Raw genomic sequence first — 57,671 nt, 5'->3', positions numbered from 1 at the left:
CGGTGGACTCATCGGACATTTGCTCGACATTGCCATGGTCCGCCGTGATCAGGGCTTCGCCGCCTACTTTTTCCAAGGCGTCGACGATGCGACCCACGCAGGTGTCCAAGCATTCAACGGCCTTGACCGCCGCCTCGAACACGCCGCTATGGCCCACCATGTCGCCGTTGGCGTAGTTGACCACGATTACGTCGTAGCGCTGGTTCTCGATGGCATCGACGATGCGGTCGGTCACTTCCGGCGCGCTCATTTCCGGCTGCAGGTCATAGGTGGCGACTTTCGGCGAGGGGATCAGGATGCGTTCTTCGCCCGGGAAGGGTTCTTCACGGCCACCGGAGAAGAAGAACGTCACGTGGGCGTACTTTTCGGTTTCGGCGATGCGCAGCTGGGTCTTGCCGTTTTTCGCCAAGTAGTCGCCCAGCACGTTGTCCAGGCTGCCGGCGGCAAAGGCGGATGGCGCGGGAATGCTGGCGGCGTATTGAGTCAGCATCACGAAGCCGGCCAGTTTCGGCTGGCGGGCGCGGTCGAATTCCTTGAAATCATCTTCGACAAATACGCGGGTCAGTTCGCGGGCACGGTCGGCACGGAAGTTCATGAACACCACGGCGTCGCCGTCTTCGACTTTTACCGGCTCGCCGAGGGTGGTGGCCTTGACGAATTCGTCGCTTTCGCCGCGTTCATAAGCCGCTTGCAGACCCTCTTGCGCGGTGGCGGCATGGAATTCGGCATTGCCGTCGACGATCAGGTTGTAGGCCTGGGCGACGCGGTCCCAGCGATTGTCACGGTCCATGGCGAAATAACGGCCGATCAGGCTGGCGATCCGGCCCTTGCCCAACGCCTTGAAGGTGTCGTCCAGTACTTTGATCGACGACTCGGCGCTCTTGGGCGGCGTGTCGCGGCCATCGAGGAAGGCGTGCAGGTAGATGTTCTGGGCGCCGCGCTTGGCAGCGAGTTCGGCCATGGCGACCAGGTGGTCCTGGTGGCTGTGCACGCCGCCGTCCGACAGCAGGCCCATGAAGTGCACGGCCTTGCCAGCGGCCACTGCTTTGTCCACGGCGGCGCAGATGGTGGGGTTTTCGAAGAAATCGCCGTCGCGGATCGACTTGGTCACGCGGGTAAAGTCCTGGTAAACCACGCGGCCCGCGCCGAGGTTCATGTGGCCGACCTCGGAGTTGCCCATCTGCCCGTCCGGCAGGCCGACGTCCATGCCGCTGCCGGAGATCAAGCCGTTCGGCACGGTGGCCCACAGGCGATCGAGCACAGGCTTCCTGGCCGCGTATACGGCGTTGGATTCGTGGCTGTCACTGTGACCGAAGCCGTCCAGAATCATCAGGACCAAAGGTTTAGGCGTGGTAGTCATGGAATCCACTCGTGGCTGGTTAAAAGAAGACGATGGAAAAGGGACGGGCAGTTTAAAGGTAAGTTCCGGTGCCGTCACCGCCGGGCGGGGTTTGGCCGGCCTTGCGTGCTGTGTATACTGGCCGACATTTTAACGCCCTGGAACCTCCTTCGATGGTTGCTCACCTGATTGAATTTGCCACTAACCACTACATTCTCGTCGGTATCTTCGTCGTACTGCTGGCTTTGCTGGTTGCCCACACGATGCAGGGCGGCGGTCGCAGCCTGAGCACTGGCGAGCTGACCGCGCTGGTCAACAAGGACGCCGGCGTCGTGGTCGATATTCGTCCGAGCAAGGACTACGCCGCTGGTCACATTGTCGGCGCGCTGAACATCCCTCAGGACAAACTGGTCGCACGCGTAGGCGAACTGGAAAAGCACAAGGCCAAGACGGTAATCCTGGTCGACGCCCAAGGCCAGCAGGCCGGGACCCTCGCCCGCGAACTGATGAAATCCGGCTTCACCGCCGCCAAACTGTCCGGTGGCGTTGCAAGCTGGAAAGCCGACAATCTGCCCCTGGTGAAGTGACATGCCCCACGTTGTTGTCTATTCCAGCGATTACTGCCCCTACTGCTCCCGAGCCAAGCACTTGCTCCAAAGCAAAGGCGTGGCTTTCGAAGAGATCAAGGTCGACGGCAAGCCGCAACTGCGCGCCGAAATGACCCAGAAGGCCCGGCGTACTTCCGTGCCGCAGATCTGGATCGGCGGCACTCACGTGGGCGGTTGCGATGACCTGTATGCCTTGGAGCGCGCCGGCAAGCTTGACGCGCTGCTCAAGGCTTGAATTCCTTATCAATAGAACTGAAGTAAGAAGGATCTGCGATGACTGACCAACAGAACACTGCTGCCACTGAAGAAGAAGCCGCACCGCAATTCTCCTTGCAGCGCATCTATGTCCGTGACCTGTCCTTCGAGGCCCCGAAAAGCCCGGCGATCTTTCGTCAGCAGTGGGAGCCGAGCGTGGCCCTGGACCTGAACACCCGTCAGAAAGCCCTGGAAGAAGATTTCCACGAAGTGGTGCTGACCCTGTCCGTGACCGTGAAAAACGGTGACGAAGTGGCGTTCATTGCCGAAGTCCAGCAAGCCGGTATCTTCCTGATCAAGAACCTCGACGCCGCTTCGATGAGCCACACCCTGGGCGCCTTCTGCCCGAACATCCTGTTCCCTTACGCTCGCGAAACCCTGGACAGCCTGGTGACCCGCGGTTCGTTCCCGGCCCTGATGCTGGCTCCGGTGAACTTCGATGCTCTGTACGCACAAGAGCTGCAGCGCATGCAAGAGGAAGGCGGCGCGACCGTTCAGTAATCCGTTCCATAGCCAGGCACAAAACCTGTGGGAGCGAGCCTGCTCGCGAAAGCGGTATGTCAGTCAGCAGTGAGTTGACTGATACACCGCTATCGCGAGCAGGCTCGCTCCCACAGGGGTTTCTGGCCCGGGATTGTCAATCTTGTTACCGGAAGCCGTTCTGCCGCCACGCCTCGTAAACCGCCACTGCTACGGTGTTGGACAGGTTCAGGCTGCGGCAGCCTTCGCGCATCGGCAGGCGCAGGCGCTGTTCCGCCGGCAGGGCGTCGAGCACATCGGCCGGCAGGCCGCGACTTTCGGGGCCGAACAGAAACGCATCACCGGCGACGAAACTGGCGTCATGAAACGGCCGTGAACCCTTGGTGGTGAACGCGAACAGACGTGGGTGCCCCAGGCTTTCCAGGCAACTGGCGAGGTCGGCGTGCCGCTGCAAAGTGGCATACTCGTGATAATCGAGGCCCGCGCGGCGCAGGCGCTTGTCGTCCATCTCGAAGCCCAGTGGTTCGATCAAATGCAGGTGGCAGCCGCTGTTGGCGCACAGCCTGATGACGTTGCCGGTATTGGGCGGTATTTCCGGTTGAAAAAGGATGACGTGAAACATGCACGGCTCCGCAGATAAAGATGAGCGGCATTCTACGCCGCAAACCGACCGACGTTCGAAGCTATTGCCTCGGGTGCTGGGCTCGCTGGCGATCTTCGGCATGATGGTCGGGCTAATGATCGGCCGTCTGACCACGCCTGACCCCAGTGCGCTGCAACAGATCGAGGCGGGCGATGGCGTGTTGGTAGCCTGGTTCAACAATGAACCCAAGCTCCACGGGGAAATCGTCGACGGCTCCGTGGCACTGTTGTTCCAGGCCGAAGGTCGACCGCAGAAGGGCCAGCTCAAGCTCAACGGCAAGGACGTGAATTGGCGGGTGCGGTTGAGTGACAAGGGGTTGTTGCTGACGCTGGTGGCGGCGCGTCCGTTGCGAGGGGAATGGGCCGGCAGCGAAGTCGATGACCGCTGGCGGCTGGAGATCCGTCTCCAAGAGCAATAAAAGAGGGAATCCCCGGCCTGCCTGTACCAAGGTTCCCAAAACGGGAGGGCTCGCGCTTGGCGCAGAGCCCTGGGTGTAAAGAAGGGAAACCTTGACCTGCCTGTATCAAGGCCCCCAAAACAGCGGGCTCGAGAGCCCGGTATAAAAGAGGGGAATCCCCGGCCTGCCTGTACCAAGGTCCCCAAAACTGGGTAGTGACCTAGCTATTGCAGGGGGCGTGCCAGTTTTAAACGGCTTGTCACGAAAACACTGCTGTGAATGAGCAAAGCCCCGTATTCCGGGGCTTTGGCTTTTGTGTGGGCTGGTTTTCCTAGCATGGTCCACCGGCTTTTGGCTTGTTACAGTGGGGCAATTGCAGCCCGCAGTGCATTGAAGCGGTGCACAAAACCTTTAAAAGCATCGCGAGCAGGCTGCTCCCACAGTAGCTCTGTGTCGTTCCCAAAACCTGTGGGAGCGAGCCTGCTCGCGATTGGGCCTTCAAATTCAGTGAAGGATCAAAGGCTGATCAACCCTCATCTCCCTCATCATCATCCCCACCATCGACCTTCATCCCCAATTCCTTGATCTTGCGGGTCAAGGTATTGCGGCCCCAGCCCAGCAGCACGGCGGCGTCGCGGCGGCGGCCGGCGGTGTGCTTGAGGGCGGTCTCGATCATGATGCGTTCGAAGCTCGGCACGGCGCTGTCCAGCAGGCTCGATTGGCCGCGGGCCAACGCCTGGTCGGCCCACTGGCGCAGGGCCTGTTCCCAATTGGTCACCGGCGCCGAATCTTGTGGCAGGCTCAACAGCTCGGGTGGCAGGTCGCTGATATGCACTTCGCGCCCCGAAGCCATTACCGTGATCCAGCGGCAAGTGTTCTCCAATTGGCGCACGTTGCCGGGCCATGGCAGGTTCTTGAGGTATTCCTCGGTTTCGCTCTTGAGCAGCTTGGGCTCCACGGCCAGTTCCTGAGCGGCGCGGCCAAGGAAATGCCGGGCCAGGGTCGGGATGTCTTCGCGGCGGTCGGCCAGGCGCGGTATGTGGATGCGGATCACGTTCAGGCGATGGAATAAGTCTTCCCGGAATTTACCGGCGTGGACCAGGGTTTCCAGGTTCTGGTGGGTCGCGGCGATGATCCGCACATCCACTTTGACCGGCGTATGGCCGCCCACGCGATAGAACTCACCGTCCGCCAATACCCGAAGCAGGCGGGTCTGGGTGTCGGCCGGCATGTCGCCGATTTCGTCAAGGAACAAGGTGCCGCCATCGGCCTGTTCGAAGCGTCCGCGTCGAAGGTTGGCCGCGCCGGTAAACGCACCTTTTTCATGGCCGAACAGCTCGGATTCCATCAGATCCTTGGGAATCGCCGCCATGTTCAAAGCAATGAATGGCGACGCCGCCCGGGGACTGTGACGGTGGAGGGCATGGGCAACCAATTCCTTGCCAGTGCCCGACTCGCCGTTGATCAGCACGGTGATGTTGGAATGGCTCAGGCGGCCGATGGCGCGAAACACTTCCTGCATCGCCGGCGCTTCGCCGATGATTTCCGGGGTGCGGGCCAGGGCTGGCACTTCTTCCAGGCCTTGTTGTTCCTGGGCATGCTGGTTGGCGCGCTTGACCAGGGACACGGCTTCGTCGACGTCGAACGGCTTGGGCAGGTATTCGAACGCACCGCCCTGGTAGGACGCGACGGCGCTGTCCAGGTCGGAATGAGCGGTCATTATGATCACCGGCAAGCGCGGATGCTGCTCGCGAATCCTCGCCAGCAGGTCCAGGCCACTGGCGCCGGGCATGCGGATATCGGAGATGATGACGTCCGGCTGCTGACGGGCCAGGCGGCTCATCACCCCATCGGCGCTGTCGAAGCTCTGGGTGGTCATGCCTTCCTGTTGCAAGGCTTTTTCCAGGACCCAGCGGATAGAACGGTCGTCATCGACGATCCACACGGTTTCACTACGGCTCATGTCGATGTGGCTCCTTGTTCCAGTGGCAGGAAGATCGAGAAAGTGGTGTGGCCAGGGTGGCTTTCACATTCGATCAAGCCCTGATGCTGACTGATGATGTTCTGGGTGATGGACAGCCCCAGCCCGGTACCGTCCGGGCGGCCGCTGACCATGGGAAAGAAGATGGTTTCCTGCAGCTCGGCAGGGATCCCCGGGCCGTTGTCGATGATTTCGATCTTGGTCACCAGGCGATGACGCACATGGCCGATGGTGAACTGGCGCATGGCGCGGGTGCGAAGGCTGATGCGGCCCAGGCGCAGCTCGTTCTGGCTGCTGATGGCCTGCATGGCGTTGCGCACGATGTTCAGCACGGCCTGGATCATCTGCTCGCGGTCGATCAGGACGTCGGGGATGCTCGGGTCGTAGTCGCGCACCAACGTGATGCAGCCCTGGCTTTCCGCTTCGACCAGGCTGCTGACGCGCTCCAGCACTTCGTGGACGTTGCACATCGCCAGGGACGGAAGCTTGTTCGAGCCGAGCATGCGGTCCACCAGGTTCCGCAGGCGGTCGGCTTCCTCGATGATGACGTTGGTGTAGTCCTTGAGGCTTTCTTCCGGCAGCTCACGGGCGAGCAACTGCGCCGCGCCACGTATGCCGCCAAGCGGATTCTTGATCTCGTGGGCGAGGCCGCGCACCAGCATCTTGCTGGTTTCCTGCTTGGACAATTGCGCCTCTTCCTTGGTGATGCGCAGCAGGCGATCACGGGGATGGACTTCCAGCAACAGGAGGGTGGCGTGGTTGTTCAGGATAGGCGTTACCGCGTAGTCGACGGTCAGGGTCTGGCCGGTCAGGGCGGTGAGCATGGCTTCGCGCTTGGTGAATGGGTGGGCTTGCTCGACGGCCTGGCGCAGGGAGTTGAGCGCTTCGGCGGATTCGGTAAACAGTTCGCTGATGAACTGCCCATGGCTGCGCTGGCCACTGACAGCCAAGAGCATCTCCGCCGCCGGGTTCATGTACTCAAGGCGCAGTTCGGCGTCGAGCAGGATGGTCGCGGTGGTGAGATTGTCGAGCAGCAAGCGGTGTAGTGCGTCGCTAATGGTCATCAGGACCTCTTTTAAAGCGTAGCAATTGGAGGCAAGCCCTCAAATTGCGCGCGCGATTAATGCGCTGATACCAGGAAAATGCAAAAACCAAACCAAGGCTCCGAAAAGAAGCGTTTAAAGCCTCAATCAGCCTTTGTACGCTCGTTTACGCGGCGTTCTGCCAGCGCTTTCGGGTATTTTCGAACCAAAATGGGTTGGTATCTGGGTAGGGCGTGCGGAGCCTGCACCAATATGGTGCTCCATCTCCAGGGGCATTAGAAGAACGGCAGGATGCTGCTTTCTTCTTCCTTGGGCTTGTCGGCGAGCGGGCATTCGGGACGTTGGCCGTAATCGGCCTTTGTACAAGGTTTGACGCGGCGCTTCTGTGCCAGGGACATGCGCTGCATGTGGAAGGGTTGGTTGGCGGTGCGTTCGACGATACGGTCTTGCTCATCGAGGATTTCAACCGCCAGTTGATGGCTGCCACGGTCGATATTCTTCAACGCGAATACCGGGCTGGGCCCTGCGGCGCCGGTGGGTTTGCCATCCAGCAGCAGGCGGTAGCGATGGCCTTTCTGCAGGCCGGGTTCGCTGGTGGCGGTGACGATCAGCTCCCCGGCGGTGCTGCGTATCGTGGCGTCCGGTTCGGGAATCAGCAGCCGGAGCATCTCGTAACGAAACAATGGTTCGGGTCGCGGTTCCTCCGGTGGCGCCGTTGAGGTTGTACCCGGGGGCGGCGCCTGCACCCGGTTGCCCGGTGATAGCTGCAGTTTCTTGGCATTGCCGGGGCGGGGCTGGTCGGTGAAGACACGATTGCCCTGGGCGTCGATGTAGGTATAGACCTGCGCCAGGCCCGGCGATGCGCTCAACAGCAGGGCTGCGGCGAGTAACCAGCGGCTCAAGGAACGTGTACCCGCTGCACGGTGAAGGTGACGGTTTCGCTCTGCTGCACCAGGCGCTCGCCGTCGATGACCTGGACTGCGAGGCTGTGCTCGCCGCGATCGATGTTCATCAATTGCAGCCGTGGCACATTGCTAGGCTGGCCATAGGGCTGGCCGTCCAGCAGCAACCTGAACAGATGGGGGCTTTGCAGGCGCGGTTGTGTCCGAACGCCGACGGTGAAGGTGCCATTGTTGGCGCGCAGGGCCTCATCGGTTGGAATGTCGGTCAGTTCCAGCAGGTCGTAGGCGTTGCGCGGCGCGTCGTTGTTTTGCGCAGGTGCGGGCGTTTCCGGGGTGGTCGGAGCCTGGGTTTCAACGCTGTTGAGCGGCGGCAACTCCACCGCCTGGGCCGGCACGCCGTCGGGCGGCTGGTTGCTGTAGGCGGTGTTGCCGTTGGCGTCGGTGTATTTGTAGATCTGCGCGGCGGCGGGCAGCGTCAGCAGCAACAAAAAGAAGATTGATAAACCACGACCCATGGAAAAATTGACCGAAAACAAGAGGTGATAGTTGCAGCATAGGTCACGGAGAGCGGTTGGCCAAAGTGTTGCGCCCAGCCCAGAGTCCGCCTCATCGCGAGCAAGCTCGCTCCCACAGGGAAAGGGGGTGTGGCCTCAGGGTTTTATGGATATACACAGTCCGCCGGTTGCCCGGATCAGGGCCAGCCGGTGCACCGGGTGCTGTTTGTTGTGGTGGGTGGCCTGGGCCAGCCATTGCGGGCACTGTGGATCGGTGCGGTAGGGCGCGAAGTCGGCCAGTTGTTGCAGCAGGCGTTTTTGCAGGCGGTCGAGTTTAGGGCGGATCTCGCCTACCAGGTCCGGGCGCGGCAGGTCTGGCGCCTTGCCGTCCAGGGCCCAGTCGGACAAGTTGATGTATTGGACCAGTTTGTTGGCTTCTATCTGGGCGGCGAAAAACGCCTCCACCGTCTCGCCGTTCAGCTTGTAGGTGGGCGCCTGGGCCACGGCGGCGGCAATGACTTCGCGCTCGCGCGGACGGTCCTCTACGGGTTTGCCACTGTCCCATTTGCTCAATGCCACTTGATCTGCGATCAGCAGGCGTTCGCCGATGGCATTGAGCAACGGCGTCAGGGCGTCGGGGGCGTTGCTGGCCTCGGCTGTGGAACACAGCAGTGCGGCAGACAGGGCGAGGCAAATCTTCAAGCGGGAAGTCATTGGCGATCTCGTCTTGTAAGGGAAGCGGCGCACCATCATGCACGCATCCTGCGCCCATAAAAAAGGCCTCCCGAAGGAGGCCTCTCTTTAGTTCACGCCGTGCGTGGCGGCGCTTACTGGATCAGCAGCTGTAGTACAGCTCGTATTCCAGTGGGTGTACGAAGGTGCGAACCTTGATTTCTTCTTCGCTTTTCAGTGCGATGTAAGCGTCGATGAAGTCATCGCTGAATACGCCGCCCTTGGTCAGGAACGCACGGCCCTTGTCCAGCTCTTCCAGGGCTTCTTTCAGGCTGCCACAAACCTGTGGGATTTCCTTGGCCTCTTCAGGCGGCAGGTCATACAGGTTTTTGTCAGCGGCATCGCCAGGGTGGATCTTGTTCTGGATACCGTCCAGGCCGGCCATCATCAGTGCAGCGAAGGCCAGGTATGGGTTGGCAGCCGGATCCGGGAAGCGCGCTTCGATACGGCGGGCTTTTGGGCTGTTAACGTAAGGGATACGGATCGAGGCGGAACGGTTGCGAGCCGAGTAGGCCAGCATGACCGGGGCTTCGAAGCCTGGTACCAGACGCTTGTAGGAGTTGGTCGACGGGTTGGTGAAGCCGTTCAGGGCCTTACCGTGCTTGATGATGCCACCGATGAAGTACAGGGCAGTGTCCGACAGACCGGCATAACCTTCGCCAGCGAAGGTGTTCTTGCCGTCCTTGGAGATCGACATGTGCACGTGCATGCCCGAACCGTTGTCGCCGTACAGAGGCTTCGGCATGAAGGTCGCGGTGCGGCCGTAGGCGTCGGCAACGTTGTGTACGCAGTACTTCAGGGTCTGGACTTCGTCAGCCTTCTTCACCAGTGTGTTGAATTTCACACCGATTTCGTTCTGGCCGGCAGTTGCCACTTCGTGGTGGTGAACTTCGACGGTCTGGCCCATTTCTTCCAGTGCGTTGCACATGGAGGTACGGATTTCGTGGTCGAAGTCGAACGGTGGAACCGGGAAGTAGCCGCCTTTGATACCTGGACGGTGGCCTTTGTTGCCGCCTTCCACGTCCTGGTCGGACATCCACGAACCTTGTTCGGAGAAGATCTTGAACATGGAGCCGGAGATATCGGACTTGAACTTGACCGAGTCAAAGATGAAGAACTCAGGCTCTGGACCGAAGAAAGCGGTGTCGCCGATACCGGTGGACTTCAGGTATTCCTCGGCGCGGTGGGCAATGGCGCGTGGGTCGCGGTCATAACCTTGCATGGTCGAAGGTTCGATGATGTCGCAGACCAGGATCAGGGTCGGCTCTTCGGTGAACGGGTCCAGGACGGCGGTTTCGTCGTCCGGCATCAGGATCATGTCGGAGGCTTCGATGCCTTTCCAGCCGGAGATGGAAGAACCGTCGAACATCTTGCCGATTTCGAAGAATTCGTCGTCCAGCGCATCACGGGCCGGCATGGTCACGTGATGTTGAGTGCCTTTGGTGTCAGTGAAGCGCAGATCAATCCACTTGACGTCATGATCTTTGATGAGTTGAACCGACTTCGACATATGTCCTCCGGGTGGCTTCGGGCGGGTAGTGGAGTGCCCTTAGATATGGGTGATGCCGGCGCGAATACTCTGCCAAGGCAACCTGCCTCACAAGGGAGCAAATTGCATGCCAGTGCCCCACCATGGGTTTTTTGCACCAAATCCACGCTTTTACAGGCGCAAATCAAAGATTGTCAGACAATAACGCACTGCAATGTGGCGCCGTTAATCGATAATGACCCGTTTTGGTGCATGCAAAACCATCTGCACATAAACTGGTTAAACCTTGAGCAATTTCCGCTATAATCCGCGCCCCCCTTTTTCGGCTGGCCGTTCGCGCGCTGTTTTCATGAAACTAATCGTAAAAGTCTTCCCCGAGATCACCATCAAGAGCCGCCCGGTACGGATGCGTTTCATCCGCCAGTTGGCCAAGAACATCCGTGCCGTGCTCCGTGACCTGGACCCGGCCGTGGTGGTGAACGGTGTGTGGGACAACCTCGAACTGGAAACCCGCGTCAGCGAACCCAAGCTGCTGAAGGAAATGACCGAGCGCCTGAGCTGCATGCCGGGCATCGCGCATTTCCTGCAAGTTGACGAGTACCCGCTGGGGGACTTCGACGATATCCTCGCCAAGTGCATGCTCCATTATGGTGATGCACTGGCCGGCAAGATTTTTTCGGTCCGCTGCAAGCGCGCCGGCAAGCACCCGTTCAGTTCCATGGACGTGGAACGTTATGTCGGCAGCCAATTGCGCCGGCAGTGCGGCGCCGCCGGGATCTCGCTGAAAGATCCGCAGGTTGAAGTGCGCATCGAAATTCGCGACCAGCGGTTGTTCGTGATCCACAGCCAGCACGACAGCATCGGCGGTTACCCGTTGGGGTCACTGGAGCAGACGCTGGTGCTGATGTCCGGTGGCTTCGATTCCACCGTCGCCGCTTACCAGATCATGCGTCGCGGCCTGATGAGCCATTTCTGCTTCTTCAACCTCGGCGGGCGCGCCCATGAGCTGGGCGTGATGGAAGTGGCGCACTTCATCTGGAAGAAGTACGGCAGCTCCCAGCGCGTGTTATTTGTGAGCGTGCCGTTCGAAGAAGTCCTGGGCGAGATTCTCGGCAAAGTCGATAACAGTCATATGGGCGTCATTTTGAAGCGTATGATGTTGCGTGCCGCGACGAGCATCGCCGACCGCCTGCACATCGACGCGCTGGTGACCGGCGAGGCGATTTCCCAGGTATCGAGCCAGACGCTGCCGAACCTGTCGGTGATCGACTGCGTGACCGAGAAACTCGTGCTGCGCCCGCTGATCGCCAGCCACAAGCAGGACATCATCGACACGGCGAACGAGATCGGCACCGCCGATTTCGCCCGGCACATGCCCGAGTACTGCGGGGTCATTTCGGTCAATCCGAAGACGGCGGCCAAGCGCGGGCGCGTGGAGCACGAAGAGAAAGAATTCGACATGGCGGTACTCGAGCGCGCGATCGAGAACGCCAGGCTGGTACCGATCGATCGGGTCATCGACGAATTGGGCCAGGACATCCAGATTGAAGAAGTCGGCGAAGCGCTGGCCGGTCAGATCATCATCGACATCCGTCACCCGGACGATGCTGAGGACGACCCGCTGAGTATCGCCGGCGTCGAGGTACAAACGATGCCGTTCTATGCAGTGAACGCGCGTTTCAAGGAACTGGACCCTACTCGCCAGTACCTGCTGTATTGCGACAAAGGCGTGATGAGTCGCCTGCATGCTCACCATTTGCTCAGTGAGGGGCATGCCAATGTGCGCGTTTATCGACCGAGCTAAGTGCCCGGGGCTGTTTGCCTGTGGCCTGCGTCACCGGCCCCCCGACGCCGCCGACACGCTGTAACTGTCGGACTCTACTGTAAATCGCTGCCACGACCTGTCAGCACACCGAATCCTCTGATCGAGATACACAAGTGATCGAAAATCTACGCAACATCGCCATCATTGCTCACGTTGACCATGGTAAGACCACCCTGGTAGACAAACTCTTGCGTCAATCCGGCACCCTGGAGCGCAACGAGCTCAACGACGAGCGCGTGATGGACTCCAACGACCAGGAAAAAGAGCGCGGTATTACCATCCTGGCGAAAAACACCGCCATCAACTGGAACGGCTACCACATCAACATCGTGGACACCCCGGGCCACGCCGACTTCGGTGGTGAAGTAGAGCGCGTGATGTCGATGGTCGACTCCGTGCTGCTGCTGGTTGACGCCCAGGACGGCCCTATGCCGCAAACCCGTTTCGTGACCAAGAAGGCCTTCGAAGCCGGCCTGCGTCCGATCGTGTGCATCAACAAGGTTGACCGTCCAGGCGCGCGTCCGGACTGGGTTCTGGATCAGATCTTCGACCTGTTCGACAACCTGGGCGCCACCGAAGAACAGTTGGACTTCAAAGTCGTCTACGCCTCGGCCCTGAACGGCATTGCCGGTCTGGACCACACCGACATGGCTGAAGACATGACCCCGCTGTACCAGTCGATCGTCGACAACGTACCTGCACCGGCCGTTGACCGTGACGGTCCGTTCCAAATGCAGATCTCGGCACTGGACTACAACAGCTTCCTGGGTGTGATCGGTGTTGGCCGTATCGCCCGTGGTCGCGTCAAGCCGAACACCCCGGTCGTGGCTATCGGCGCCGACGGCAAGCGCCGCAACGGTCGTATCCTGAAGCTGATGGGTCACCATGGCCTGCATCGCGTTGACGTCGAAGAAGCTGCCGCCGGCGACATCGTCTGCATCAGCGGTATGGACTCGCTGTTCATCTCCGACACCCTGTGCCACCCGGACACCGTTGAAGCGATGAAGCCGTTGACCGTCGACGAGCCGACCGTTTCCATGACCTTCCAGGTCAACGACTCGCCATTCTGCGGTAAAGAAGGCAAGTTCGTGACGTCCCGTAACATCAAGGAACGTCTGGACAAAGAGCTGCTGTACAACGTTGCACTGCGCGTTGAAGAAGGCGACTCGGCTGATAAGTTCAAGGTTTCCGGCCGTGGCGAACTGCACCTTTCGGTACTGATCGAAACCATGCGTCGCGAAGGCTTCGAAATGGCTGTAGGCCGTCCGGAAGTGATCATCCGTCTGGTTGACGGCGTGAAGCACGAACCGTTCGAAAACGTCACCATCGACCTGCCGGAAGAATCCCAGGGCAAGGTGATGGAAGAGATGGGCCTGCGTAAGGGCGACCTGACCAACATGGTGCCGGATGGCAAAGGCCGTGTACGTCTGGAATACAACATCCCTGCTCGCGGTCTGATCGGTTTCCGTAACCAGTTCCTGACCCTGACCAACGGTGCTGGCATCCTGACCTCGATCTTCGACCGTTACGACGTGATGAAGTCGGGCGACATGTCCGGCCGTCAGAATGGCGTTCTGGTATCGGTTGAAACCGGCAAGGCACTGACCTACTCCCTGGAAACTCTCCAGGCGCGTGGCAAGCTGTTTGTCGAGCACGGCCAGGAAATCTACGGCGGCCAGATCGTTGGTCTGAACAGCCGTGACAACGACCTGGGCGTGAACCCTACCAAGGGCAAGAAGCTCGACAACATGCGTGCTTCGGGTAAAGACGAAACCATCGCCCTGGTTCCACCTGTTCGCTTCACTCTGGAACAGGCCCTGGAATTCATCCAGGATGACGAGCTGTGCGAAGTGACGCCTAAGTCGATCCGCCTGCGCAAGAAGATCCTGGACGAAAGCGAGCGTACCCGCGCCGCCAAGAAAGCCAAGGCCTGATTTAGCCCAGGCTGAATGAAAAACGCCCCCGGTTGTGAGACCGGGGGCGTTTTTTTGTGCCTGGGATTTATGTGGCGCCTTCCAGGGCCCCTTCGCGAGCAAGCTCGCTCCCACAGGGGAGCTCTATTCGGCGCAAATTTTGCGTCAGGCACAGATTCCTTGTGGGAGCGAGCTTGCTCGCGATAGCGGTAGGCCAGTCACCGCTAAACCATCAGTCGATCAAAACCGATCCAACGTCCGAGGATTGCGCTCGCGCTCCACTTCCTTGGGCTTGTACGCGCAATAACCCGGCCGTGGCCCGACCCGTGGATGGTTGCGGCAGGTGTCCGGGCGCTTCTCGTAGATGGTGCACAGCCGGCTCTTTCGGTCCAGGTACAGGCAATCGTTGTTGCTCATGCGTTGCAACGTGAAGATTTCCGATTTCTGGTTGTAGCGCTCGACGATCCCTTCCTTTTGCAGGCGCTTGGCGATGTTCTTCGGCGGGTCGCCCAGTTCGAACTCATCGACGATGCCAATCCGGATCAGATCCTTGATCTTCACCTCCACCGGCAGCGTGCAGCAGCTCGACACGCAGGAACCGCACATCGGGGCGGAGTACTTGGCCCAGGTATCGAGTCGGTCGATCTCCGCGGCGGCGATCAGGTTGGGCTTCATCATCGGCGTGTACCAGCATGCATCAGGGCGCGCGATCATACCGGGACTGGTGAAATTTTGAACGACCATCTGCCGGTTTTTTTTGCGTCCCGACAAAACCCGCCCTTACCGGCACGGCCCCTGCATTCATTCGTCCATCGGCAATTCCTTGGCGACGATTCTCCGGCGCCGACGGAAAAACCACCGAACCAAGAGCCTTTACCGTCTGTCAGACCGACTAGGCTCAGACAATTCCATGCTCGTTCGAGGTCTCATCAATGACTCAAGAACCACTTGTTCGCGAAGCTGAGGTTGCGGCATTTCGCGACGCTGTGTTGACCAAACTCACTTATGCCGTCGGCAAGGATCCCGATCATGCGTTTGATCACGATTGGTTCGAAGCCATCGCCCTTGCCGCCCGCGACCACATGGTCGAACACTGGATGGACCACACGCGGCAGATTTACCGCAAGGGCCAGAAGCGTGTCTATTACCTCTCCCTGGAATTCCTCATCGGCCGCCTGCTCTACGACAGCCTGAGCAACCTCGGCCTGCTGGACACCGCCCGCGAAGCGCTGACCGAGCTGGGTGTCGACCTGGAACGCATTCGCCTGCTGGAGCCCGACGCGGCCCTGGGCAACGGCGGCCTTGGCCGTCTGGCGGCGTGCTTCATGGAAAGCATGTCGACACTGGGTATCGCCGGTCATGGCTACGGTATTCGTTACGAACACGGCTTGTTCCGCCAGGCGATTGTCGATGGCTGGCAACAGGAGCAGACCGAGCACTGGCTGGATTTCGGCAACCCCTGGGAGTTCGAGCGGCCTGAAGTCGTCTACCCAATCGGCTTTGGCGGCAGCGTCGAAACCGTCACCGACGAAGCCGGCAAGACTCGCCAGGTGTGGTCCCCGGCCGAAACCGTGCGGGCCATCGCCTATGACACGCCGGTGGTCGGCTGGCGTGGCGCCAGCGTCAATACCTTGCGCTTGTGGCGCGCCCGGGCCATGGAAGAGCTGCACCTGGAGCGCTTCAATGCCGGCGACCACCTCGGCGCCGTAGCCGAAGTGGCCCGGGCCGAAAGTATTTCCCGCGTGCTGTATCCGGCCGACAGCACCGAGGCCGGCCAGGAGCTGCGCCTGCGCCAGGAGTACTTCTTTGTCGCCGCTTCGCTGCAGGACTTGCTGCGTCGTCATCGCAACATGCACACCTCGGTGCTGACCCTGGGCGATCACGCGGCGATCCAGCTCAACGACACGCACCCGTCCATTGCCGTGGCCGAGCTGATGCGCCAATTGGTGGACGTCTACGATGTGGCGTGGGACGCGGCCTGGCAGATCACCCAGGACACACTGTCCTACACCAACCACACGTTGCTGCCTGAGGCCCTGGAAACCTGGCCGGTAGGGTTGATGGAGCGCATGCTGCCTCGGCACATGCAGATCATCTACCTGATCAACGCCCAGCACATCGATTCGCTGCGGGCCAAGGGCGTGCATGATTTCGACGTGCTGCGCTCGGTGTCGCTGATCGAGGAAGACAACGGTCGCCGGGTGCGCATGGGCAACCTGGCGTTCCTCGGCTCCCACAGCGTCAACGGCGTGTCCGGGTTGCACACCCAGTTGATGCGCAGCACGGTGTTCTCCGAGCTGCACAAGCTCTATCCAGAGCGAATCAACAACAAGACGAACGGCATCACTTTCCGCCGCTGGCTGTTCCAGGCCAACGCCGAATTGACCTCGATGATGGTCGACGCTCTGGGGCCAGGCGTGCTCGACAACCCCGAGGAACGGCTGATCGAGCTGGAACCGTTCGCCGACAAGCCGGCGTTCCGCAAGCAGTTCGCCGAGCAGCGGCTGCACAGCAAGAAAGCCTTGGCCTACTTGATTCACGAGCGCCTGGGCATCGCCGTCAACCCGGCGGCGATGTTCGACGTGCAGGTCAAGCGCATCCACGAATACAAACGCCAGTTGCTCAACCTGCTGCACACCGTGGCGCTGTACCAGGCGATTCGTGCCGAGCCGGAAGTGGACTGGGTACCGCGGGTGAAGATCTTCGCCGGCAAGGCCGCCGCCAGTTACCACCAGGCCAAGCTGATCATCAAGCTGACCAACGACATCGCCCGGGTGGTGAACAACGACCCGACCGTGCGCGGTCTGCTCAAAGTGGTTTTCCTGCCCAATTACAACGTCAGCCTGGCCGAAAGCATCATTCCGGCGGCGGACTTGTCGGAGCAGATTTCCACCGCCGGTTTCGAGGCGTCGGGCACCAGTAATATGAAGTTCGGCCTCAACGGCGCGCTGACCATCGGCACCATGGATGGCGCTAACGTAGAAATGCACGAGCGCGTCGGCGATGAGCACATGTTCATCTTCGGCCTGACCGCCGAGCAGGTGGAAGCGCGCAAGCGCAACGGTGAGTTCAGCGCCGCGCCGGACATCGCCGCCTCCCATCGCCTCAACGATGTGTTGCAGGCGATTCGGGGCGGGGTGTTCTCCCCGGACGATCCGATGCGCTACACCGGATTGGTGGATTCGCTGGTGGACTACGACCGCTTCCTGGTCTGCGCCGATTTCGACGCCTACTGGAACGCCCAGGCGAAGGTCGAAGAGAAGTGGCACGACTCCAAGCAATGGTGGCGCTCGGCGGTGCTCAACACCGCGCGCATGGGCTGGTTCTCCTCGGACCGGACCATTCGCGAATACGCCACCGATATCTGGAAAGCGCTGGAATAACGCTTGCGAGAAATGTGAGCGAAGCCCAACGACGGTTGGGCTTCGTCGATATACTAAGCGCCTGATTCGCCGGGTTGTGAAGCCGGATTCAGTACTGGAAGCGCCAACGATCCACTGTGGGAGCGAGCTTGCTCGCGATAGCGGCATGTCAGGCAAGATCACTGTCGCCCGAAACGACGCCATCGCGAGCAAGCTCGCTCCCACAGGGTTTTGGGGTTTCCACTAGACTGATCCAGGCACCGCATCCTCCCGGTCATGCCCGCTAGGGGCCGCTTAGGGATATCGACCATATGCAATGGATTTTGACACTGTTGGGCCTGGCACTCGGCTGGGTGGTGGACGAGTCGTTCGCCGATGCGCTGATAGGCGCGTTGGTCGGGCTCGGCATCGCCCAGTCGTTTCGACTGGGACGCTTGGGTATCCAGGCGGCCAAGCAACAGATCCTGTTGCAAGAGGCCCAGCAGAGTCTGCTCACCTTGGAAGCGCGGCTGGCGGTGCTCGAACGCGGCAAGGCCGCCCAGCCGAGTGACCCGGCGCCGGCGGCCGAGGCCGTCGCGCCCCAGGCTCCAAAACCCGAGACCCGCACCGAGCCGGAGCTGGTCTGGGAACTGCCGCCAGACCTCGAACCCATCTCCGTCATGAGCACCCAGGCCAACCAGCCGTTGCCTGATGAAATCTGGAGCCCTGCGCCGGCCGCTTCCAGCCGTCCCTCCAATCGTGACTTTGCGCCGTTGCCCCTTGAATCGACGTCGCCTGCGCCTGCGTTTCCCCGTGGCCCGAATCTGTTCGATCGCGCCATCACCGCCGCGCGCAACTGGCTGTTCGGCGGTAATACCGTGTTGCGGGTCGGGGTGGTGTTGTTATTCCTCGGCCTGGCATTCCTGTTGCGCTACGCCACCGAAGGCATGGTGGTGCCGGTCGAATTGCGCTATGCCGGCGTCGCGGCCAGCGCGCTGGGCCTGTTGGGCCTGGGCTGGTGGTTGCGCCAACGTAACAACAGTTATGCATTGATGCTCCAAGGCACGGGCATTGCGGTGCTGTACCTGACCGTGTTTGCCGCCATGCGCCTGCATCCATTGCTCGATTCCAAGGCAGCGCTGGCCTTGTTGGTGGCGGTCACGGTGTTCTCGGCGATCCTGGCGGTCACCCAGAATGCCATGGGCCTGGCGGCGGCCGCGGCGCTGGGCGGGTTTGCCGCGCCGATCCTCACCTCCACCGGCAGTGGCAACCACGTGGGGCTGTTCAGCTATTTCATCCTGCTCAACGCCGGCATCCTCGCGATTGCCTGGTTCAAAGCCTGGCGCCTGCTCAACCTGATTGGCTTTGTTGGTACTTTCGGCATTGGTTTCGCCTGGGGTTTGCGTTCCTATACGCCGGAATTGTTGTGGAGCACCGAACCGTTCCTCATTGTGTTTTTCCTGATGTATTTGGTGATCGGCTTGCTGTTCACCCGGCGCAAGCTGATGGAAATGAGCGATGGACCCGACGATGACAGCCGCGATGCGATGTTGCGCTGGTCGGCCCGCAAGGGTGACTACGTCGATGGCAGCATGCTGTTCGGCCCTCCATTGGTAGGCTTCGGTTTGCAGTTCGCGTTGGTCCAGCACCTGGAATTCGCCGCAGCGTTCAGTGCTTTGGCCCTGGGCATGATCTACATGGGTCTGGCCCGCGTATTGATGGGCGGTCGCGCCGTGCTGCTGGCTGAAACCTGCCTCGCCTTGGGCGTGATTTTCAGCAGTCTGGCGATTCCGCTCGGCCTCGATGCCCGTTGGACTGCCGCGGCATGGGCGGTGGAGGGCGCCGGCATCTTTTGGCTGGGCCTGCGCCAACAACGGCCCTTCGCGCGAGTCTTTGCCCTGTTGCTGCAATTGGGTTCGGCGCTGGCCTTCGTCAGCGAATTGCATTCAGGTGAAGGCAGCCTGCTGGAAGGTTCGTGGCTGGGTGCGTTGATGCTCGGTGGTGCCTTGCTGTTCAGCTTCTATCAGTTGCGCAAGGCAGAGCCTGACCATATCGCGAGCTGGGAGCGCCAGGGCCAACCCGTGCTGGCGGTGCTGGGCCTAGGCTTCCTTTATTTGCTGGCTCCGCTGTTCTTCTCCACCCACGGCACCGCCATCGCCTGGGCATTGGCCGGCCTGGCGACGCTGTTCGTTGGCCTGCGCCTGCAATCACGTAGCTTCTTGTTTACGGCGTTCGCCGTGCAACTGCTGGGCGGTGCGTTGTTCCTGGTGCGCCTGCAAGGTGCGGACGGGGATTCGACGGCCGTGTTCAGCGCTGGCTGGAGCGGTTTGCTCAGTGCTTCGCTGATTGGCCTGGCATTGATCGGCGGCATGCTGCTGGCGGCGCGCGACGACATGGTGCGCAACGATGTGCGGTTGCTGCGTGGCTTGTCGGTGGTGTTGCTGGCGGGACTGGTGCTGATCAATCTCGCGGTGCTCTTCGTCCTGCCTTGGCAAACGGCGAGCGGCGTGTGGGCGGCCAGCGGCCTGTTGATCATCTGGTTGAGCCTGTACCTGAAGCAGCGGGTGAGTTTTGTCTTTGGCTTGCTGCTGCAATTGCTGGGCGGTGCGGCGTTCCTCACTGCGGGGCCGGCGCTGTTGGGGGCGCTCGATGCCGAGGATCTTCGCCCGCTGGCCCACAGCGGTTTCTGGACACCATTGGTTCTGGGACTGGCGGCGCTGGTGGGTGCATGGCGGCTGCAACGGGCGCATTCGGCGAAGGAGCTCGACGCCTTGAGTTTGCGGCGCCTGTCCGAGCTGTTGCTGATTTGGGGTGCCGGTTGGTGGGCGCTGGCATGGGTCAGCGAAGTGCTGCGCTTTGCCCCGGCCAACCTGCAAGGCAGCTTGTTGCTGATGGTGGCGGCGGCCAGCGTGGCGGTGTGGAGCGTCTTGTCGCTGCGTTTGAAATGGCCGGCGCTGGGGCTGTTGGGCACCTTGCTGATCCCGGCGGCGTGCTGTGTGCTGGTGGCGACCGGGCACAGCCGTTACCACCCGGCGGCGGATTTCGGTTGGCTGGCCTGGCTTGCGGTGTTCGCCGTGCATTTCATGTCCTTGAAACGGCTCGCGCCGATACTGCCGGCCCAGGCGCGCAGTACAGCTCATGTGCTCGGCTGCTGGCTGCTGATGACGGTGTTGATGCTGGAGCTGCGTTACGGCCTGCTGTTGCTGTCTGAGCAATACAACGCCTGGCGCTGGTTGGCCTGGGCGATCCTGCCGAGCCTTTACCTGGTGCTGGTGTCAACGCCGCGCACCTTGCCCTGGCCGGTATCGGCTCAACCGCGCGAATACCGCGTCTACGCGGCGGCACCGATGGCGCTGTTGATGCTCGGTTGGTTCTGGCTGACCAACACCTTCAGTGACGGCAACTCTGAGCCACTGCCCTATGTGCCGTTGCTCAATCCCTTGGAGCTGGGCCTGCTGTTCGCCTTGTTCGGTATTTACGTGTGGGCCCGCAACGCCGTGGAGCAGTCGACAAACCGTTGGAGTCGCGTCGGGCATATCGCTCAGTTGACCGCCGGTGTGTCGCTGTTCGCGTTCTTCACTGCCGTGGTGATGCGCTGTGCGCACCAGTGGATGGGGGTTGCGTACGAACTGGATGCGTTGCTTGAATCCATGTTCGTGCAGGCCGGTCTGTCCATCGTCTGGACCTTGATTGCCTTGGGCCTGATGATCGGCGGTCACCTGCGCCATCGCCGTGAGGTGTGGCTGATCGGCGCCGCGTTGATTGCTGTCGTCGTGGCCAAGCTGTTCTTCGTCGAATTGAGTAACCGTGGCGGTCTGGCGCGGATCGTGTCGTTTATTGGCGTGGGCGTGTTGTTGCTGGTGGTCGGCTATTTTGCGCCGCTGCCACCGAAACGTCCGGAGCCGGCCGCCGATGCCGAGCCGCCGATGCCTGTCAGTGAGGGAGTGTCGTCTTGAGTCGCAAGTTGAGTCGAATCGGGTTGGGCGTGGTCGGGCTGTGGGCAGCCTTGTCGGCGACGGCGCAGGAGCAACCGCAGGATTTTGCCCATCAGGTGCCGTTGGCCTTGAGCGGCGAGGGGCCGTGGTATCGCTTGCCGTTACCGTTGGACGTCCAGTTGCAGGCGCGGCAAACCGACCTCAGTGACCTGCGGGTCTTCAACGCCGCCGGGCAGGCCCAGGCCTATGCGTTGGTGCGCGAGTCGGCCCAGAGCCGGGAGAATCGCACCCTCACCGATGTGAAGTGGTTCCCGTTGTACAACGCCGCGGACGACAGCGAGCGCGCGCCCAGCGTGCGGGTGCAATCGAACGCCAACGGCACGTTGGTGCAAGTGCAGCCGTCCAGCCGACTCGAAGCGGGGGAAGAAGAACTGCGCGGCTGGCTGCTCGATGCCAGCGCAATCAAGGCACCGTTGCAGCAGTTGATTCTCGACTGGACCAGCGAGCGCGACGGCTTCCAGCGCTTCACCATCGAAGCCAGCGATGACTTGCAGCATTGGCAGGCCTGGGGGGAAGGGCAGGTCGCCCGGCTGACATTTGCCGATGAGCGGGTCGAGCAGCACGAAGTGAACCTGCCCGGGCAATCGGCGCGGTACTTGCGGTTGCTGTGGGATTCGCCGTCTTCGGCGCCGGTGCTGACCTCAGCCCAACTGCAAAGCGCCAGCCGCGAAAGCCTGCCGCTGCCGTTGGTCTGGTCGCAACCGCTTGCCGGCAACACGACGAAGGTCGGTGAATACACATGGCAGTTGCCGATGGGGCTGGACATCGAGCAGGTGCAGGTGGAGCTCAGCCAGGCCAACAGCCTGGCGCCGGTGACCCTGGCCGGTCGCCGTGAAAGCAGCCATCCGTGGCAGCCGATGGGCGGTGGCTTGCTCTATCGCCTGACCCAGAACGGTCAGGACGTGCAGCAAAACCAGCTGCAGTTGTCAGGCCAGACCGTTCAACAATTGAAGCTGACGGTGGACGAGCGCGGCGGCGGTCTGGGCACCGAAGCGCCTGCGCTGCGTTTTGCCGTGCGGGCGACCCAGGTGGTGTTCCTGGCACGGGGCGAAGGGCCATACCAGCTGGCACTGGGCAGCGCGACGGTAAAGGCGGCCAACTTGCCGTTGACCACGCTGATTCCGGATTACAAACCGTCACGCCTGGCGGCGCTTGGTGCGGCGAAGGTGAACGGAACCACTACGTCGACGCCAACGGTTGAAGCGGTGCCTGCGGTCGTTGACACCAACTGGAAGAAAATGGGCTTGTGGGCGGTGTTGCTACTGAGCGTGCTGTTCCTCGCGGCGATGGCGTTCAGCCTGTTGCGCAAGCCGCCGGTCAAGAACTGAGGTGTGTTCATCGTCGGATCGCCGCCCGGAGCAAGCTCGCTCCCACAATAGACCGCATTCGTTAGAGCAACTCGGTCAACTTGTGGAAGCGAGCTTGGTCGCGATGGCGCCTTGTCAATCAACATAAATACCCAAGCGGGCCCCACCCCGTGAACTCAATCCTCCATATCCCGTCTCATAGGAGGAATTAAGTCCCGACTCGCGCTAAACTGCGCGGGTTTTCCGCCCCCTATTCTTCGGAGCCGTCCATGTCCCGCGTTACCTTGAGTCGCTATTTGATTGAGCAGACCCGCAGCAACAATACCCCTGCCGATCTGCGCTTTTTGATCGAAGTGGTGGCGCGTGCATGCAAGGAGATCAGCCACGCCGTGTCCAAGGGCGCGCTGGGCGGTGTCCTGGGCAGCATGGGCACCGAAAACGTGCAGGGCGAAGTGCAGAAGAAGCTCGACGTGCTCTCCAACGAAATCCTGCTGGAAGCCAACGAGTGGGGCGGTCACCTGGCCGGCATGGCGTCCGAGGAAATGGACAATGCCTACCAGATCCCGGGCAAATACCCGAAAGGCGCCTACCTGCTGGTATTCGACCCGTTGGACGGCTCGTCGAACATCGACATCAATGCGCCGGTCGGCACAATCTTCTCGGTACTGCGTTGCCCGAACGAATACCTGAGCCAGAACGAAGCCTTGAATGAAAAGGCCTTCCTGCAGCCCGGCACCGAGCAAGTCGCCGCCGGTTACGCCATCTACGGTCCTCAGACCATGCTGGTGCTGACCCTGGGCGACGGTGTGAAAGGCTTCACCCTGGACCGCGAGATGGGCAGTTTCGTCCTGACCCACGAAGACATCACCATTCCTGAAACCACCCAGGAATTCGCCATCAACATGTCCAACCAGCGTCACTGGGAAGCCCCGGTACAGCGCTACGTCAGCGAGTTGCTGGCCGGTGAAGAAGGCCCGCTGAAAAAGAACTACAACATGCGCTGGGTGGCTGCGATGGTTGCCGATGTACACCGCATCCTGACCCGAGGCGGTCTGTTCATGTACCCGCGCGACAGCCGCGAGCCGTCCAAGCCGGGCAAGCTGCGCCTGATGTACGAAGCCAACCCGATGTCGTTCCTGGTAGAGCAGGCGGGTGGCGCTTCCACCGACGGTCGCCAGCGCATCCTCGACATCAAGCCTGAGGGCCTGCACCAGCGAGTTGCGGTATTCCTCGGTTCGAAGGAAGAAGTGGCACGCGCCACGGCTTACCACAAGGAGTAAACCATGACCGGGCCTTGGCAGCCGTTGCTCGATTGGTGGTTTGGCACAGCCCAAACGCCGGACGAAATAGCGGCTGACAAGGGCAAGCTGTGGTTTGGCAAAGGCCATGATCGCCAGGCGCAAGAGCGCTTCGGCGAACAGGTCGAGCAAGCACTGGCCGGCGGATTGACCGATTGGGCGCAACGCCCGGAAGGTTGGCTGGCCCTGGTGCTGCTACTGGATCAACTCCCGCGTATGATCTTTCGCAACACGCCCAAAAGCTTTTCCGGCGACTTGCGTGCCCAAGCGTTGGTGGCCCAAGGCCTGACGGCAGGTTTCGACCAGCAACTGCGGCCAATTCAGCGTGTCTTCATCTACCTCGTCCTCGAACATTGCGAAAACCTCGCGGTGCAGAACGAAGCCGTGTCTCGGTTCATCGAGCTGGTCCGGGAGCAACCCGAGGCGCAGCGCGCGGTGTTCGAAGACAACCTGGATTATGCCGAACGGCATCAGAAGATCATTGCCCGGTTCGGACGTTTTCCCCATCGCAATGCGGTGTTGGGGCGTGAGTCCACGGCTGAGGAAGTGGAATTCTTGAGCAGGCCTGGGTCCAGGTTCTGAATTTTTTGCGAGGCTGATGCCGCTATTGTCGGATCGCCGCCCGGAGCAAGCTCGCTCCGGGCGGCGATTCGACGATGGGGCCCTTCCAGGCGTTAGATCCGGAAACTGCCCACCAACTGCTTCAACCGCGCCGCCTGCTGTTCCAGGTCGGAACAGGCCCGCAAGGTGGCTTGCAGGTTTTCCACGCCTTCCTGGTTCAGCGTGTTGATTTCATTGATGTCGACGTTGATCGATTCCACCACGGCGGTCTGTTCTTCGGTGGCGGTGGCCACGGACTGGTTCATGCCGTCGATCTCGCCGATGCGCTGGGTCACGCTGCCCAGTCGTTCGCCGGCCTGGTTGGCGATGCCGACGCTGCTTTCGCTCTGGCGCTGGCTATCGGTCATGGTCAGCACCGCTTCCCGCGCGCCGACTTGCAACTCTTCGATCATCTTCTGCACTTGCTGCGCCGAATCCTGGGTGCGGTGGGCCAGGTTGCGCACTTCGTCGGCGACGACCGCGAAGCCGCGACCGGCTTCACCGGCCCGGGCCGCTTCGATGGCGGCGTTCAGGGCAAGCAGGTTGGTCTGCTGGGAAATGCTGGTGATCACTTCGAGAATCTGGCCGATGTTCACCGTGTTGCTGTTCAGGGTTTCGATGTTGCCGCAAGAATCGCTGATCTTGGCTGACAGCTGTTGCATCGCCGTGATGGTTTTATCCACCACTTGCTGGCCATCTTCGGCCAGGTTGCGGGCCTCGCTGGAGTGCTGCGAGGCGAGGGCGGCATTCTGGGCAATTTCCTGGGCGGCGGCGCCAAGCTGGTTGATGGCCGCGGCCACGCTGCTGGTGCGCGAGGCTTGCTGGTCGGAGTTGTACATCGACGAATTGGAGGCGCTGACGACACGCAGGGCGACTTCATTGACCTGGCCCGTTGCGGAAGCCACTTCGCGGATCGAAGCGTGGATACGCTCGACGAAACGGTTGAACGAAGTGCCCAGCGCGCCGAATTCATCATGGCCGTGGATGGTCAGGCGGCGGGTCAGGTCGCCTTCGCCTTCGGCGATGTCGTGCATGGCGCGGCCCATGATCAGCAGCGGTTGCATCAATACACGGATGAGCATGCTCAGCAGGGCGATGATGAACACCACGGCAATGACCATGGCAATCAGGGCCGAGGTGCGGAACTCGCTGAGCATCGCCAGCGCCGCGCTCTTGTCGAGCACCAGTGCCACGTACCAGTCGGCGCCGGGTACGCCGGCGACTCGGGTAAAGGAAATGAACTGGGTCTTGCCGTCGAGCTCGACTTCCTTCATGCCCGGGCTGACTTGCGGCGCACCGTTGGGATAGGCCTCGGCGAGGGTTTTGAGCACGCGCTTGCTGTCAGGGTGGACGAGGATCTTGCCATCGGCGCTGACGATGAACGCATGGCCATGTCCGCCGAAGTTCAGCGAGTTGATGATGGCGCTGACGCTGGTCAGGTCGATGTCCGCCCCCGTCACGCCGATCATCTGGTTCTGGCGCTGTACCGGCGTGGCAACGGTGATCACAAGCTTGCCCGAAGACGCGGCGATGTAGGGTTCGGTGACGATGGTCTGTTGGGCGCTGTTGGCGGCCTTGTACCAGCCACGGGCGCGCGGGTCGTAGTCGGCGGCGCGATTGCCGGCCGGCACCGAAAACATCACGCCGTCGGTGCCGCCAAAATAGCTGAGCTGAAAATTGCCGGTGTAGGCAGGCAGGCCCACCGCGCGTTTCAGGCTGTCGGCACTGCTGCCATCGATGGCGATTTGCTGGGCCAGCGATTGCAGCAGTTGGATCCGGCCTTCTACCCACGTCTGGATATTGCGGCTGGTCAGGCTGCCGAGCTCCTGCATGGAGGTCTCGGTGCTGGAATACAGACTTTGTCGTTGGCGGTAATCGTTGAACAGGATGAAACAGGCGAATGCGACGGCCACCACAAGGGCGGCAGCCAACAGGATTTTGTGGCTGAATTTCATGTTTCTGGTCATTAAGAACGCTACCGCGGAGGGACGGGTCAAAAAGGGGCGTCAATTTGCCATAACACAGGATTTTACGCTGTTACTTTTTATCGGCCCGCAGGCCCAGCGCATCAGGCGTCGATGGACTCATCCCGACGAAAGGCACGACGGCGTCACAGTTCGATTGTTTCACCCGTCGATTACCCTCGGGACAACCAATAAATACTGGGGGCGTCGGGGAACCAGATAGGGGTTTTCTCTTCTAAGGTTCAGGTTGGCACCCTGCCACCTCCCTTCCGCTCCAGGAGTTACACCATGTCGCTGCGATCTATCGCCCTGCTGTTCATGTGCGTCGTATTGACCGCATGCAGCAAGGTCAACCAGGAAAACTACTCGAAGCTGTCGGCGGGCATGCCCAAGGCCGAAGTCGAGACGTTGCTGGGGAAGCCGACTGACTGTTCGGGCGCGCTCGGCATGTCCAGCTGCACCTGGGGCGACCAGAAAAGCTTTATCAGCGTGCAGTACGCCGGTGACAAAGTGTTGATGTTTTCCGGCCAAGGCCTGAAGTAACCTGAAGTAAACCGGGGCCAAGCGCCCACGGGAGAAAAAAATAATGATGCGGTTAGTTTTTGTGCTTTTGGCTGGCCTGGTATTGGCCGGCTGTGCCACTTCTGGCGTAGACCCGTTGGCGCCCAAGACCGTCAACAGTGTCAATCTCAAGCGTTACCAAGGGACCTGGTACGAGCTGGCCCGCCTACCGATGTATTTCCAGCGCAACTGCGCGCAATCCGAAGCCCATTACACACTCAAGCCCGACGGCAACGTGGATGTGTTCAACCGCTGCCTGACTTCCGATTGGAAGTGGGAAGAAGCCCGGGGCACCGCTTACCCGCAGGTGCCAGGCAAGACCGACAAGCTCTGGGTCGAATTCGACACCTGGTTCTCGCGGATCCTGCCGGGTGTGGCGAAGGGAGAATATTGGGTCTTGTATGTCAGCGATGACTACAAGACCGCCATCGTTGGCGATCCGAGCCGGCGTTACATGTGGTTGCTGTCGCGCACGCCAACGGTCAATGTCGATGTGCGCGAAGAACTGCTGAGCAAGGCGCGCCAGCAGGGCTACGACACGACGCGGTTGGTCTGGCGTGCGTCGGACCGGCAGATGGCCAAGACTTCGGACTGATGTAGTAGAACACCTGTGGGAGCTTAGCTTGCTCGCGATGAGGCCTTTACCGTCAACATAGATGTTGATGGAAAAACCCGCTATCGCGAGCAAGCTCGCTCCCACATTGAATTGTCGTCAGCCCAGCAGTTCGCGCAGCACCCGGGTAAACGCTCGGGCGCTTTCTTCTTCGCCGGCATGACGGCCGTCGCGAACCTGCCATTTTCCGCCGACCATCACATCGCGCACCTGGCGATCGCCGCCCGCAAACAGCCAACGATTGAGAATGCCGTCACCGGTCGCCGTGGCCAGGTAAGGATCATTGCCATCGAGCACCAGCCAGTCGGCGCGCTTGCCGACTTCCAATGCGCCGATCGGTTGGCCCAACGCCTGGGCGCCACCGTCCAGTGCGGCGTCATACAGGGTACGCCCGACCATCGGCTGATCCGTTCGGTACAACCGGTTGCGGCGCTGGTCCCGCAGCCGCTGGCCGTATTCCAGCCAGCGTAATTCCTCCACGACGCTCAACGACACATGGCTGTCAGAGCCGATGCCCATCCGCCCGCCTTGGGCTAGGAAATCCACGGCCGGAAAAATTCCGTCACCCAGGTTGGCTTCCGTGGTCAGGCACAGACCGGCAATTGCCCGGCTCTTGGCCATCAGGCTGACTTCCTGTGGATTGGCGTGGGTGGCATGAACCAGGCACCAGCGTTGATCCACCTCGGCATTTTCATACAGCCACTGCAGCGGACGCGCGCCGCTCCAGCTCAGGCAGTCGTCAACCTCCTTTTGCTGTTCGGCGATGTGGATATGCACGGGGCAATCGCGGTCGCTGGCGGCCAGCACATCGTGGATCTGCCCGGGTGTCACGGCGCGCAGCGAGTGGAAGCACAGGCCCAACGCCTGGGACGGTTGCCCGGCCAGGATCGGCTGCAAGCGTGACTGAAGCTTCAGGTAGTTTTCGGTGCTGTTGATGAACCGGCGCTGCCCGTCGTTGGGCTCTTGGCCGCCAAAACCGGAATGGCTGTAAAGCACCGGCAGCAGCGTCAAGCCAATGCCCACTTCACCGGCGGCCTGGCTGATACGCAAGGCCAGTTCGGCCGGATCGGCGTAATGTCTGCCGTCGGTGTCATGGTGTACGTAATGGAATTCGGCAACCGATGTATAGCCGGCCTTGAGCATTTCGATGTAAAGCTGTCGGGCGATGACGCCGAGCTGGTCGGGGCTGATTTTTCCGACGAGGCGGTACATCAAGTCGCGCCATGTCCAGAAACTGTCATTGGGATTGCCCGCCACTTCCGCCAGCCCGGCCATGGCCCGCTGGAACGCATGGGAATGCAGGTTCGGCATGCCCGGGAGCAGGGGACCGCCGAGCCGTTCGGCGCCGTTTGCGTGGGAATCGGCCTGGACATGGGTCAAGACGCCCTCGGCGTTGACCTCGAGGCGTACATCATTGGCCCATCCATCAGGCAGCAGCGCACGCTCGGCAAAGAAGGCGGACATCGGTTGAACCTCGTTGCGTGTAATTTGTATATACATATACAGACGTTTGCCTGCCCGGTAAACTCCGGCAAGCTAGTCATCAACATTCGCAGAACAGGAATACGCCGTGCCGACTCCGCCTGCCAAACCGCCGCTGGCCGCAACCATGGGTGACAGTCCGGCGCCCTTGTACGCCCGCGTCAAACAAATGATCACCCAGCAGATCGACAGTGGAAACTGGCCGCCACATTACCGTGTGCCATCGGAAAGCGAACTGGTCAGCCAGTTGGGCTTCAGCCGCATGACCATCAACCGGGCCCTGCGGGAAATGACCGCTGATGGCTTGCTGGTGCGCATGCAAGGCGTCGGCACGTTCGTCGCCGAACCCAAGAGCCAGTCCGCACTGTTCGAAGTGCATAACATTGCGGATGAAATCGCCTCCCGTGGTCATCGCCATACGTGCAAGGTCATCACCCTGGAAGAAGAGGCCGCCGGTTCCGAGCGGGCGCTGGCCCTGGACATGCGCGAAGGCCAGAAGGTATTCCATTCGTTGATCGTGCATTTCGAAAACGACATTCCTGTGCAAATCGAGGACCGTTTCGTCAACGCGCTGGTGGCGCCTGATTACCTCAAGCAGGACTTCACTCAACAAACGCCTTATGCCTACCTGAACCAGGTTGCGCCGCTGACCGAAGGTGAGCATGTGGTCGAGGCGATCCTGGCGGAGCCGAGTGAATGCAAGCTGTTGCAGATCGAGCGGGGCGAGCCGTGCCTGTTGATCCGTCGCCGTACCTGGTCAGGGCGCCAGCCGGTGACCGCCGCACGCCTGATCCATCCGGGCTCGCGTCACAGTCTGGAAGGGCGTTTCCACAAATGAGCCAATTGAAGGTTTTACGCGCAGCGGATTACCCGTCCATGCCGTGGAAAAACGGCGGTGGCAGCACCGAGGAAATCACCCGCGATGCCGGCACCGGCCTGGAAGGTTTCGGCTGGCGCCTGTCCATTGCCGATATCGGTGAATCGGGTGGTTTTTCCACCTTCGCTGGCTACGAACGGATCATCACGGTCTTGCAAGGTGGCGGCATGACGCTGACTGTCGATGGCCACGCCACGCGGCCGCTGCATTCGCTGGATCCCTTTGCCTTCAGCGGCGAGAGCCAAGTGCAGTGCACGCTGCTGGAGGGGCCGATTCGCGACTTCAACCTGATCTACGCGCCGCAACGTTACCGCGCGCGGCTGCAATGGCTGGGCGGCCAGCAGCGTTTTTTCAGCGAGGCGGGAACGGTATTGGTGTTCAGTGCCGCTCCGACGCTGAGGGTCAAGATGGATGAAACTGTCGAGGCACTGGGGCTTTATGACTGCCTGCAACTGAGCGGTAACGCTGGGCTGCTGGACATCACCACCCACGGCCAATGCTGCGTGATCGAGCTGACGGCCCACTAAGGCGCCTCGCCACAAAAGGTGTGTTCGTTGTTCCTTCTGGCGCACCAACTTGTTACCGAACGCCCCAGCGTGGCGCAATACCACGCTTTTATGCCCTTCTGATTGCTTCCCAAAAACCTCCTCCAAAAATTTCATGCAGCTTGGCGGCCCTTCTATTACGAGGCTTCTCGCCGATTCTTCAATTTTTCTTGATTAGCCCTTCAACAAGTTGGCCGCTTGATTGCATATGCTTGTACATACAAGTAAAGACGTATGCGTATGAGTCCTCTGCATTCAACGCTACGTTCGCTTAATCGCTGCCCACTGCCCGGGCTGGTCTGGATTGATCGCTGAGGAGTTTTTGCTGTGACCGACGCTACCCGCAAACCTGAAAAATACCGTGACGTTGAAATCCGTGCCCCTCGCGGTAACACGCTGACCGCCAAGAGCTGGCTGACCGAAGCGCCGCTGCGCATGCTGATGAACAACCTCGACCCGGAAGTGGCCGAGAACCCCAAGGAGCTGGTGGTCTACGGTGGCATCGGGCGCGCGGCGCGCAACTGGGAGTGCTACGACAAGATCGTCGAAAGCCTCACCCATCTGAATGACGATGAAACCCTGCTGGTGCAGTCCGGCAAGCCGGTGGGCGTGTTCAAGACCCACAGCAACGCCCCGCGCGTACTGATCGCCAATTCCAACCTGGTGCCGCACTGGGCCAGTTGGGAACACTTCAACGAGCTCGACGCCAAGGGCCTGGCCATGTACGGCCAGATGACCGCCGGCAGCTGGATCTACATCGGCAGCCAGGGCATCGTGCAAGGCACGTATGAAACCTTCGTCGAGGCCGGCCGCCAGCATTACGACTCCAACCTCAAGGGCCGCTGGGTCCTGACCGCCGGCCTCGGCGGCATGGGCGGCGCGCAACCGTTGGCCGCGACTTTGGCCGGTGCGTGCTCGCTGAACATCGAGTGCCAGCAGGTGAGTATCGATTTCCGCCTGAAAACCCGTTACGTCGACGAACAAGCCAAGGATCTGGACGACGCCCTGGCGCGCATCGAGAAATACACCGCCGAAGGCAAGGCGATTTCCATCGCACTGTGTGGGAACGCGGCTGAAATCCTGCCAGAAATGGTCCGTCGTGGTGTGCGCCCGGACATGGTCACAGACCAGACCAGCGCCCACGACCCACTCAATGGTTACTTGCCTGCCGGCTGGACCTGGGACGAATACCGTGCCCGCGCCAAGACTGAACCCGCCGCCGTGGTGAAGGCCGCCAAGCAATCGATGGCCGTCCACGTCAAAGCGATGCTCGAATTCCAGAAAATGGGCGTGCCGACCTTCGACTACGGCAACAACATCCGTCAGATGGCCCAGGAAGAAGGCGTGGAAAACGCATTCGACTTCCCGGGTTTCGTCCCGGCCTACATCCGTCCTCTGTTCTGCCGCGGCATTGGCCCGTTCCGTTGGGCGGCGCTGTCCGGTGACCCGCAGGACATCTACAAGACCGACGCCAAGGTCAAGGAACTGATCCCCGACGACGCCCACCTGCACAACTGGTTGGACATGGCCCGCGAGCGCATCAGCTTCCAAGGCTTGCCGGCGCGGATCTGCTGGGTTGGCCTGGGCCAACGCGCCAAGTTGGGCCTGGCGTTCAACGAGATGGTCCGCAGCGGCGAGTTGTCGGCGCCGATCGTCATCGGCCGCGACCACCTGGACTCCGGTTCCGTGGCCAGCCCGAACCGCGAAACCGAATCCATGCAGGACGGTTCCGACGCCGTTTCCGACTGGCCACTGCTCAACGCATTGCTCAACACCGCCAGCGGCGCGACCTGGGTTTCGCTGCACCACGGCGGCGGCGTCGGCATGGGCTTCTCCCAGCATTCGGGCATGGTGATTGTCTGCGATGGCACCGACGAAGCGGCCGAACGGATTGCTCGCGTACTGCATAACGACCCGGGCACTGGCGTGATGCGCCACGCCGACGCCGGTTACCAGATCGCGATCGATTGCGCGAAGGAGCAGGGCCTCAACCTGCCGATGATCACTGGCAAGTAAGTGCAAAAACTGTGGGAGCGAGCCTGCTCGCGATGGCGGCCTGTCAGCCAACGCATGTATCGAATGTGTCGGCCTCATCGCGAGCAGGCTCGCTCCCACAAATAAGAGCATCGTTCGAACCAGAACAATCCACAGAGGTTGAACCATGGCTGTCACCAGCACACGCGATAGCAGCAAGCCGTTGATCGAGAAGCGCTCGATCGACTACATCCCGGAAGGGGAAAGACACGGTCATCTGTTTAGCCAGTTCACCCTCTGGATGGGGGCCAATCTGCAGATCACCGCCATTGTCACCGGTGCGTTGGCGGTGGTGTTGGGGGGTGATGTGTTCTGGTCGTTGATCGGTTTGCTGATCGGCCAGTTGCTCGGCGGTGGTGTCATGGCGTTGCACGCCGCCCAAGGGCCAAAGCTCGGGCTGCCGCAGATGATCTCCAGCCGGGTGCAGTTTGGTGTATATGGCGCGGCCATCCCGATCGTGCTGGTGTGCCTGATGTACCTGGGTTTCACCGCAACGGGCACCGTGCTATCCGGCCAGGCGCTGGGCCAGTTGTTTGGCGTCAGCGACAGTGTCGGCATCCTCATTTTCGCCAGTGTCATCGTGTTGGTCACGGTGCTTGGTTATCGGGTGATTCACTGGATCGGCCGTGTCGCCAGCATCATCGGTGTGATCGCCTTTGTTTACCTGTTCGCTCGCCTGATCAGCCATACGGATGTGGGCGCACTCCTGCAGATCCGCCACTTCAGTTGGAGCAGTTTCCTGCTTGCGGTGTCGCTCGCGGCCTCCTGGCAGATCGCCTTCGGCCCCTACGTCGCAGACTACTCGCGTTACCTGCCGAGCAAGACGTCCTCGGTGAAAACCTTCTTTGCCGCAGGCGCAGGTTCAGTCATCGGCGCGCAGGTGGCGATGATCCTCGGTGTGTTTGCCGCCGCCTCGGCCAACGGGCAGTTCGCCGGCCACGAAGTGGCCTACATCGTTGGCCTGGGTGGCACCGGCGCCACCGCCGCGCTGCTGTATTTCAGCATCGCGTTCGGCAAGGTCACCATTTCCACGCTGAACTCCTACGGCAGCTTCATGTGCATTGCGACCATCATCAGCGGTTTCCGTGGTCACCTGAACGTAACGCGGGTGCAACGCCTGGTATTCGTGCTGTTCATTGTCGGCGCCGCGACCCTGATCGCGCTGCTCGGCCAGCACTCGTTCCTCGGTGCGTTCAAGTCCTTCATCCTGTTCCTGCTGGCGTTCTTTACGCCTTGGAGCGCGATCAACCTGGTGGACTACTACTGCATAACCCGCGAGCGCTATGACGTGCCGGCACTCGCCGATCCGAACGGTCGCTACGGTCGTTGGAACGCACTGGGTATCAGCGTCTACGTCTTCGGCGTACTGGTCCAGTTGCCGTTCATCGCCACCAAGTTCTATACCGGTCCGCTGGTGGAAGCCATGGGCGGTGTGGATATCTCGTGGATCATCGGCTTGGTGGTTCCGGCGGTGCTGTACTACGTCATCGCTAGAAAATGGCACAGCGCCGTACCCGATCAATTGATCCTGCCGGTCGAGCAGGACGCGGTTGACGCACAACCGAGCAGGGCGGGCCGCATCCAAGCGGTCTGATGGGACGTTGACAGGGCTGGATGCCTCTTGACTGCCGTAAGCCAATCCAACTGATTAGGAGCGTCACATAATGAAATCGAACAAGACCCTGCTGACCACATTGCTGTCCATGGGCCTGCTGGCCAGTGCCGGCGCCACGCAAGCGGCAGGCTGGTGCGAGTCGGGCAAACCGGTGAAGTTCGCCGGCCTGAACTGGGAAAGCGGCATGCTGCTGACCGACGTGATGCAAGTGGTGCTGGACAAGGGTTACGGCTGCAAGACCGATAGCCTGCCTGGTAACTCCATCACCATGGAAAATGCCCTGAGCAGCAACGACATCCAGGTATTCGCCGAAGAGTGGGTCGGCCGCAGCGAAGTGTGGAACAAGGCCGAGAAGGCCGGCAAGGTGGTGGGCGTCGGTGCGCCGGTGGTGGGGGCCATCGAAGGCTGGTACGTGCCACGCTACGTGATCGAAGGCGATGCCAAGCGCAAGCTGGAAGCCAAGGCGCCAGGCCTGAAGAACATCGCCGACCTGGGCCAGTACGCCGCCGTGTTCAAGGATCCTGAGGAACCGTCCAAGGGTCGCTTCTACAACTGCCCGGCCGGCTGGACGTGCGAGCTGGACAACAGCGAAATGCTGAAGAGCTACGGCCTGGAAAAGACTTATACCAACTTCCGTCCGGGCACCGGCCCGGCGCTGGATGCAGCCGTGCTGTCGAGCTACAAGCGTGGCGAGCCGATCCTGTTCTACTACTGGTCGCCGACGCCGCTGATGGGCCAGGTGGACCTGGTGAAACTGGAAGAAAAACCGGGCGTGGATAAAAGCGTGAGCATCAAGGTCGGCCTGTCCAAGACCTTCCACGACGAAGCCCCGGAGCTGGTGGCTGTGCTGGAAAAGGTCAACCTGCCGATCGATATCCTGAACCAGAACCTCGGCCGCATGGCCAAAGAGCGGATCGAGTCGCCGAAACTGGCGAAGATCTTCCTGAAGGAACATCCTGAAGTCTGGCATGCCTGGGTCAGCGAAGACGCAGCCAAGAAAATCGACGCGGCTCTGTAGGTCGAATATTTCCCGGCCAGCCAAAGGGCGGGCCGGGACGTTCACCGCATCCACCTGATCGAGAGTCTCTTATGTTTCCCGAAAGCTTTACCTTCTCCATCGCCGACTGGGTCAACGGTTGGGTCGACGCCCTGGTGACCAACTATGGCGATGTGTTCCGGCAGATCTCCGACACGTTGCTGTGGGCCATCGTCAGCCTTGAAGGCCTGCTGCGCATGGCACCCTGGTGGCTGATGCTGGCCATCGTCGGCGGCGTTGCCTGGCACGCCACCCGCAAGGTCGTCGCTACGGCGGTGATCGTCGGCCTGCTGTTCCTGGTGGGTGCGGTGGGCCTGTGGGACAAACTGATGCAGACCCTCGCCCTGATGCTGGTGGCGACGCTGATCTCGGTGATGATCGGCATCCCGCTGGGCATCCTCTCGGCGCGCAGCAACCGCCTTCGTTCGGTGCTGATGCCGTTGCTGGACATCATGCAGACGATGCCCAGCTTCGTGTACCTCATTCCGGTGTTGATGCTGTTTGGCCTGGGCAAGGTCCCGGCGATTTTCGCCACGGTGATCTATGCCGCGCCACCGTTGATTCGCCTCACCGATCTGGGCATCCGCCAGGTGGATGGCGAGGTCATGGAGGCCATCAACGCCTTTGGCGCCAATCGCTGGCAACAGCTGTTCGGCGTACAGCTGCCCCTGGCCCTGCCGAGCATCATGGCCGGGATCAACCAGACCACCATGATGGCCCTGTCGATGGTGGTCATCGCCTCGATGATCGGCGCCCGTGGCCTGGGTGAAGACGTGCTGGTGGGCATCCAGACGCTCAACGTCGGGCGCGGCCTGGAAGCGGGGCTGGCCATCGTGATTCTCGCCGTGGTCATCGACCGCATTACCCAGGCCTATGGTCGTCCGCGGCACGAGGTGAGCAAATGAGCAACGAAGTCATCAGCAAGATCGAAGTCAAAAATGTCTTCAAGATTTTCGGCAACCGCTCCAAGGAAGCCCTGGCGCTGATCCGCCAGAACAAGACCAAGGACCAGGTGCTGGCCGAGACCGGCTGCGTGGTCGGCGTGAACGACCTGTCGCTGAGCATCGGCACCGGCGAGATCTTCGTGATCATGGGCCTGTCGGGCTCCGGAAAATCCACCCTGGTGCGCCATTTCAACCGGCTGATCGACCCAACCAGCGGCGCCATCCTGGTGGACGGCGAGGACATCCTGCAGCTGGACATGGACGCCCTGCGCGAATTTCGTCGGCACAAGATCAGCATGGTCTTCCAGAGCTTCGGCCTGCTTCCCCACAAGAGCGTGTTGGACAACGTCGCCTATGGCTTGAAAGTGCGCGGCGAAAGCAAGCAGGTGTGCGCCGAGCGCGCGCTGCACTGGATCAACACCGTCGGCCTGAAAGGCTACGAGAACAAATACCCGCACCAGCTCTCCGGCGGCATGCGCCAGCGCGTCGGCCTGGCCCGAGCCTTGGCGGCCGATACCGACATCATCCTCATGGACGAAGCCTTCAGCGCCCTCGACCCGCTGATCCGCGCGGAAATGCAGGACCAGTTGCTGGAGCTGCAAAAGACCCTGCACAAGACCATCGTTTTCATCACCCACGACCTCGACGAGGCCGTGCGCATCGGCAACCGCATTGCGATCCTCAAGGACGGCAAGCTGATTCAGGTCGGCACGCCGCGAGAGATCCTGCACTCGCCGGCGGATGAGTATGTCGATCGGTTCGTGCAGCGCCGTGCTGCGGTGGTGTAAGGCTGATGTGGCCGGCGGGCAGCTATTTTTGGCTGGCAGGCTGTTGTGGCGAGGGAGCTTGCTCCCGCTGGGCTGCGTAGCAGACCCAAAAGAGGCGGCCCCTACGCGCTGGAGCGCCAGCCCGGCCGGGCGGGAGCAAGCTCCCTCGCCACGGGAGTGATGCCTTCAACCCAAGAGACAGCGCACTGAGAATTTGGAATGAGGTTTGAGATGTCCCAGGCTGAAAAAATCATCATCACCGGCGCCCCCCTGCGCTGGCAGGACGTGGTCGCCGTCGCCCGCTTCGGCGCTACGCTCGAGCTGTCGGCCCAGGTCTGGGCGCGGATCGACAATGCCCAGGCCATCGTCCAGCGCATCGTCAAAAGCGGCGAGCGTGCCTATGGCGTCAACACCGGCCTGGGCGCCTTGTGCAATGTCTCGCTCCAGGACGAACAGCTCAGCCAATTGTCGCGCAACACCCTGCTCAGCCACGCCTGTGGCGTCGGCCCGGCACTCGCCGACGAGCAGACCCGGGCGATTCTCTGCGCCGCTATCCACAACTACAGCCAAGGCAAGTCCGGTATCCATCGCCGGGTGGTCGAGGCATTACTGGCGTTGCTCAATCGCGGCATTACGCCACAAGTGCCGTCCCAGGGCTCAGTGGGTTACTTGACCCACATGGCCCACATCGGTATCGCGCTGTTGGGCGTTGGGCAAGTCAGCTATCGCGGGCAGATCGTCCCGGCGCAACAGGCCTTGGCCGCAGAAGGGCTGCAGCCGGTGCAGTTGGGAGCGAAGGACGGTTTGTGCCTGGTCAACGGCACGCCGTGCATGACCGGGCTCAGTTGCCTGGCCCTGGCCGATGCCACGCGGCTGGTGCAATGGGCCGACGTGATCGGTGCCATGAGCTTCGAGGCCCAGCGCGGGCAGATTGCCGCGTTCGATGCCGAGATCATCGCCCTCAAGCCACACCCGGGCATGCAACAGGTTGGTGCGAATCTGCGCGCGTTGCTCGATGGCAGCGAAGTCATTGCTTCGAGCCTGGGTATCCGCACCCAGGATGCCTTGAGCATCCGCTCGATTCCCCAGGTTCACGGCGCCGCTCGCGATCAGTTGGAGCATGCTCGGCAACAGATCGAAACCGAGCTCAACGCTGTCACCGATAACCCAATGCTGCTGGGTACGCCGGAGAGTTTCCGGGTCATGTCCCAGGCCAATCCACACGGCCAGTCGGTGGCGTTGGCGGCGGACCTGCTGGCGATTGCCATGGCCGAGATCGGTTCGATCGCCGAGCGTCGCCTCGACCGCCTGATCAATCCTCACGTCAGCGGCTTGCCGGCATTTTTGGTCGCCAACCCGGGCGTGAACTCGGGAATGATGATCGTGCAATACGTTGCCGCGTCGCTGTGCGCGGAGAACAAGCAACTGGCGCAACCGGCGGTGCTGGACAATTTCGTCACCTCCGGGTTGCAGGAAGACCATTTGAGCATGGGCACCAACGCGGCCTTGAAGCTGCACCGGGCGCTGGAAAACTGCACGCAGATCCTCGCCATCGAGTACCTGCTGGCGGCCCAGGCCTTCGAGTTTCTCAAGGCGCAGCGCTTCGGCGCCGGCACCGACATCGCCTGGAAACTGCTGCGCGAGCGCGTTCCGGCCTACGACCAGGACCGCTGGCTGGCGCCGGACATCGCCAGTGCCGCCGGGCTGCTCAGCGACCCGCACCTCCTGAAAAACGTATTACCGAATTTGAATTGATCAAAAAAGCGCCAGCGTGCCAAGGCACCTATAGCCCCTAGGCATCGCCCAAAAAGCGAAGGTGACGGATAACGGAGCATTCCGGAGCGACTGGCGAATGAAAAAACAAAACTCTCAAAAGGAGCAATAAATGACTGCCTTAAACCTGATTCCCGGCCAATTGAGCCTGGCTCAATTGCGCGACATCTACCAGCAACCGGTCACCCTGAGCCTTGATGCCAGTGCGTCGGCGCAGATCGAAGCCAGCGTTGCGTGCGTGGAACAGATTCTTGCCGAGAACCGCACCGCCTATGGCATCAACACCGGTTTCGGCCTGCTGGCCTCGACTCGCATCGCAAGCGAGGACTTGGAAAACCTGCAGCGTTCCCTGGTGCTGTCCCATGCCGCCGGTGTGGGCGAGCCGATCAGCGATGCGCTGGTGCGGTTGGTCATGGTGCTCAAGGTCAACAGCCTGAGCCGGGGTTTCTCGGGCATTCGTCGGCAGGTGATCGATGCGCTGATCGCGCTGATCAACGCCGAGGTTTATCCACACATTCCGTTGAAAGGTTCGGTGGGCGCATCCGGTGACCTGGCACCGCTGGCCCACATGTCCCTGGTGCTGCTGGGCGAAGGCAAGGCCCGCTACAAGGGCGAATGGCTGCCGGCCGTCGACGCCTTGAAAGTTGCTGGCCTCGCGCCGCTGACCCTGGCCGCGAAGGAAGGCTTGGCGCTGCTCAACGGCACCCAGGTCTCCACCGCGTTTGCCTTGCGCGGCCTTTTCGAAGGCGAAGACCTGTTCGCTGGCGCCCTGGCCCTGGGTAGCCTCACTGTCGAAGCGGTGCTCGGTTCGCGTTCGCCATTCGATGCGCGCATCCATGCGGCTCGCGGCCAGAAAGGCCAGATCGATGCCGCCGCGGCCTATCGAGACCTGCTGGGCGAGCGCAGCGAAGTTTCCGATTCGCACCAGAACTGTGACAAGGTCCAGGACCCGTACTCCCTGCGTTGCCAACCGCAAGTGATGGGCGCCTGCCTGACCCAGTTCCGCCAGGCTGCCGAGGTGCTGGTGATCGAGGCCAACGCCGTGTCGGATAACCCGCTGGTGTTCGCCGCCGAGGGCGATGTGATTTCCGGTGGCAACTTCCACGCCGAACCGGTGGCGATGGCGGCGGACAACATGGCCCTGGCGATTGCCGAAATTGGCTCCCTGAGCGAGCGACGCATTTCGCTGATGATGGACAAGCACATGTCGCAGCTGCCGCCGTTTTTGGTGGCCAATGGCGGTGTGAACTCCGGGTTCATGATTGCCCAGGTGACAGCGGCGGCGCTGGCGAGTGAAAACAAAGCGCTGTCCCATCCTCATTCGGTGGATAGCCTGCCGACCTCGGCCAACCAGGAAGACCACGTCTCCATGGCCCCGGCCGCTGGCAAGCGCCTGTGGGAAATGGCCGAGAACACCCGCGGGATCCTGGCGGTGGAATGGCTGGCGGCGTGCCAAGGGCTGGACCTGCGCGGCGGTTTGAAGACCTCCGCCAAGCTGGAACAGGCCCGGGGTCTGTTGCGTGCAGAAGTGCCGTTCTATGAGAAGGACCGATTCTTTGCCCCGGATATCAATGCAGCGAGTGAATTGTTGGCGAGTCGCTGCCTGAACGAGCTGGTCACGGCGCAGTTGTTGCCGAGTCTGTAAGGGCCTCATCGCGAGCAAGCTCGCTCCCACAGGGGTAGGGGTTGAACATTCATTTGGGTACACCCTGACCCTTGTGGGAGCGAGCCTGCTCGCGATTCGATTTTGAACGCGACGAGGAAACCGGGATGAAAACCCTCTGGCAAAACTGCCACGCCGCCACCATGGCCCAGGGCGTCTACTCGATCATCGAAGACGCCGCCATCGTCACCCAGGGCGAGCACATTCAATGGATCGGGCCCCGTGCCGAACTGCCGATGGGCGACTATCCGGCGGTCAACGACCTCAAGGGCGCCTGGGTCACGCCGGGGCTGATCGACTGCCACACCCACACGGTGTTTGGCGGCAACCGCAGCGGTGAGTTCGAACAGCGCCTGCAAGGCGTCAGCTACGCCGAAATAGCGGCGGCCGGCGGTGGCATCGCCAGCACCGTGCGCGCCACCCGCGCCGCCAGTGAGGACGAGCTGTTCGCCAGCGCCGCCAGACGCCTGAAGAGCCTGATGCGCGATGGCGTGACCACGGTGGAAATCAAGTCCGGCTACGGCCTGGACCTGGCCAGCGAGCGCAAGATCCTGCGCGTCATCCGCCGCCTCGGTGCCGAGCTTCCGGTCAGTGTGCGCAGCACGTGCCTGGCGGCCCACGCCTTGCCGCCGGAATACCAGGATCGCGCCGATGACTACATCGAGCACATCTGCGCTGAAATGCTGCCCGCGTTGGCGGCTGAAGGGCTGGTGGACGCCGTTGACGCTTTTTGCGAGTACCTGGCCTTTTCCCCGGCGCAGGTCGAGCGGGTGTTTATCACCGCGCAGCAATTGGGCCTGCCGGTGAAGCTGCACGCTGAACAATTGTCGTCGCTCAATGGCTCCAGCCTGGCGGCGCGCTACCAGGCGCTGTCGGCCGATCACCTGGAGTTCATGACCGAGGACGACGCCAAGGCCATGGCCGCGTCCGGCACCGTGGCGGTGTTGTTGCCAGGGGCGTTTTATTTCCTGCGTGAAACCCAGCTGCCGCCCATGGATGCCCTGCGCAAGCACGGCGTGAAAATCGCCGTGGCCAGCGACCTCAACCCCGGCACCTCGCCGGCATTGTCGTTGCGCTTGATGTTGAACATGGCGTGCACCTGTTTGCGTATGACCCCGGAAGAAGCCCTGGCTGGGGCGACGATCCACGCGGCTCAAGCCTTGGGCGTGGCCGGGACCCATGGTTCGCTGGAAGCGGGCAAGGTAGCGGACTTTGTCGCCTGGGACATCGATCGCCCCGCTGACCTGTCCTATTGGCTCGGTGGCGAGCTGGAAAAACGCGTCGTGCGTCACGGCGTGGAAATCGATTGAGGAGAACGGTTGTGGAGAAGGTCCTGAATTTCAAGCAAGGGCGCGTGCCGCTGTTGATCAGCATGCCTCATGCCGGCCTGCGCCTGACCCCGGCGGTACAGGCCGGATTGATCCCGCAAGCCCAAAGCCTGCCGGACACCGATTGGCACATTCCGCAGCTCTATGAGTTTGCCGATGAGCTTGGCGCCAGCACCCTGGCCGCCGAATACTCACGGTTCGTCGTTGACCTGAACCGGCCCTCCGATGACAAACCGATGTACGTCGGTGCCACCACCGGCTTGTACCCGGCGACGCTGTTCGATGGCGTGCCGTTGTTTCGTGAAGGTCTGGAGCCATCCGCCGAAGAGCGGGCGACGTACCTGCAACAGGTCTGGATGCCCTATCACCAAGCGCTGCAGCAAGAACTGGCGCGGCTCAAGGCCGAGTTCGGCTATGCCTTGCTGTTCGATGCCCACTCGATCCGCTCGGTGATCCCGCACCTGTTCGACGGCAAGCTGCCGGATTTCAACCTGGGCACCTTCAACGGCGCCAGTTGCAATCCGACGCTGGCGAGCGAGCTCGAAGGCATCTGCGCCCGCCATGATCAGTTCACCCACGTGCTGAACGGGCGTTTCAAGGGCGGGCACATCACCCGCCACTACGGCAACCCGGCCCAGGACATCCATGCGGTGCAACTGGAGCTATGCCAGAGCACCTACATGGAAGAGTTCGAACCGTTCAACTATCGGCCCGACCTGGCGGCGCCGACCCAGGTGGTGCTCAGGGAATTGCTCGAAGGTTTCCTGGCGTGGGGGCGGCAGGCCTACAAGAAATAAAGACCTACCCAATACCTGTGGCGAGGGGATTTATCCCCGCTGGGTCGCGAAGCGGCCCCAAAGATAGATGATCCACACGGATTCAGAATTTTGGGACTGCTACGCAGTCCAGCGGGGATAAATCCCCTCGCCACAGGTTTATGGGCGCTGACTCCCTGGAATGGGGACTGTCGCCACCGTGCAAAACCAAGTCGCCACAGTTCACCTTCGCCCCCTCGACGCTGCGTAATGTTCCAGGCACGGTGCATCTAGACGCCGACCTACAACAATCCACTGCCGCACGAGACCCACGCGATGAAAAGACTGTCCAAACGCTGTCTATCGTTCCTCTGCGGTACCGTTCTACTAAGCTCCGGCGCGATGGCCGCCGAGCCTGCGTCTTGCCAGGCCGTACGCATGGGCGTGGTCAACTGGACCGACGTCATTGCCACCAGTGGCATGGCGGACGTACTGCTCACCGGCCTTGGCTACGAAAGCAAGCAGACCAGCGCCGTGCAACAGATCATCTTCGCCGGCATCCGCGACAAGCGACTCGATATCTTCCTGGGCTATTGGAAACCGGCGATGGACAAGAACATCGCCCCGTTCCTGGCGGCCAACCAAGTGAAGGTCCTGGACAAACCTAGCCTGGCCGACGCCCAGGCCACGCTCGCCGTGCCCGATTACGTGGCGGCGGCAGGGCTCAAGAGCTTTGCCGATATCGCCCGGTTCAAGGATGAGCTCGGCGGCAAGATCTACGGCATCGAGCCGGGCAGTGGCGCCAACACCACCATCAAGACCATGATCGAGACCAATCACTTTGGCCTCAAGGATTTCAAACTGATCGAATCCGGCGAGGCGGGGATGTTGGCGGCGGTGCAACGGGCGGTGAATCGCAAGGAGTTCGTGGTCTTCGTTGGCTGGACCCCGCACCCGATGAACATCAACATGAACATCGCCTACCTGACGGGCAGCGAAGACGTGTATGGCCCGAACGAAGGTGCCGCGACTGTCTCCACCGTGACCGCGCCGGACTACGCCCAGCGTTGCCCCAACGTCCAGCGGCTGCTGGAAAACCTGACGTTTACCGCTGCCCAGGAAAGTCAGCTGATGGTGCCGATCATGGAGCGCAAGACTCCCCAGGACGTCGCAAGGCAATGGCTGCGCGAGCACCCCGAGGATCTGCAGCGTTGGCTGGCCGGCGTGACCAGCTTCGACGGCAAGGATGGAATTGCAGCGGTGCAGGCGAGTCTCAAGAACTGATGCAAGCTCCTGGACATTGAGAACCCCGTGGCCTACCCACTTTCCCAGGCAATGACTGCCTTCATCGACAAGACCCTGAGCTTCACGAGCCCGGACGACAGCCTCGCCGGCTCGCGCGAGGCCTACAGCCAGATGTGTCGGGCATTCACCCCGTCGCGCCCGTCAACGCTTGCAGTCGAGGACCTGCAATTGGCTGGCGTGGCCATCCGCGCCTATCACGCGCGCGTCGCGCCACCATTGGCCGGCTGGCCGTGCATCCTTTACCTGCACGGTGGTGGTTGGGTGGTAGGGGACCTGGATTCCCATGACTTCATTTGCATGGAGCTGGCTGAAAGCCTTGGCGTGCTGGTCGTGGCGGTGGACTACCGGCTCGCCCCGGAGCATCCCTATCCGGCCGGTTTCGAAGACTGCCTCGCGGTGTGGCATCACTTGGCAGACGTCCCATTCGCCATTGATCCACGACGCAAAGCGCTGGCTGGCGACAGCGCTGGAGGCAATCTCGCCGCCGCGTTGTGCCTGGCCCTGCGTGATGCAGGCCAGCCTCAGCCGCGAACCCAAGTGCTGATTTACCCGGCGCTAGGCGGCCCCGCGCATTTGCCGTCGCGCCAGGAGTGTTTCGACGCACCTCTCTTGAGCAGCAGCGACCTGCAACGCTACGACGCCATGTACCTGCACGGTGCCGCCCCCACGCCCTACGCCGCCCCGTTGCTTGCCGACGATCTGAGCGGTTTGGCGCCTGCCTTTGTCGCCGTCGCGCAATGGGACCCCCTGCGTGATGACGGCGTTCTTTATCACGAGCGATTGAATGTCGCAGGGGGCGTGTCGGTCTTGTATCGGGGGGAAGGGCTGGTCCACGGTTGCCTGCGCGCACGTGGCCTGGTGCCAGAGGTCGATCAGATGTATCGCACACTGCTGGCATACCTGGCTGACACGCTTTGACGGTGCGGGGGCATGCTCATTGAGGTGATTCGGGTTTATGATGCCGGACGGCAGACTAAATAGAAGTCCCCACAGGGATGACTCGACCCCTTACGGAGCGCGCAATGCAGACTTTGTACCCGCAGATCAAACCCCATGCCCGGCACGATCTGGCTGTCGATGACACCCACACGCTCTACGTCGATGAAAGCGGCTCGCCAGAAGGCCTGCCGGTGGTGTTCATTCATGGTGGCCCGGGGGCCGGTTGCGATGCGCAAAGCCGCCGCTATTTCGATCCGAACCTGTATCGCATCGTCACGTTCGACCAGCGCGGTTGTGGTCGTTCCACGCCTCACGCCAGCCTGGAAAACAACACCACCTGGGATCTGGTCGAGGACCTGGAGCGCATCCGCAAACATCTGGGCATCGAGAAGTGGGTGCTGTTCGGCGGCTCCTGGGGGTCAACGTTGGCCCTGGCCTACGCCCAGACCCATCCGGAGCGGGTGCATGGCTTGATCTTGCGTGGGATCTTTCTCTGCCGTCCCCAGGAAATCGAGTGGTTCTACCAGGCCGGCGCCAGCCGCCTGTTTCCGGATTACTGGCAGGACTACATCGCGCCGATCCCACTGGATGAGCGCGACGACCTGCTCAGCGCCTTTCACAAGCGCCTGACCGGTAACGACCAGATCGCCCAGATGCACGCGGCCAAGGCCTGGTCGACGTGGGAGGGCCGTACCGCGACCCTGCGCCCGAACCCGCTGGTGGTCGACCGCTTCTCCGAGCCACAGCGCGCGCTGTCGATTGCCCGGATCGAATGCCACTACTTCACCAACAATGCATTTCTTGAACCCAACCAGTTGATCCGCGACATGGGCAAGATCGCCCATTTGCCCGGCGTCATCGTGCATGGCCGCTACGATGTGATCTGCCCACTGGACAACGCCTGGGAGCTGCACCAGAACTGGCCCAACAGCGAGTTGCAGGTGATTCGCGACGCCGGCCATGCAGCCTCGGAGCCAGGGATCACCGATGCGCTGGTACGCGCGGCCGCGCAAATGGCCCGACGCCTGCTTGATCTGCCGCCCGAAGAAGCATGAAGGGGTTGCTGCAACGGGTTCGCGGCGCCCGGGTAGAAGTCGCGGGGGAAATTGTCGGTGCGGTGGACCATGGTTTGCTGGTGCTGGTGGCTGTCGAGCCCGGGGATACCCCTGCCCACGCCGACAAACTCCTGCATAAGCTGCTTAACTACCGGGTGTTCAGCGACGCCGACGGGAAGATGAACCTGTCCCTGGTGGATGTGCAGGGCGGTTTGCTGTTGGTGTCGCAATTCACCCTGGCGGCGGACACCAGGAGCGGCTTGCGCCCGAGTTTTTCGACCGCCGCGCCTCCCGCTCTCGGTGAAGAGTTGTTCGACTATTTGCTCAGCCAGGCGAAACAGGTGCATGGCACCGTGGCATCAGGTAGATTCGGCGCCGACATGCAAGTGCATCTGGTCAATGATGGCCCGGTAACCTTTCTGTTACAGGCCTGAAAGCGTTTGAAACATCTTTTCGGTCCGGTTTCGAGGCAAAACAGGATGTTTTCTCGATAAATACTTTGCTAGCCCTGATGCGTTGTCACGCGGCCTACTAGATAATCGCGCGCTACGGGGGACCAGCGTTCGCTGGTCCATTTGACTTAGGTAGAGACTTGTCCTGAACCGTTTGGGGAATCATTTTGCCCCGTCGGAGTCGGAACAATGCTCGCCAACTTGGCAAGAGTGGTCCGCAGGAACGGTTTTTCAGCGCCGTTACCGTGTAGATACTTTATCTGGCCGTTGGTTTTTTGATCAGTTTTCGGCGAGGGTTGCTCGTGATTGTTAGTCCCTGTAATGCACCAAAAATGACTGCCAAACGGTTTAGAAACGCTCTGGTAGCGGGCTCGGCCCTGTTGTGCCTGTTTGGCGCCGGCCAACTGTGGGCATTCAGCCTGGATGATGTATCGGCGAAGGCACAAGAACTGGCCGGGCAGAAGTTCGAAGCCCCGCGCAGCAATTTGCCGAATGAATTCCGCGAAATGAAGTTCGCCGATTATCAGAAAATTCGTTTCCGCACTGAAAAAGCTGAATGGGCCGACCAGAAGACGCCGTTCCGGCTGTCGTTCTATCACCAGGGCATGCACTTCGACACGCCGGTGAAAATCAATGAGATCACCGCGACCACCGTCGATGAGATCAAATATGACCCGGCGCGCTTCGATTTCGGTGACGTCAAGTTCGATCCCAAGGCGACCGAACAGCTGGGCTACGCGGGATTCCGTGTGCTGTACCCGATCAACAAGGCCGACAAGCAAGACGAGATCATGACCATGCTGGGCGCGAGCTACTTCCGCGTCATCGGCAAAGGCCAGGTTTACGGCTTGTCCGCGCGTGGCATGGCCATCGACACCGCACTGCCGTCGGGTGAAGAGTTCCCACGCTTTCGCGAATTCTGGATCCAGCGCCCGAAACCGACCGACAAGCATCTGGTGATCTTCGCCTTGCTGGATTCGCCACGGGCTACCGGCGCCTATCGCCTGACGCTGCGTCCAGGCACCGACACCGTGGTCGACGTGAAATCGCGTGTATTCCTGCGTGATCGCGTCAACAAGCTGGGCATCGCCCCGTTGACCAGCATGTTCCTGTTCGGCGCCAACCAGCCGTCCAAAGTGCTGAATTACCGTCGCGAGCTCCACGACTCCAGCGGCCTGTCCATTCATGCCGGCAACGGCGAGTGGATCTGGCGTGCCTTGAACAACCCGAAACACCTGGCCGTGAGCAGCTTCTCGGTGGAAAACCCGCGTGGTTTCGGCTTGCTGCAACGTGGCCGTGACTTCAGCCACTACGAGGACCTGGACGACCGTTACGACAAACGTCCAAGCGCCTGGATCGAGCCGAAAGGCGATTGGGGCAAGGGCACCGTGAACCTGGTCGAGATCCCGACTGCCGATGAAACCAACGACAACATCGTTGCGTTCTGGAGCCCGGAAAAGCTGCCTGAGCCTGGCCAGCCTCTGGACTTCGCCTATCGCCTGCACTGGACCCTCGATGAAGCCAGCCTGCACTCGCCAGACAGCGCCTGGGTCAAGCAGACCCTGCGTTCCACCGGCGACGTCAAACAGTCCAACCTGATCCGCCAGCCGGATGGCAGCGTGGCCTACCTGGTCGATTTTGAAGGCCCGTCCCTGCAAGCGCTGCCGGAAAACGCAGAAGTGCGTAGCCAGGTGAGCGTCGGCGACAACGCCGAGATCGTTGAAAACAGCGTGCGCTACAACCCGGAAACCAAGGGCTGGCGCTTGACGCTGCGCCTGAAGATCAAGGACCCGAGCAAGGCCACCGAAATGCGTGCCGCCCTGGTCCGGCCGCTTGTGCCGGTCGAACTGCCGGCCGCCTCGCATTCCGTGACCACCTTGGCCAAGGCCGACAAGGTTGCCAAGCAGCAGAGCGAGAAAGAAAAAACCAACGAGCAAGCCAACGAGCAAAAAGAAGCCAAGGCCGTCAAGGCGTCCACCGCCGCCGCCGAGCCGACCCCAACCCCGCAGGAACCGGAACAGACTGAGCAAGTCCTGACCGAGACCTGGAGCTATCAGTTGCCTGCCGATGAGTAATACTCCCGTACAACCAGAATCTCTTCGCGAGTATCTGGCCCATTTGCCGATGACCGACGAGCAGCGCGCCGAGCTGGCGGGCTGCAAGTCCTTCAGCGAACTGCATGAACGCCTGGCTTCGCCGACATTCGATGCACCCACCGAGGCGGCCCAAGCCTCGGTAGGCCGTCGCCTGACGCTGAGCACCGCCGAGGAACTCGAGGACGCCGAAATGCTGGCGCTCGATTCCAGTGGTCGGGTGTGCTTGAAAGCAACGCCGCCGATTCGCCGGACCAAGGTCGTGCCGGAGCCATGGCGTACCAATATCCTGGTGCGTGCATGGCGCCGCCTGACCGGTCGCACCAACCCGCCGAAGCCGCCCAAGGACGAGCGCGTTTTGCCGCACGCTCGCTGGCGCACCGTGGGGTCGATCCGTCGTTATATCCTGCTGATACTGATGCTCGGCCAGACCATCGTCGCCGGCTGGTACATGAAAGGCATCATGCCGTACCAGGGCTGGTCGCTGGTGGACCTGGACGAAGTGCTGCACCAGCCGTTGTTGCAAACGGCCACGCAAGTGCTGCCGTATGCGCTGCAAACCAGCATCCTGATCATGTTCGGGATCCTGTTCTGCTGGGTGTCGGCCGGTTTCTGGACCGCGCTGATGGGCTTTCTCGAACTGCTCACCGGTCATGACAAGTACCGTATCTCCGGTGCCAGCGCCGGCAACGAGCCGATTCCGAAAGACGCTCGCACCGCGCTGGTGATGCCGATCTGCAACGAGGACGTGCCAAGGGTATTCGCCGGGCTGCGCGCCACCTTCGAATCCGTCGCGGCCACCGGTGACCTGGATCGCTTCGACTTCTTCGTGCTCAGCGACAGCAACGAGACCGATATCTGCGTCGCCGAACAGCAAGCCTGGCTGGATGTCTGCCGGGAAGCCGGCGGCTTCGGCAAGATCTTCTATCGCCGTCGCCGTCGCCGCGTGAAGCGCAAGAGCGGCAACCTCGACGACTTCTGCCGTCGTTGGGGCAGTGACTACAAGTACATGGTCGTGCTCGATGCGGACTCCGTGATGAGCGGCGAATGCCTGACCAGCCTGGTGCGTCTGATGGAAGCCACGCCGGACGCCGGCATCATCCAGACCGCGCCAAAAGCCTCGGGCATGGACACGCTGTATGCACGCATGCAGCAGTTCGCCACCCGCGTCTATGGTCCACTGTTCACCGCCGGCCTGCACTTCTGGCAGTTGGGTGAGTCGCACTATTGGGGCCACAACGCGATCATCCGCATGAAGCCGTTCATCGACCACTGCGCCCTGGCGCCGTTGCCGGGTAAAGGGGCGTTCTCGGGTGCGATCCTTTCCCACGACTTCGTTGAAGCGGCGCTGATGCGCCGCGCCGGTTGGGGCGTGTGGATTGCCTATGACTTGCCAGGCAGCTACGAGGAGTTGCCGCCGAACCTGCTGGACGAACTCAAGCGTGACCGTCGCTGGTGCCACGGCAACCTGATGAACTTCCGGCTGTTCCTGGTCAAGGGCATGCACCCGGTGCACCGCGCGGTATTCCTGACGGGCGTGATGTCCTACCTGTCGGCGCCGCTGTGGTTCTTCTTCCTGGTGCTGTCCACCGCGCTATTGGCCGTGAACACGCTGATGGAGCCGCAATACTTCCTGGAGCCGCGCCAGCTATATCCGCTCTGGCCGCAATGGCACCCGGAGAAGGCCATCGCCCTGTTCTCGACCACCATCGTGCTGCTGTTCCTGCCCAAGCTCTTGAGTATCGTGCTGATCTGGGCAAAAGGCGCGAAAGAGTTCGGTGGCAAGTTCAAGGTCACGATGTCGATGCTGCTGGAGATGCTGTTCTCCATGTTGCTGGCGCCGGTGCGCATGATCTTTCATACCCGCTTCGTCCTTGCCGCTTTCCTGGGCTGGGCCGCGACCTGGAACTCGCCCAAGCGCGACGACGACTCCACGCCATGGAGCGAAGCCATCAAGCGCCACGGCCCGCAGACCTTACTGGGCTTCTTCTGGGCACTGCTGGTGATCTGGCTGAACCCAAGCTTCCTGTGGTGGCTCGTGCCGATCGTCGGCTCGCTGATGCTGTCGATCCCGGTCTCGGTGATTTCCAGTCGCGTGGGCCTGGGCTTGAAGTCCCGTGATGAAAGCCTGTTCCTGATCCCCGAGGAATACGCACCGCCTCAGGAGCTGCTGTCGACTGACCAGTACACCCACGAAAACCGTTGGCACGCGCTGAACGACGGCTTCATCCGGGCGGTGGTCGATCCGCAACAGAATGCCTTGGCGTGTGCATTGGCGACTTCCCGTCACGGCCAGGCCGAACCGATTGAATGGCTACGGGTCGAACGCGTCCGTCACGCACTGAAGGCTGGCCCGGCCGGTCTCAGCAATGCCGAGCGACTGGCGCTGCTGAGCGACCCGGTGGCCTTGTCCCGCCTGCATGAGCAGGTCTGGAACGAGGCGCATCCCGAGTGGCTGGCGGCATGGCGTGAGTCGGTCAAGGCCGATCCGCATGCACCGTTGCTGCCGCTTCAGCCGGTTAGCGTACAGCCTCAGTTGGCCTGATAAACAAAAAGCCCCGCTTCTGAAAGGAAGCGGGGCTTTTTGTTGGGCGCAAACTCAGTTTTTCCAGCAGCCCGCCCCCACAATTGCCTTGCTGTGTACATGACTGCTGCGGCATTGAAGATCAAATGTGGGAGCGAGCCTGCTCGCGATAAGGCCGGCATATTCAACATCTCCACTGGCCGTGACCCCGCCATCGCGAGCAGGCTCGCTCCCACAATGGATTTGCGGTGTACGTGAGAGCTGCGGCGCTGAAGATCAAATGTGGGAGCGAGCCCGCTCGCGATGGGGCCGGCACGTTCGACATCTTCACTGGCCGTGACACCGCTATCGCGAGCAGGCTCGCTCCCACAATGGGTTTGCGGTGTACGTGAGAGCTGCGGCGTTGAAGATCAAATGTGGGAGCGAGCCTGCTCGCGATGAGGCCGGCACGTTCGACATCTCCACTGGCCGTGACACCGCTATCGCGAGCAGGCTCGCTCCCACAATGGATTTGCGGTGTACGTGAGAGCTGCGGCGCTGAAGATCAAATGTGGGAGCGAGCCTGCTCGCGATGAGGCCGGCATATTCAACATCTCCACTGGCCGTGACACCGCTATCGCGAGCAGGCTCGCTCCCACAGTGGATTTGCGGTGTACGTGAGAGCTGCGGCGCTGAAGATCAAATGTGGGAGCGAGCCTGCTCGCGATGGGGCCGGCACGTTCGACATCTTCACTGGCCGTGACACCGCTATCGCGAGCAGGCTGAACTGGTCAAGTAATCTTGGACACCGATTAAGGTTCACGCCGCCAACCTTTCCTTCGCGACCGGCGACCGGTAGTCGTTGTAGCTGTGAGGCCTGCTGATGTTGTAGCGCGAGACATAGCGCTGCACGTCTGCCCGGGCCTCATGTTCCAGTTTGTAGCCCGTTTCAGGAACCCACTCTGATTTCAAACTACCAAAGAAACGCTCCATGGGGGCGTTGTCCCAGCACTCGCCTTTACGGCTCATACTTTGCCTAAACCCGTGTTTCACAAGCTCGTTTCGGAATTTATGACTGGTGTACTGACAACCTTGGTCTGAATGAAACAACACATCCTGGGGGTGGCCGCGTAGCTCAACCGCCATGCGTAGCGCTTCGCAGGTCAGGTTGGCATCAGAAATCATCGAGAACGACCAACCCACGATCCTCCGAGCGTACAGATCCAGAACGGCGGCGAAGTACATCCACCGCTTGCCGACCTTGATGTAAGTCACGTCGCCACACCACACCTGGTTAACCGCCGTTACATCAAATTTTCGCTTGAGCACGTGCGGCGCCACCAATGCCTCAACGCCCGGCGACTTGTACTTATGGCGCCTGCGCTGACGACTAGCGATGCCAGCTTCGCGCATCAAACTGCGAGCCATATAACGTCCGATACGATGCCCTTTGGCTTTTAGCTCCTTGGACAAAGTACGTGCGCCGGCCGACTCTCTGGACGCCCTGTGGTGCCTGACCAGCGCGGCTTTGAGCTTGTCCCGTTCAGGATTTGCTCTGCCTTGGCGCTGGCGCCAGGCGTAGAAACTACTGCGGTTGATCCCAAACGCCCGGCAACACCTTTTAACGCCGTATTGCTCGTCCAGCTCATCGATCAGCGTGAATGATCTTTGGCGTCCAAAAGCAGGAGAGCACTGGCCTTTTTTAGGATTTCAATGTCCAGGTCTTTCTCCCTGAGTAGGGCTTTGAGCCTCTGGATTTCTCGCTGATCAGCGGTAATCGCCTTGGCCCCTACCGGGGTCGAACCCAGGCGTTCTTTTTGCACTTGATCGACCCAGCGGCGCAGAGCAGTGGGGCCGATATCTAGGCTGGCACAGACCTCGGTAACCGGCTGGCCTTCATCCAGCACCATGCTGGCAGCCTTGAGCTTGAACTCACTCGAATAAGATTTACGCATATCCAAACACCTCAGATTTGGGCGCTATCATAGCGCCCGATTGAAGTGTCCAAAATCATTAGGCCAGTTCAGGCTCGCTCCCACAGTGGGTTTGCGGTGTAGGTGAGAGCTGCGGCGTTGAGGATCAAATGTGGGAGCGAGCTTGCTCGCGATGAGGCCGGCACATTCGATTTCTTCTTTCGCGAGCAAGCCCTCTAGTCCAAGTTAAACCCTGAACCGCCCCACCAACGTTTGCAAGTGAACCCCCAGCCGCGCCAGTTCAGCGCTCGAAGCTGCGGTTTCCTCGCTGGACGACGCTGTCTGCTCCGACACATCACGCACATTCAGCACGCTGCGGTTGATCTCCTCAGCGACGGCGCTTTGCTGTTCGGCAGCCGCGGCGATCTGTTGGTTCATCGACTGGATCGCCGACACCGTGCGCGTGATGTTCGCCAGTGAGCCCCCGGCGCGGCGGGTCAGTTCGACGCTGCTGTCGGTCAGGCTGCGGCTGTTGTCCATGATGGTCGCGACCTGTTCGGTACCGTTTTGCAAACCGACGATCAGCTCTTCGATTTCTTCGGTGGATTTCTGGGTGCGTTGGGCCAGGCTGCGAACCTCGTCAGCCACCACGGCGAAGCCTCGCCCGGCTTCACCAGCACGGGCTGCCTCGATGGCTGCGTTGAGGGCCAGCAGGTTGGTTTGCTGGGCCACGGACTTGATCACGTCCAGGACGCTGCCGATCTTGTCGCTTTCACGCTTCAGATCGCCCATGGCAGCGGTGGAGTTGCCCACCTCTTTAGCCAGGCGCTCGATCTGAGCGATGGCTTCGCCAACCACCTTGTCGCCTTCACGGGCCTGTTGGTCGGCTGCGACGGCGGCTTCGGAAGCTTCCTCGGCGTTGCGGGCCACTTCCTGCACCGTGGCGGTCATCTCATGCATGGCCGTGGCAACCTGATCGGTTTCCACTTTTTGACTGTTGACCCCGGCGCTTGTCTGCTCGGTCACGGCGGAGAGTTGGTCAGCGGCGCTGGCAATCTGGGTGACGCCTTCACCGATGCCACCGATCAGCTGCCGCAAGCCCACGGTCATGCGTTGCATGGCCCGTTGCAGTTGGCCGAGTTCGTCGCGGCGGTCAGACGTGAGGTTGTGGGTGAGGTCGCCTGCGGCGACGCGTTCCGCCACCTTCAGCGTCTCATCCAGCGGGCCGACAATCTGGCGGGTAATGACCAGGGCAGCGACCACGCCAAACAACAGGGCCAGGGCGGCGGCTGCGATCAGGACGGTCTTGGCTTGAGCGGTGTCGTGGTCGCGCACGGCGGTCTGGGACACGGTGAGTTTCTGGCTGGAATCGATCAATACCTGGCCTTGCTCGATCATGCGCTGCAGCGCAGCGCCGTTGTCGAGCTGGGAATCACGAAACTGGCTGACCGCCGCTCGATAGACATTCATCGAGTCGCTGGCCTGCTGAAGTTTGTCGGCGTGCTCCTCGGGCAACTGGGCTGGCAAGCGTGCCAGCAGTTTCAGGACATCGGTGATTGCGTCGATGGCCGGTTGCTGGGCCTCGCTTTTGCCGCTGTAGGTGTAGCCGCGAACCTGATAGCGCGCCTGTTGGATCGCCTTGCTCAGGGTCACTATGTTGTTGAACTGGGCAATATCGCCGCCTTGCAGCAGCGATTTTTCTACCTCGGCGACGCGGGCCACGGTGTTGTCGGCGCTGGCGCCCAGTTTGCTGCGGGCATCTTCGCGGCTGACGGTGGCGCTGGTCATCAGCTCGAAAGCACTTCTGTATTCGGCGACGGCGGCCAATTGCTGGTCGACCAGCGCAACGTCCGCCGGCCGTTCAATCAACTCGCGAGCAGTCTTCAGCCCGGCTTCGAGTTTGCCGAGCAGGTCGTTGACCTGTTGCGGCCCTTTCTCGCCTCGGGTGTTGTTGTAGTCGGTGCTGGCCAGGTTCAGGTCCTTGCTCAAGTCATTGAGACTGGCAATGAACCCCAGCTTGTCGCCCCGGCTGATGACATTGCCCAGGCCGGACCAACCGGTGAATGCAATCATCAAGGTGAGGAACAGCACGAGGCCGAAGCCCGCGCCGAGTTTGCGATTGACGCTTACATTTCCCAGACCCTGGGCAAGCCACCGGAACATGCTGATACTCCCTTGGAGCGTTTATATTGGTTTTATGGGGACTGTATCGGCGGCTTTGGTGGGTTCTGTAGGCGTTTGCCGAGATTTCGTGGCGAGGTGTCTGTCAGCGTGTTGCAGGGTCAGAACAACCGCGCCAGCAGGGCAGTGACGGCGGTCTCGACCCGCAGGATCCGGTCGCCCAGCTGCACCGGCTGCAGGCCGGCCTTGCCCAGCAGGTCGATCTCGTAAGGGATCCAGCCACCTTCCGGGCCGATTGCCAGGGTCACCGGTTCCGTCAGTGCCCGGGGGCAAGGCGGATGATTGCCGGGGTGGCCGACCAACCCGAGGGTGCCATCGACGATGGCCGGCAGGCGATCCTCGACGAAGGGCTTGAAGCGCTTTTCGATGACGATCTCAGGCAGCACGCTGTCCCGGGCCTGCTCGAGGCCCAGGATCAATTGCTCGCGAATGGCTTCGGGCTCCAGGAATGGCGTCTGCCAGAAGCTTTTCTCCACGCGGTAACTGTTGACCAGTACCACACGCGGCACGCCCATGGTCGCCACGGTCTGGAACACTCGCCTGAGCATCTTCGGCCGCGGCAATGCCAGTACCAGCGTCAGCGGCAATTTGGCCGGCGGTGGCTGGTCGAGGGTCACTTGCAGTTCGGCCTCGCGAGGGTCCAGGCGCAGCACCTGGGCGGAGCCCATCAAGCCGTCGATGCGGCCGACCCGCAGGCTGTCGCCGACAATACAGCGATGGACTTCCTGCATATGGGTCAACCGACGGTCGCTCAGGACGACGCGGTCAGGCCCGATGAAATCGGCCTCTTCGAGCAGCAGCAGGTTCACGCTTGGGTCGCTGGCGGCTGGTCGTTGTGATCATCGACGTGCTGGTCCTCAGGCTCTTCCCGGCGCTTGCGCACCAGGCCGCCGAACAGGATGCCGATTTCAAACAGCAGCCACATCGGTACCGCCAGCAAGGTCTGGGAGAAGATGTCCGGTGGTGTGAGGATCATGCCGACCACAAAGCAGCCGATGATCACGTACGGGCGGATCTTCTTCAGGTAGGCGACATCGACCACGCCGATCCACACCAGCAGCACCACCGCCACGGGGATCTCGAACGCCACGCCGAAGGCGAAGAACAGCGTCATGACGAAATCCAGGTAGCTGGTGATGTCGGTCATCATTTCCACGCCCGCCGGGGTGGCGGCGGCGAAGAATTTGAAGATCAGCGGGAACACGAAGAAGTAGGCGAAGGCCATGCCCGTGTAGAACAGCAGGATGCTCGACACCAGCAGCGGCACGGCGATGCGTTTTTCGTGCTTGTACAGGCCCGGTGCGATGAAGCCCCAGATCTGATGCAGGATCACCGGGATCGCCAGGAACAGCGAGACCATCATCGTCAACTTCAGCGGCGTCAGGAACGGCGACGACACGTCGGTGGCGATCATCGTCGCACCCACCGGCAGGTACTCGCGCAGCGGCGTGGAGACGAAGGTGTAGATCTGCTGGGTGAAGGCAAACAGCCCGGCGAAGATAACGAAAACCGCCGCGACGCAACGCAGCAGGCGGGTGCGCAACTCGGTGAGGTGCGATACCAGCGGCATTGGCTGGTCGTTTTCAGGGATATCGCTCATGGGGCTCGCGGCGGCAAAGTGGGATCGTTGGGAGTCGGTGTCGTCGCAGGCGCCGGATCGACCGGTTTAACCGGTTCAGCCACCGCTGGCGAGGCTTCGACAGCCGGTGCCTGGGGTGCGGTCGTCGGCTCGGCCACAGGCTGGACCGGCGTCGGCTCCTGCTGAGTCGGCGTGAAGATTTTTCGCGCTTCCTGTTCCAGCGACAGGATGTGTTCGTTGTGCAGTTGCCGACGGATGTCGTCGGCACCGATTTCACGTTCAACTTCCTGTTTGATCGCATTGAAGCTGCGCTTCAGGCGGCCGATCCACAGGCCGGCGGTACGCGCAGCGCCCGGCAGGCGCTCGGGACCCAGCACCAGCAGGGCAACGAGGCCGACGAGCAGCAGTTCAGTGAAGCTGATCCCAAACATTAGTCAGTGCTCACGAGTCTTTGCGGGTTGGCTCTTCGACTTTCTGGGCCTGCACGTCGATGGTGTTCGGTGCATTCACAGGCTGTGTGGCCTGCGGGTGGACCGGTTGGGCCGGTGGCACGGGTTGAGCCTGGTTGGTCGTGGTGTCGGCCGGTTTCTCGTCATCGTTCATGGCCTTGCGAAAACCCTTGATCGACTCACCGACATCGGTGCCGAGGTTCTTCAATTTCTTGGTGCCGAACACCAGCACCACGACCACCAGAATGACGACCCAGTGTTTCCAATCAAAAATACCCATGTGGTTATTCCTCTCAAGAATTGATCAGGCGGATGGGCGCGAGGCTTTCTCGACGTGCCCGGACAGACCGAAGCGACGGTCCAGTTCATCCAGTACGGCCTGGGGATGCTGCCCCAGCTGGGCCAGCATCACCAGGCTGTGAAACCAAAGGTCGGCGGTCTCGTAGATCACGTCGCTGCAGTCTCCGCTGACGGCGGCGTCCTTGGCGGCGATGATGGTCTCGACCGATTCTTCGCCGACCTTTTCCAGAATCTTGTTCAAGCCCTTGTGGTACAGGCTGGCGACATAGGAGCTGTCGGCCGCTGCGCCCTTGCGCTCTTCCA

General features: G+C 61.3%; 49 protein-coding genes (2 of these 49 cut by a window edge). 30 read left to right on the top strand and 19 right to left on the bottom strand.

Features of this window, described 5'->3' with window-relative positions:
- Positions 1 to 1,360 carry the 5' portion of a 2,3-bisphosphoglycerate-independent phosphoglycerate mutase gene (gene gpmI, locus DOCECA_RS20670; RefSeq protein ID WP_434675750.1) on the bottom strand. It extends 170 nt beyond the left edge of the window, so 1,360 of the gene's 1,530 nt are visible here — the first part of the coding sequence; the start codon lies at positions 1,358 to 1,360; the stop codon falls past the left edge of the window.
- A gap of 152 nt (positions 1,361 to 1,512) precedes the next feature.
- Here gpmI and DOCECA_RS20665 point away from each other — a divergent pair, with 152 nt between their 5' ends.
- The 3 genes from DOCECA_RS20665 to secB are packed head-to-tail and all read left to right on the top strand — an operon-like array spanning position 1,513 to position 2,703.
- Complete coding sequence (locus DOCECA_RS20665) at positions 1,513 to 1,926, top strand: rhodanese-like domain-containing protein (RefSeq protein ID WP_420766332.1); 414 nt, start codon at positions 1,513 to 1,515, stop codon at positions 1,924 to 1,926.
- Position 1,927: 1 nt separating this feature from the next.
- Entirely contained in the window at positions 1,928 to 2,182 is a 255-nt protein-coding gene (gene grxC, locus DOCECA_RS20660; RefSeq protein ID WP_434608259.1) for a glutaredoxin 3, read from the top strand.
- A gap of 38 nt (positions 2,183 to 2,220) precedes the next feature.
- Positions 2,221 to 2,703 carry a protein-export chaperone SecB gene (gene secB / locus DOCECA_RS20655; protein ID WP_420766331.1) on the top strand — a complete coding sequence of 161 codons (483 nt, stop codon included), beginning with the start codon at positions 2,221 to 2,223 and terminating at the stop codon, positions 2,701 to 2,703.
- 145 nt (positions 2,704 to 2,848) lie between these two features.
- Here the strand turns inward: secB and trmL are convergent, their stop codons facing one another.
- A complete protein-coding gene (gene trmL / locus DOCECA_RS20650; protein WP_420766330.1) occupies positions 2,849 to 3,304 on the bottom strand; it encodes a tRNA (uridine(34)/cytosine(34)/5-carboxymethylaminomethyluridine(34)-2'-O)-methyltransferase TrmL in 456 nt (151 codons plus the stop codon).
- Here trmL and DOCECA_RS20645 point away from each other — a divergent pair.
- Positions 3,303 to 3,743 carry a hypothetical protein gene (locus tag DOCECA_RS20645; RefSeq protein ID WP_434608255.1) on the top strand — a complete coding sequence of 147 codons (441 nt, stop codon included), beginning with the start codon at positions 3,303 to 3,305 and terminating at the stop codon, positions 3,741 to 3,743. The two genes, trmL and DOCECA_RS20645, sit on opposite strands and share 2 nt — an antisense overlap.
- 505 nt (positions 3,744 to 4,248) lie before the next feature.
- Here DOCECA_RS20645 and ntrC read toward each other — a convergent pair.
- From ntrC to glnA, 6 genes are all read right to left on the bottom strand, one after another.
- The gene (gene ntrC, locus DOCECA_RS20640) at positions 4,249 to 5,685 is read right to left on the bottom strand and encodes a nitrogen regulation protein NR(I) (RefSeq protein ID WP_420766328.1); all 1,437 of its coding nucleotides are present in this window, start codon (positions 5,683 to 5,685) and stop codon (positions 4,249 to 4,251) included.
- Positions 5,682 to 6,767, bottom strand: a complete 1,086-nt coding sequence (gene glnL, locus DOCECA_RS20635) for a nitrogen regulation protein NR(II) (protein WP_420766327.1) — start codon at positions 6,765 to 6,767, stop codon at positions 5,682 to 5,684. Before glnL ends, ntrC begins: the two co-directional genes overlap by 4 nt.
- Before the next feature lie 254 nt (positions 6,768 to 7,021).
- Entirely contained in the window at positions 7,022 to 7,648 is a 627-nt protein-coding gene (locus DOCECA_RS20630; RefSeq protein WP_445571001.1) for a DUF4124 domain-containing protein, read from the bottom strand.
- The gene (locus tag DOCECA_RS20625) at positions 7,645 to 8,163 is read right to left on the bottom strand and encodes a DUF4124 domain-containing protein (protein ID WP_434651196.1); all 519 of its coding nucleotides are present in this window, start codon (positions 8,161 to 8,163) and stop codon (positions 7,645 to 7,647) included. Before DOCECA_RS20625 ends, DOCECA_RS20630 begins: the two co-directional genes overlap by 4 nt.
- 135 nt (positions 8,164 to 8,298) lie before the next feature.
- Positions 8,299 to 8,856 (bottom strand): chorismate mutase, encoded by a 558-nt coding sequence (locus DOCECA_RS20620; RefSeq protein ID WP_434649284.1) that lies wholly within the window; start codon positions 8,854 to 8,856, stop codon positions 8,299 to 8,301.
- Between the two features lie 121 nt (positions 8,857 to 8,977).
- Complete coding sequence (gene glnA / locus DOCECA_RS20615; protein ID WP_014336114.1) at positions 8,978 to 10,384, bottom strand: type I glutamate--ammonia ligase; 1,407 nt, start codon at positions 10,382 to 10,384, stop codon at positions 8,978 to 8,980.
- Between the two features lie 328 nt (positions 10,385 to 10,712).
- Between glnA and thiI the strand changes: the two genes are divergently transcribed.
- Together thiI and typA are read left to right on the top strand one after the other, a co-directional pair.
- Positions 10,713 to 12,167: a tRNA uracil 4-sulfurtransferase ThiI gene (gene thiI, locus DOCECA_RS20610; protein ID WP_420766324.1), complete on the top strand. Its 1,455-nt coding sequence runs from the start codon at positions 10,713 to 10,715 to the stop codon at positions 12,165 to 12,167.
- A 134-nt stretch (positions 12,168 to 12,301) separates the two neighbouring features.
- Positions 12,302 to 14,122 carry a translational GTPase TypA gene (typA, locus tag DOCECA_RS20605; RefSeq protein ID WP_420766323.1) on the top strand — a complete coding sequence of 607 codons (1,821 nt, stop codon included), beginning with the start codon at positions 12,302 to 12,304 and terminating at the stop codon, positions 14,120 to 14,122.
- A 219-nt stretch (positions 14,123 to 14,341) separates the two neighbouring features.
- Here the strand turns inward: typA and DOCECA_RS20600 are convergent, their stop codons facing one another.
- A complete protein-coding gene (locus DOCECA_RS20600; RefSeq protein WP_024778075.1) occupies positions 14,342 to 14,779 on the bottom strand; it encodes a YkgJ family cysteine cluster protein in 438 nt (145 codons plus the stop codon).
- Between the two features lie 254 nt (positions 14,780 to 15,033).
- On the opposite strand from DOCECA_RS20600, the gene DOCECA_RS20595 reads away from it, so the two are divergent.
- The 5 genes from DOCECA_RS20595 (at position 15,034) to DOCECA_RS20575 (ending at position 24,624) form a co-directional block, all read left to right on the top strand.
- The gene (locus tag DOCECA_RS20595) at positions 15,034 to 17,484 is read left to right on the top strand and encodes a glycogen/starch/alpha-glucan phosphorylase (RefSeq protein ID WP_445571000.1); all 2,451 of its coding nucleotides are present in this window, start codon (positions 15,034 to 15,036) and stop codon (positions 17,482 to 17,484) included.
- A 290-nt stretch (positions 17,485 to 17,774) separates the two neighbouring features.
- Entirely contained in the window at positions 17,775 to 21,398 is a 3,624-nt protein-coding gene (locus tag DOCECA_RS20590) for a DUF2339 domain-containing protein (RefSeq protein WP_445570999.1), read from the top strand.
- The gene (locus DOCECA_RS20585; protein WP_445570998.1) at positions 21,395 to 22,765 is read left to right on the top strand and encodes a DUF3999 domain-containing protein; all 1,371 of its coding nucleotides are present in this window, start codon (positions 21,395 to 21,397) and stop codon (positions 22,763 to 22,765) included. The genes DOCECA_RS20590 and DOCECA_RS20585 overlap by 4 nt, the downstream gene beginning before the upstream one ends.
- Positions 22,766 to 23,013: 248 nt before the next feature.
- On the top strand, positions 23,014 to 24,024 hold the full coding sequence (locus DOCECA_RS20580) for a class 1 fructose-bisphosphatase (RefSeq protein WP_420767001.1): 1,011 nt from the start codon (positions 23,014 to 23,016) through the stop codon (positions 24,022 to 24,024).
- Between the two features lie 3 nt (positions 24,025 to 24,027).
- On the top strand, positions 24,028 to 24,624 hold the full coding sequence (locus DOCECA_RS20575) for a DUF924 family protein (RefSeq protein ID WP_445570997.1): 597 nt from the start codon (positions 24,028 to 24,030) through the stop codon (positions 24,622 to 24,624).
- Positions 24,625 to 24,716: 92 nt separating this feature from the next.
- Here DOCECA_RS20575 and DOCECA_RS20570 read toward each other — a convergent pair whose 3' ends face one another.
- Complete coding sequence (locus DOCECA_RS20570; protein WP_445570996.1) at positions 24,717 to 26,609, bottom strand: methyl-accepting chemotaxis protein; 1,893 nt, start codon at positions 26,607 to 26,609, stop codon at positions 24,717 to 24,719.
- 285 nt (positions 26,610 to 26,894) lie between these two features.
- Between DOCECA_RS20570 and DOCECA_RS20565 the strand changes: the two genes are divergently transcribed.
- Together DOCECA_RS20565 and DOCECA_RS20560 are read left to right on the top strand one after the other, a co-directional pair.
- Complete coding sequence (locus tag DOCECA_RS20565) at positions 26,895 to 27,149, top strand: hypothetical protein (RefSeq protein WP_003186715.1); 255 nt, start codon at positions 26,895 to 26,897, stop codon at positions 27,147 to 27,149.
- Between the two features lie 43 nt (positions 27,150 to 27,192).
- Entirely contained in the window at positions 27,193 to 27,762 is a 570-nt protein-coding gene (locus tag DOCECA_RS20560) for a lipocalin family protein (protein WP_420767003.1), read from the top strand.
- Between the two features lie 117 nt (positions 27,763 to 27,879).
- Here the strand turns inward: DOCECA_RS20560 and DOCECA_RS20555 are convergent, their stop codons facing one another.
- Positions 27,880 to 29,244 (bottom strand): formimidoylglutamate deiminase, encoded by a 1,365-nt coding sequence (locus tag DOCECA_RS20555; protein WP_445570995.1) that lies wholly within the window; start codon positions 29,242 to 29,244, stop codon positions 27,880 to 27,882.
- A gap of 145 nt (positions 29,245 to 29,389) precedes the next feature.
- Here DOCECA_RS20555 and hutC point away from each other — a divergent pair, with 145 nt between their 5' ends.
- The 17 genes from hutC to mdoH all read left to right on the top strand — a co-directional run bounded on the left by hutC (position 29,390) and on the right by mdoH (position 50,988).
- Positions 29,390 to 30,100: a histidine utilization repressor gene (gene hutC / locus DOCECA_RS20550; protein WP_305501386.1), complete on the top strand. Its 711-nt coding sequence runs from the start codon at positions 29,390 to 29,392 to the stop codon at positions 30,098 to 30,100.
- Positions 30,097 to 30,666 (top strand): HutD/Ves family protein, encoded by a 570-nt coding sequence (locus DOCECA_RS20545; protein ID WP_434649247.1) that lies wholly within the window; start codon positions 30,097 to 30,099, stop codon positions 30,664 to 30,666. Before hutC ends, DOCECA_RS20545 begins: the two co-directional genes overlap by 4 nt.
- 345 nt (positions 30,667 to 31,011) lie before the next feature.
- Positions 31,012 to 32,700 (top strand): urocanate hydratase, encoded by a 1,689-nt coding sequence (hutU, locus tag DOCECA_RS20540; RefSeq protein WP_420767006.1) that lies wholly within the window; start codon positions 31,012 to 31,014, stop codon positions 32,698 to 32,700.
- 145 nt (positions 32,701 to 32,845) lie between these two features.
- On the top strand, positions 32,846 to 34,312 hold the full coding sequence (locus DOCECA_RS20535; RefSeq protein WP_420767007.1) for a purine-cytosine permease family protein: 1,467 nt from the start codon (positions 32,846 to 32,848) through the stop codon (positions 34,310 to 34,312).
- Positions 34,313 to 34,382: 70 nt separating this feature from the next.
- Positions 34,383 to 35,351, top strand: a complete 969-nt coding sequence (locus tag DOCECA_RS20530; protein WP_434627985.1) for an ABC transporter substrate-binding protein — start codon at positions 34,383 to 34,385, stop codon at positions 35,349 to 35,351.
- A gap of 71 nt (positions 35,352 to 35,422) precedes the next feature.
- Positions 35,423 to 36,274, top strand: a complete 852-nt coding sequence (locus DOCECA_RS20525; protein ID WP_420767009.1) for an ABC transporter permease — start codon at positions 35,423 to 35,425, stop codon at positions 36,272 to 36,274.
- Complete coding sequence (locus DOCECA_RS20520) at positions 36,271 to 37,101, top strand: quaternary amine ABC transporter ATP-binding protein (protein ID WP_434649244.1); 831 nt, start codon at positions 36,271 to 36,273, stop codon at positions 37,099 to 37,101. The genes DOCECA_RS20525 and DOCECA_RS20520 overlap by 4 nt, the downstream gene beginning before the upstream one ends.
- A 210-nt stretch (positions 37,102 to 37,311) precedes the next feature.
- Positions 37,312 to 38,835, top strand: coding sequence for a histidine ammonia-lyase (hutH, locus tag DOCECA_RS20515; protein WP_445570994.1), 1,524 nt, complete (start codon positions 37,312 to 37,314; stop codon positions 38,833 to 38,835).
- 130 nt (positions 38,836 to 38,965) lie between these two features.
- Positions 38,966 to 40,498 (top strand): histidine ammonia-lyase, encoded by a 1,533-nt coding sequence (hutH, locus tag DOCECA_RS20510; RefSeq protein WP_420767012.1) that lies wholly within the window; start codon positions 38,966 to 38,968, stop codon positions 40,496 to 40,498.
- A gap of 125 nt (positions 40,499 to 40,623) precedes the next feature.
- Positions 40,624 to 41,826 carry an imidazolonepropionase gene (gene hutI / locus DOCECA_RS20505; protein ID WP_445570993.1) on the top strand — a complete coding sequence of 401 codons (1,203 nt, stop codon included), beginning with the start codon at positions 40,624 to 40,626 and terminating at the stop codon, positions 41,824 to 41,826.
- Positions 41,827 to 41,837: 11 nt separating this feature from the next.
- Positions 41,838 to 42,641, top strand: a complete 804-nt coding sequence (hutG, locus tag DOCECA_RS20500; RefSeq protein WP_445570992.1) for an N-formylglutamate deformylase — start codon at positions 41,838 to 41,840, stop codon at positions 42,639 to 42,641.
- A 294-nt stretch (positions 42,642 to 42,935) separates the two neighbouring features.
- Complete coding sequence (locus DOCECA_RS20495) at positions 42,936 to 43,883, top strand: choline ABC transporter substrate-binding protein (protein ID WP_434675759.1); 948 nt, start codon at positions 42,936 to 42,938, stop codon at positions 43,881 to 43,883.
- A 51-nt stretch (positions 43,884 to 43,934) separates the two neighbouring features.
- Positions 43,935 to 44,822: an alpha/beta hydrolase gene (locus tag DOCECA_RS20490; RefSeq protein ID WP_434564163.1), complete on the top strand. Its 888-nt coding sequence runs from the start codon at positions 43,935 to 43,937 to the stop codon at positions 44,820 to 44,822.
- Between the two features lie 104 nt (positions 44,823 to 44,926).
- A complete protein-coding gene (pip, locus tag DOCECA_RS20485) occupies positions 44,927 to 45,898 on the top strand; it encodes a prolyl aminopeptidase (RefSeq protein ID WP_003196909.1) in 972 nt (323 codons plus the stop codon).
- Complete coding sequence (dtd, locus tag DOCECA_RS20480) at positions 45,895 to 46,332, top strand: D-aminoacyl-tRNA deacylase (RefSeq protein ID WP_420767016.1); 438 nt, start codon at positions 45,895 to 45,897, stop codon at positions 46,330 to 46,332. The genes pip and dtd overlap by 4 nt, the downstream gene beginning before the upstream one ends.
- 350 nt (positions 46,333 to 46,682) lie before the next feature.
- Positions 46,683 to 48,425 carry a glucan biosynthesis protein gene (locus DOCECA_RS20475; RefSeq protein ID WP_420767017.1) on the top strand — a complete coding sequence of 581 codons (1,743 nt, stop codon included), beginning with the start codon at positions 46,683 to 46,685 and terminating at the stop codon, positions 48,423 to 48,425.
- Positions 48,418 to 50,988 (top strand): glucans biosynthesis glucosyltransferase MdoH, encoded by a 2,571-nt coding sequence (mdoH, locus tag DOCECA_RS20470; protein ID WP_420767018.1) that lies wholly within the window; start codon positions 48,418 to 48,420, stop codon positions 50,986 to 50,988. The genes DOCECA_RS20475 and mdoH overlap by 8 nt, the downstream gene beginning before the upstream one ends.
- A 777-nt stretch (positions 50,989 to 51,765) precedes the next feature.
- Here the strand turns inward: mdoH and DOCECA_RS20465 are convergent.
- From DOCECA_RS20465 to DOCECA_RS20430, 8 genes are all read right to left on the bottom strand, one after another.
- On the bottom strand, positions 51,766 to 52,590 hold the full coding sequence (locus DOCECA_RS20465) for an IS3 family transposase (RefSeq protein ID WP_434611621.1): 825 nt from the start codon (positions 52,588 to 52,590) through the stop codon (positions 51,766 to 51,768).
- Positions 52,591 to 52,598: 8 nt separating this feature from the next.
- A complete protein-coding gene (locus DOCECA_RS20460; protein WP_014717988.1) occupies positions 52,599 to 52,901 on the bottom strand; it encodes a transposase in 303 nt (100 codons plus the stop codon).
- Between the two features lie 204 nt (positions 52,902 to 53,105).
- Complete coding sequence (locus tag DOCECA_RS20455) at positions 53,106 to 55,022, bottom strand: methyl-accepting chemotaxis protein (protein ID WP_434649226.1); 1,917 nt, start codon at positions 55,020 to 55,022, stop codon at positions 53,106 to 53,108.
- A gap of 119 nt (positions 55,023 to 55,141) precedes the next feature.
- A complete protein-coding gene (locus DOCECA_RS20450; protein ID WP_420767021.1) occupies positions 55,142 to 55,849 on the bottom strand; it encodes a 16S rRNA (uracil(1498)-N(3))-methyltransferase in 708 nt (235 codons plus the stop codon).
- A complete protein-coding gene (tatC, locus tag DOCECA_RS20445; RefSeq protein WP_434649222.1) occupies positions 55,846 to 56,640 on the bottom strand; it encodes a twin-arginine translocase subunit TatC in 795 nt (264 codons plus the stop codon). Before tatC ends, DOCECA_RS20450 begins: the two co-directional genes overlap by 4 nt.
- Positions 56,637 to 57,050 carry a Sec-independent protein translocase protein TatB gene (gene tatB / locus DOCECA_RS20440; protein WP_420767023.1) on the bottom strand — a complete coding sequence of 138 codons (414 nt, stop codon included), beginning with the start codon at positions 57,048 to 57,050 and terminating at the stop codon, positions 56,637 to 56,639. Before tatB ends, tatC begins: the two co-directional genes overlap by 4 nt.
- 10 nt (positions 57,051 to 57,060) lie before the next feature.
- The gene (locus tag DOCECA_RS20435) at positions 57,061 to 57,348 is read right to left on the bottom strand and encodes a twin-arginine translocase TatA/TatE family subunit (RefSeq protein WP_420767024.1); all 288 of its coding nucleotides are present in this window, start codon (positions 57,346 to 57,348) and stop codon (positions 57,061 to 57,063) included.
- 24 nt (positions 57,349 to 57,372) lie between these two features.
- Positions 57,373 to 57,671, bottom strand: the 3' portion of a protein-coding gene (locus DOCECA_RS20430) for a phosphoribosyl-ATP diphosphatase (protein ID WP_047699744.1). 34 nt of this gene lie beyond the right edge of the window; 299 of the gene's 333 nt are visible here — the last part of the coding sequence; its start codon lies off the right edge, out of view — the gene reads right to left on this strand; its stop codon occupies positions 57,373 to 57,375.

It is taken from the genome of Pseudomonas sp. E102, assembly GCF_052660185.1.
This window is presented reverse-complemented; position numbering and strand designations above follow the sequence as displayed.

Bases quoted from the DNA above. Each gene is read 5' to 3' on its own strand.
- DOCECA_RS20665 (WP_420766332.1), top strand. From the start codon at position 1,513: ATGGTTGCTCACCTGATTGAATTTGCCACTAACCACTACATTCTCGTC.
- grxC (WP_434608259.1), top strand. From the start codon at position 1,928: ATGCCCCACGTTGTTGTCTATTCCAGCGATTACTGCCCCTACTGCTCC.
- secB (WP_420766331.1), top strand. From the start codon at position 2,221: ATGACTGACCAACAGAACACTGCTGCCACTGAAGAAGAAGCCGCACCG.
- DOCECA_RS20645 (WP_434608255.1), top strand. From the start codon at position 3,303: ATGCACGGCTCCGCAGATAAAGATGAGCGGCATTCTACGCCGCAAACC.
- trmL (WP_420766330.1), bottom strand. From the start codon at position 3,304: ATGTTTCACGTCATCCTTTTTCAACCGGAAATACCGCCCAATACCGGC.
- ntrC (WP_420766328.1), bottom strand. From the start codon at position 5,685: ATGAGCCGTAGTGAAACCGTGTGGATCGTCGATGACGACCGTTCTATC.
- glnL (WP_420766327.1), bottom strand. From the start codon at position 6,767: ATGACCATTAGCGACGCACTACACCGCTTGCTGCTCGACAATCTCACC.
- DOCECA_RS20625 (WP_434651196.1), bottom strand. From the start codon at position 8,163: ATGGGTCGTGGTTTATCAATCTTCTTTTTGTTGCTGCTGACGCTGCCC.
- DOCECA_RS20620 (WP_434649284.1), bottom strand. From the start codon at position 8,856: ATGACTTCCCGCTTGAAGATTTGCCTCGCCCTGTCTGCCGCACTGCTG.
- glnA (WP_014336114.1), bottom strand. From the start codon at position 10,384: ATGTCGAAGTCGGTTCAACTCATCAAAGATCATGACGTCAAGTGGATT.
- thiI (WP_420766324.1), top strand. From the start codon at position 10,713: ATGAAACTAATCGTAAAAGTCTTCCCCGAGATCACCATCAAGAGCCGC.
- DOCECA_RS20600 (WP_024778075.1), bottom strand. From the start codon at position 14,779: ATGATGAAGCCCAACCTGATCGCCGCCGCGGAGATCGACCGACTCGAT.
- DOCECA_RS20595 (WP_445571000.1), top strand. From the start codon at position 15,034: ATGACTCAAGAACCACTTGTTCGCGAAGCTGAGGTTGCGGCATTTCGC.
- DOCECA_RS20590 (WP_445570999.1), top strand. From the start codon at position 17,775: ATGCAATGGATTTTGACACTGTTGGGCCTGGCACTCGGCTGGGTGGTG.
- DOCECA_RS20580 (WP_420767001.1), top strand. From the start codon at position 23,014: ATGTCCCGCGTTACCTTGAGTCGCTATTTGATTGAGCAGACCCGCAGC.
- DOCECA_RS20575 (WP_445570997.1), top strand. From the start codon at position 24,028: ATGACCGGGCCTTGGCAGCCGTTGCTCGATTGGTGGTTTGGCACAGCC.
- DOCECA_RS20570 (WP_445570996.1), bottom strand. From the start codon at position 26,609: ATGACCAGAAACATGAAATTCAGCCACAAAATCCTGTTGGCTGCCGCC.
- DOCECA_RS20565 (WP_003186715.1), top strand. From the start codon at position 26,895: ATGTCGCTGCGATCTATCGCCCTGCTGTTCATGTGCGTCGTATTGACC.
- DOCECA_RS20560 (WP_420767003.1), top strand. From the start codon at position 27,193: ATGATGCGGTTAGTTTTTGTGCTTTTGGCTGGCCTGGTATTGGCCGGC.
- DOCECA_RS20555 (WP_445570995.1), bottom strand. From the start codon at position 29,244: ATGTCCGCCTTCTTTGCCGAGCGTGCGCTGCTGCCTGATGGATGGGCC.
- hutC (WP_305501386.1), top strand. From the start codon at position 29,390: ATGGGTGACAGTCCGGCGCCCTTGTACGCCCGCGTCAAACAAATGATC.
- DOCECA_RS20545 (WP_434649247.1), top strand. From the start codon at position 30,097: ATGAGCCAATTGAAGGTTTTACGCGCAGCGGATTACCCGTCCATGCCG.
- DOCECA_RS20535 (WP_420767007.1), top strand. From the start codon at position 32,846: ATGGCTGTCACCAGCACACGCGATAGCAGCAAGCCGTTGATCGAGAAG.
- DOCECA_RS20530 (WP_434627985.1), top strand. From the start codon at position 34,383: ATGAAATCGAACAAGACCCTGCTGACCACATTGCTGTCCATGGGCCTG.
- DOCECA_RS20525 (WP_420767009.1), top strand. From the start codon at position 35,423: ATGTTTCCCGAAAGCTTTACCTTCTCCATCGCCGACTGGGTCAACGGT.
- DOCECA_RS20520 (WP_434649244.1), top strand. From the start codon at position 36,271: ATGAGCAACGAAGTCATCAGCAAGATCGAAGTCAAAAATGTCTTCAAG.
- hutH (WP_445570994.1), top strand. From the start codon at position 37,312: ATGTCCCAGGCTGAAAAAATCATCATCACCGGCGCCCCCCTGCGCTGG.
- hutH (WP_420767012.1), top strand. From the start codon at position 38,966: ATGACTGCCTTAAACCTGATTCCCGGCCAATTGAGCCTGGCTCAATTG.
- hutI (WP_445570993.1), top strand. From the start codon at position 40,624: ATGAAAACCCTCTGGCAAAACTGCCACGCCGCCACCATGGCCCAGGGC.
- DOCECA_RS20495 (WP_434675759.1), top strand. From the start codon at position 42,936: ATGAAAAGACTGTCCAAACGCTGTCTATCGTTCCTCTGCGGTACCGTT.
- DOCECA_RS20490 (WP_434564163.1), top strand. From the start codon at position 43,935: ATGACTGCCTTCATCGACAAGACCCTGAGCTTCACGAGCCCGGACGAC.
- pip (WP_003196909.1), top strand. From the start codon at position 44,927: ATGCAGACTTTGTACCCGCAGATCAAACCCCATGCCCGGCACGATCTG.
- dtd (WP_420767016.1), top strand. From the start codon at position 45,895: ATGAAGGGGTTGCTGCAACGGGTTCGCGGCGCCCGGGTAGAAGTCGCG.
- DOCECA_RS20475 (WP_420767017.1), top strand. From the start codon at position 46,683: ATGACTGCCAAACGGTTTAGAAACGCTCTGGTAGCGGGCTCGGCCCTG.
- mdoH (WP_420767018.1), top strand. From the start codon at position 48,418: ATGAGTAATACTCCCGTACAACCAGAATCTCTTCGCGAGTATCTGGCC.
- DOCECA_RS20460 (WP_014717988.1), bottom strand. From the start codon at position 52,901: ATGCGTAAATCTTATTCGAGTGAGTTCAAGCTCAAGGCTGCCAGCATG.
- DOCECA_RS20455 (WP_434649226.1), bottom strand. From the start codon at position 55,022: ATGTTCCGGTGGCTTGCCCAGGGTCTGGGAAATGTAAGCGTCAATCGC.
- tatC (WP_434649222.1), bottom strand. From the start codon at position 56,640: ATGAGCGATATCCCTGAAAACGACCAGCCAATGCCGCTGGTATCGCAC.
- tatB (WP_420767023.1), bottom strand. From the start codon at position 57,050: ATGTTTGGGATCAGCTTCACTGAACTGCTGCTCGTCGGCCTCGTTGCC.
- DOCECA_RS20435 (WP_420767024.1), bottom strand. From the start codon at position 57,348: ATGGGTATTTTTGATTGGAAACACTGGGTCGTCATTCTGGTGGTCGTG.